The sequence below is a fragment of the Mycobacterium sp. NGS22 genome (assembly GCF_059813095.1).
In genome coordinates this window covers 1-55,220 of the sequence record NZ_JCALDY010000026.1, presented here as the reverse complement: position 1 = coordinate 55,220, position 55,220 = coordinate 1, and the positions used below count along the sequence as shown (strand labels likewise).

Below are 55,220 nucleotides of genomic sequence, written 5' to 3'. Positions count from 1 at the left end.
ATCTCGACGCGGCGCATCACGCCGTCCACCGCGTCGGCCGCCTCGATCTCGCCGCGGGTCACGCCCAGCAGAAACAGCACGGTGTCCAGGTACGGATGGCTCAAGGACGCGTCGGCGACCTCGCGCAGCGCGGGTTTGGCGTTGAACGCCACGCCCATGCCTGCCGCGGCGAGCATGTCGATGTCATTGGCGCCGTCGCCGACCGCGACGGTCTGTTCCATCGGCACGCCGTACTGCGCGGCGAACGCGCGCAAGGCTGTGGCCTTGCCGGGCCGGTCCACGATCGGTCCCGCAACCCGCCCGGTGAGCGTGCCGTCGACGATCTCGAGATCGTTGGCGGCGACGAAGTCCAGTTTCAGATCCTGCGCCAGCGGCTCGATGATGCGCCGGAAACCGCCGGAGACCACACCACACCGAAAACCCAACCGCTGCAACGTCCTCAGCGTGGTCCGGGCGCCGGGCATCAGCTCCAGTTGTTCGGCGACTTCGTCGATCACCGACGCCGGCAGGCCCGCCAATGTGGCCACCCGCTGCTCCAGCGACTCGGCGAAGTCCAGTTCGCCGCGCATGGCCGCCTCGGTGATCGCCGCGACCTGGCCCTGGGCGCCGGCGCGAGCCGCCAGCATCTCGATGACCTCGCCTTGGACCAGGGTGGAGTCCACGTCGAACACGATCAGCCGTTTGGTGCGCCAGGCCAGTCCGTAGTCCTCGAGGGCCACGTCGACGTGCTCGTCGGCGGCGACCTTGGTCAACGCGGTCTGCAACGGACCGTAGGCGCCGGGGGGCACCGAGACCCGCAGCTCCAATCCGGTGACCGGATAGTCCGAGACCCCGCGGATGAAATCGATGTTGACGCCCAGCGTGGCCGCCTCGCGTGCCACCGCCCCGAACGCGCCCGCCGTGATCGGCCGGCCCAGCACGAAGATGATGTGGGTGGACGGCTTGCCGATGATCGGCACGTCGCCGCTGCGCTCGACCGTCGCGTCCAGGCCCATCCCGTGGACGGCCGTCTGCACGTCGTCGCGCAACGAAGTGCCGTCGGCGACTTCCGGCAGGCAGGACACCAGGACACCCAGCGTCAGCCGGTTGCGGATCACCACCTGTTCGACGTTGAGCAACTCGACGCCGTGTCCGGACAACACCTCGAAGAGCGCGGACGTCACGCCGGGCTTATCGATGCCGGTGACCGTGATCAGCACCGACACTTTGGGTGAGGAATTCACCCGCGACTGCCGCCGCTACTGCTCACTAGTCCCGCGATCGGGTTCGGTGCGTGGACCGAATCCCTTCGGGGACTCGCCGGCCGTGGCGTGCCGGCCGATGTGTGCTTCGTTGCGCATCCGTTCCACCATGTACGGGTAGTGCAACTCGAAAGCCGGCCGCTCCGAACGGATCCGGGGCAGTTCGGTGAAGTTGTGCCGCGGCGGCGGGCAGCTGGTGGCCCACTCGAGGGAGTTGCCGTAACCCCACGGGTCGTCGACGGTGACGACCTCGCCGTAGCGCCAGCTCTTGAAGACGTTCCAGACGAACGGGAACATCGACGCACCGAGAATGAAGGCCCCGACCGTCGAGACGACGTTGAACGGCTGGAACCCGTCGATGGACAGGTAGTCGGCGTAGCGGCGCGGCATGCCCATGTCACCGACCCAGTGCTGGACCAGGAACGTGGTGTGGAAACCGATGAAGGTCAGCCAGAAGTGCACCTTGCCCAGCCGCTCGTCGAGCAGCCGGCCGGTCATCTTCGGGAACCAGAAGTAGATGCCGGCGTAGGTGGCGAACACGATCGTGCCGAACAGCACGTAGTGGAAGTGCGCGACGACGAAGTAGCTGTCGGTGACGTGGAAGTCCAGCGGCGGGCTGGCCAGCAGCACTCCGCTGAGCCCGCCCAACAGGAACGTGACCAGGAAGCCGACCGAGAACAGCATCGGTGTCTCGAAGGTGAGTTGCCCCTTCCACATGGTGCCGGCCCAGTTGAAGAACTTGATTCCGGTGGGCACCGCGATCAGGAACGTCATGAACGAGAAGAACGGCAACAGCACCGCGCCAGTGGCGAACATGTGGTGCGCCCACACCGCTACCGACAGCGCCGCGATGGCCAGCGTCGCGTACACCAGCGTCGTGTAGCCGAAGATCGGCTTGCGGGAGAACACCGGCAGCACCTCGGTCACGATCCCGAAGAACGGCAACGCGATGATGTACACCTCGGGGTGACCGAAGAACCAGAACAGGTGCTGCCACAACAGGACTCCGCCGTTGGCCGGGTCGTAGATGTGGGCTCCCAGGTGCCGGTCGGCAGCAAGCCCGAACAACGCCGCGGTCAGCAGCGGGAACGCGATCAGCACCAGGATCGACGTCACCAGGATGTTCCAGGTGAAGATCGGCATCCGGAACATCGTCATCCCGGGCGCGCGCATGCACACCACGGTGGTGATCATGTTGACGCCACCGAGGATGGTGCCCAGACCGGCGACGGCCAGTCCCATGATCCACAGGTCGCCGCCGACACCGGGTGAGTGGATGGCGTCGGTGAGCGGGGTGTAGGCGGTCCAGCCGAAGTCGGCGGCGCCTCCCGGGGTGATGAAGCCGGCCGTCGCGATCAGAGCGCCGAACAGGAACAGCCAGAACGAGAAGGCGTTCAGCCGCGGGAACGCCACGTCGGGCGCGCCGATCTGCAACGGCAGCACCAGGTTTGCGAAACCGAACACGATCGGCGTGGCATAGAACAGCAGCATGATCGTGCCGTGCATGGTGAACAGCTGGTTGAACTGCTCATTCGACAGGAACTGCAGACCCGGACTTGCCAACTCCGTGCGCATCAGCAGCGCCAGCAGCCCGCCCACCATGAAGAAGATGAAGCAGGTGACGCAGTACATGATGCCGATCAGCTTGTGATCGGTCGTGGTGATCAGCTTGTAGATCAGGTTTCCCTTGGGACCCGTCCGGGCCGGGTAGGGACGGACGGCCTCGAGTTCTCCCCGCGGGGGCGCTTCGGCTGTCAACAGCTCCTCCAAACATCCATCCGGACAGGGGCGCACAACGGTACCGAGGTGGAATCCCAGTACATGTTTCTGAATCTTAGCCCCCGATCAGGTTCGCGGAAGGTCTGGTCCTACAAACTGTCGTAATCGCCGCGTGTGACGCCGGTCGCCCGCCGCGATCGACGGGCCTGAGCTGGTCGGATGTTAACGTCGAAGGCGTGCGATCCGGCGGCCCGCGACACTGTCTGGGCGTCGTGTTCCTGGCCGCGGTCGTGCTGAGCGCCGGTGGCTGCGGATCCGACGACCCGTCCGCGGCGACGTCGCGTTCGCTGATCAGCCCCACCACCCAGATCGCCGGTGCCGGGGTGCTGGGCAACGACCGCAGGCCCGACGAGTCGTGTGCCCCCGAAGCCGCCGCGGTCGATCCCGGACCGCCGACCCGGTCAGCGCGCAACGTCGCGGGTGTCACCCCCGCCGAAGCCAAGGTGCCCGCCGACCCGCAGCGCATCGTGGTGCTCTCCGGTGACCAGTTGGACGCACTGTGCGCGCTGGGCCTGCAATCCCGCGTCGTCGCGGCCGCAAGTCACCCCTCCTACTTGGGGAAAGCGCTGCACGACGCACCCAACGCAGGCTCGAGCGACTCGCCGGATCTGGCGGCCGTGGCCGGCGCCCGCCCGGATTTGATCCTGGGTTCGGTGGCGCTGACGCCGACCTTGTACCCGCAGCTGGCGGCGATCGCGCCGACGGTGTTCACCGCGGCACCGGGCGCGGCCTGGATGGACAATCTGCGCGGCGTCGGCGCAGCGACCGGGCGGGCGGCTGCCGCCGCGGCCCTGATCGACAGCTTCAACCAGCGCGCCGGCGACTTCGCGGCCAAACACGACGCGCCACATTTTCAGGTCTCGGTGGTCCAGCTGACGGAGACCACTTTGCGGGTCTACGGTGCCGACAACTTCCCGGCCAGCGTGCTGACCGCTGCCAAAGTGGACCGACCGGGACCTCAGCGGTTCACCGACAAGCCCTACCTGGAGTTCGGCAGCACGGACGCTGACCTGGCCAGAAACCCGGACTTCTCCGCAGCCGACGGCGACATCATCTATGTGTCATGTGCGACCCAGGCCGCCACCGACCGCGCCGGCACCATCCTGGACAGCGGCCCGTGGCGCAAGCTGGGCGCCAACCGGGACAACCGGGTCTTCGTCGTCAACGACGAGATCTGGCAGTCCGGCAGAGGGCTCGTCGCCGCCCGAGGCATCCTCGGCGACCTGCGCTGGATCAACGCCCCGATCAACTAGTCGGGGGCCCGGGTACCCGCGTCCGGGTCATCGCGATGCCGAGCACCGGAACACTCGGCCCATGCCGCCCTCGCCGAGGACTTCCAACAGCAGGTAGGGACCGAATTCGGCGTTCACATGACCACCCAACCTCCCACAACCAGCAGAAATCCGACTCACAGATTACGGGCTGAGCGCTGCGTTTCGCGCGTGGCCGCCGGGGCCGTGGAATAAGCGTTTGGCCCCCGACCGTTACCTTAGCTAAGCTTTTATATAGCGAACCAATCGAAAAAGGGATCTACAGATGAGCACTGTGCAGGCCTACGCCGCCACCTCGGCCACCGAGCCGCTGACCAAGACCACCATCGAACGCCGCGAACCGGGGCCGCACGACGTGGCCATCGACATCAAGTTCGCCGGGATCTGCCATTCCGACATCCACACCGTCAAGGCCGAATGGGGCGTGCCCAGCTACCCCGTCGTCCCGGGCCACGAGATCGCGGGCGTGGTGAGTGCTGTCGGCTCCGAGGTGACCAAGCACAAGGTCGGCGACCACGTCGGGGTGGGCTGCATGGTGAACTCCTGCCAGCAGTGCAGCCGTTGTAAGGCCGGACTCGAGCAGTACTGCAAGCGGGGCGCGACCATGACCTACAACGGCATCGACAAGGACGGCACCCGCACCTACGGCGGGTACAGCCAGGCCGTCGTCGTCGACGAGAATTTCGTGGTCCGGATTCCCGAGTCGTTGCCTCTGGACAAGGCGGCGCCGCTGCTGTGCGCGGGCATCACGCTGTTCTCGCCGCTGCGGCACTGGAAGGCCGGCCAGGACACCCGGTTGGCGATCATCGGCCTGGGTGGATTGGGTCACGTGGGCGTCAAGCTGGGCGCGGCGATGGGCTGCCAGGTGAGCGTGCTGTCGCAGTCGCTGAAGAAGATGGAAGACGGATTGCGCTTGGGGGCAAGCGATTACTACGCGACCGCGGACCCGGAGACCTTCAAGAAGCTGCGCGGCAGCTTCGACCTGATCCTGAACACCGTGTCCGCCAACCTCGACCTGAGCAAGTACCTCGGTCTGCTCGACGTCGACGGCACGCTCGTCGAACTGGGCATTCCCGAGCACCCCATGCCGGTGCCGGCCTTCGCGCTGGCGCTGGCGCGCCGCAGCCTGGCCGGGTCCAACATCGGCGGCATCGCCGAGACCCAGGAGATGCTCGACTTCTGCGCCGAACACGACGTCACGCCCGAAATCGAAGTCATCGCACCCGATTACGTCAACGAGGCCTACGAGCGGGTGCTGGCCAGCGACGTGCGCTACCGCTTCGTCATCGACATCTCACGCATGTGAGGCTGCCGCCCCGGCGGCTTCCCCGTGCTCGTCGGTGCCGGCGACGGCAGGCCGGAACGCGCCGTTCGTGGGCCGAACACCTGCTGCCGGAATTCGGAGCAAGATGTAGGGCGTGAGTTGGGCGAGATACGACGGAAAGGCGCTCGCCGGCGCCGCTCTGGCCGGCGATGCGTTGCATGCCGCACTCGAAGACGCTGTGCGCGCGCAGAATCCGCACCTGACCGACGTTCGGTTGGAGCGCGCCACTGCCACCGAGGAATACGAGAGCCCGCACCGGCGGTGGTTTGCAGTGACCTATTTGGCCGACAACGGTCTGGGCAGTGATAACCCCGCGTGATCAATTAATGCGATGGCCGCGACGAATTGCGTCGTTGACCAAATAGGTGTCCCTCGAAACGCTGCCGACCGTCATGCACAGAGTCACCACCCAGATCACCACCGCGATCGGAAGCAGAATGAAGAGCAGTAAGCCGAACGCGAGACCGATCGCGTTGGCAACGACATATGGGATCGCCTTTTGCGTCAAGCCTAGGTAGAGGTGTCCTCCGCCCGGCCACAGCACAGTGAGGAGCAAAGCGATCTCGCTCGATTTCTCCTGCGGAGGAAGTGTCACAGCCGGCGCAAATGGCGGCGCCGAATTCCAGGGCTGAGGGGCGTCCGGACCCCACGCCTGGCCGTCCCACCATCGTTGTCCTCGGCCATTCGGGGCGGGATACCATCCCGGCTTTGGTGCAGTAGTCATTGAGTTCTCCTTCGAAAGTCTTGAATGAGTCGACGCCAGGCGCCAGGGAGTGCCGATCTGCGATTGACTGCGCTAATCGACGTAGACGATCAATCCGGTGCCGTAAGAGTTCACACCCACACAGCGCTTCGCCTCGAGCCAATACGTTGTCGACGTCGGAGTGCATTGCATCGTGTACGTCTCGCGAGTGACCGGGCTGTATGCCGTGACGATGGTTCCAGGCTGCGCGTACCAGGCGAAGCGAACATTGTCGGCAAAAGCGCAGCTGGTGTCTTCGGTCGAAACTCCACTCATGCCCGAGGGGCACACGGTGAATACGTCGGCCTGCGCCGGCGCCGCAGCGAATAACATTGCGCCGGTTGCGGTTATGGCGGCGCCGATGCCGCCAATGATGGTTTTCTTCATTGCGTTCTCCGAGCAGGGGTCATTGATGAACCCCGACGATGGAGTCGTCGGGATACTTTGATGTGGTTTGTGCGCATGCCTCGTCCAAGGCGCACGACAAGTTATGACTGAATAGACCAGCGGTAACGCGCGATGCCCCCCGGCAATCTCCGCCCCGAACCCCGCAACGACATTAACTTTCGGCAGCCATCGGCGTGGCCGTTTCCCTGAATTGGGTCGTGGATTTTTGATTTTTCGTCGTCACAGCCCGAAATCTTTGTGACAGCTGTGACTATTGAATTCTGCGTTCCTGATGGGTCCAATGCGAAAGGAAATCGGACGCACTCAACTATTAAACAACGGCATCTGACTGGCGTGCTGCTGCAGCGACCATGATGGACGAGCAGTGCAAGGTGATGGGCTGCCCGTTGCCGCTGCCGTCCTGGGTCTGCGTTGGCGCCCTTCTCGCTAGCTGCGGACCTTGAAGCCGGCCCTGCGATTTGGCGCTGCGCTCGGTAACCAGCTCGGCCACCGTGTCGTAGTTGTGCGGCCGTTGCACCTATTACTTGCTGGCATGGCGCTCTCGGACGAATCCTTCCTGGACGCTTGATGCACGTCGACATATCCTCCGGTAATCAGCTTTAGAACTTGGGTTTTACTCGCCAGCGGCCCGTGCGGCGGTCGACCGATCCTGAGGGGATGTCATGCCTGTTAAACCCGCCGGATGGTATCCGGACCCCAATGACAATGATTCTGAGGTGTATTGGGACGGAAATCGCTGGCATGGACGGCGCGACAAGTTGCCGGATCCTGGAGGACCTCCCCCTCTTGGCGGCATGGGTAGCGTCGGAGCGTCCCCTTTGGACTCAATTTCTCAAAAATGGGCCGCCGCCTCGCCCGACTCAAAGAAAATGATGATTGCTTTCGGGGTTGCAGCTTTGGTCGTAATACTTATAGGTATTTTCTTCGTCGTGCTATCCACAAAGCCCTGGGAGTCTGAAACTCAGAAGCGCTGCCAAGCTACTATGCAGGCAGAAGGTTACCGAGGTGAACAACTCAAGGAAGCGATAAAGTTCTGCGTTAAATATGTTGAGGACTATGGCTCACCCCCGTCGCATTAATAATCTACGACGAGTAAACAATTACGTTCCCGAGACCGCTACGACGCGCCGGTGACCGGGATCAGCTCCGACTCGTACCCCACCTTCATGGACGCAACCAAAGGAGCAGGACGGTGATGACGACGCCTGTGCAAGCCGAGACATTCGAGGCGGCGTGGGAACGCTGGCACCGAGAACGCGAACAGTACTACCGCGACCCGCTGGGTTGGGTGAGTTTGACCGGATTGTATTGGCTAACAGAAGATTTCGACGAGGTGGCGGATCTTCCCGGTCGCTGGCGAGCGGACGCAGAGGCCGTCTATGTACAGGGCATCGACGGAACCGAACGGCTCGAACCCGTCGAAGGCGCGCCGGGGTTGCTGGTTGACGCCGGCGATCGCCGCATCGAGGTCATTCGCAGGACCGGTTCGGCCGCGCTGCGCGTGCACGACCCCAAGTCGCCGCACCTGCTGACCTACACCGGCATCCCCACCTACGCTCCTGATCAAAGCTGGTCAGTACCAGGCACATTCATCCGGTATGAGCGGCCCCGAACCGTGACGACGGGTGCTGTCGTCGAAGGGCTCGAACACCATCTGAACGCCGTCGGCGTCATCGAGTTCGAACTTTGCGGTGTCGCACTGCAACTCGTCGCGTTCGGTGCGGCCTCGGGCCCCCTGCATGTGTTGTTCACCGACGAAACCAGTGGCGTCACGACATACCCTGGCGGCCGGGCACTTTCGGTCGCCGAACCGGGTCCCGACGGCAGGGTGACGCTGGACTTCAATCGGGCGTCGAATTTGCCGTGTTCTTTCACCGACTACGCGACGTGCCCGGTGGCCCCGCCGGAAAACAGGCTGACGGTCGCTGTCGAAGCGGGCGAGAAGAACCCGCGCTAGGTCAATCGGACCCACCCGCCGGGGCCCACCGCCGCTATTGCGTGCCTTATGCGTTGACTCCGGGGCAGTAGACCTTGATGGCGGCGTTGATCACGACATCCTGTTGCTGTGGTGAGCCGTCCCCGGCAATCGAGCGAACCTGGTCGCGGGTCGCTCCCTTAGTCAGGCGGTCGCAAATGGCATGCGACGTGCTGATCGCATGGGGTATGTCGAACGGCGGTTGTAGGCCACCCTGCATGTAAAGAGAAGGCAACTGGAACTGGCCTTTGTCCACGCCACAGTCTTCTGTGCAATTGGGGTCGGCCTGAGCTGCTGGCGGGGCGCTAGTCGCGTAACCGGCGGCGCTGACACCGACAGCCATGAGCAGCACGAAGGCTGCCGTCTTGACAGTGTTCATGACGGGTCTTTCCCCTTAATGAGGTGTTGGCCTTCCATTCCTAAGCGGTTCCGACCCGCCAAGCTCGTACATTAGTGTGACTCCAGCGTCGCCGTGACACGTTTCGAGTCGGGTTAAGAAAGTCCTGCTGGCAGCAGCCGACGGGCGCAACAATCCACGGGGTGACGCGCCGACGACCCGGTAGCGCTTGCCTTGCTTGGTCTCATAAGCCTGCACGAGTGCCAGCTCACTAGAGCAGGTCGCAATGTGGGCAAGAAGTGCCGCCGCACTGATAGCAGCACCTGCGCAGTCCGTTAGCTGGCGTTGAACCTCGCGGCGGAAATTAACGCCCGCTGAGCTGCGCCTTTAGAAGTCCCAGTCCTCGTCCTCGGTGACCACAGCCTTGCCGATCACGTACGACGACCCCGACCCGGAGAAGAAGTCGTGGTTCTCGTCGGCGTTCGGTGACAGCGCCGAGAGGATCGCGGGGTTGACGTCGGTCTCGTCGCGCGGGAACAGCGCCTCGTACCCGAGGTTCATCAGCGCTTTGTTGGCGTTGTAGCGCAGGAACTTCTTGACGTCCTCGGTCAACCCGACGTCGTCGTAGAGGTCCTGGGTGTACTCGACCTCGTTGTCGTAGAGCTCGAAGAGCAGCTCATAGGTGTAGTCCTTGAGCTCCGAACGCTTCGCCTCGTCCTCCAGCGCCAGACCGCGCTGGTACTTGTAGCCGATGTAGTAGCCGTGCACCGCCTCGTCGCGAATGATCAGCCGGATCATGTCGGCGGTGTTGGTCAGCTTGGCCCGGCTCGACCAGTACATCGGCAGGTAGAAACCGGAGTAGAACAGGAAGCTCTCCAGCAGTGTGGAGGCCACCTTGCGCTTGAGGGGTTCGTCACCGCGGTAGTACTCCAGCACGATCTCGGCCTTGCGCTGCAGATTCGGGTTCTCCTCCGACCAGCGGAACGCGTCGTCGATCTCGGCGGTCGAGCACAGGGTGGAGAAGATCTGGCTGTAGCTCTTGGCGTGCACCGACTCCATGAACGCGATGTTGGTGTACACCGCCTCCTCGTGCGGGGTCAGCGCGTCGGGGATCAGACTGACCGCACCCACGGTGCCCTGGATGGTGTCCAGCATGGTCAGGCCGGTGAACACCCGCATGGTGAGCTGCTTCTCGTTGGCGGTCAGCGTGCCCCAGGACGGAATGTCGTTGGACACCGGCACCTTCTCCGGCAGCCAGAAGTTGCCGGTCAGCCGGTCCCACACCTCGGCGTCTTTTTCGTCCTGCAGACGGTTCCAGTTGATCGCTGAGACGCGGTCGATCAGCTTTGCATTTCCAGTCACGCCGAACTCCACTTCACCAGGCCGAATGGGGCTGTGTTGCTTAGGCCACAAACACTACCCCTGGGGTCCGACAAGCCCGTGCAACACAAGGGGTTGTGTTCGCGTGTCGCTATGTCGAGTCCAGGATCAGCTGGACAGCGCGCTCGGGCTGATCCCAGTGCGGGAAGTGCCCGCACCGCTCGAACCAGTGCAGCGTGGCGTCGGGAAACGCTTCTCGAGCGCGGCGGGCCTGGCTGGGCGGTGTCACGCGGTCGTTTCGGCCCCAGCCGATGACGACGCGACCGTTGAGCGACCCGGCCGGCGCGCCCTGCTGCTTGGGACCATGGACCAGCGCGTGCAGTGCTTCGTCGAGGCGCGTCGCGCGGTCGAAACTCCGCAGTTCCTGCAGCACCAGGTCGGGCGACAGGCGCCACGGTTGGGCCGAGAACTGCAGCAGCAGCGCGGTCCGGCCGGCGCTGCTGCGGGTCAGCGCCGGTAACAGCGGCTGGATGCGGCGGATCAGCGCGATCGATGCGCCGATGGTCGCGTGGAAGACCTTCTGTTGCGCGTCGGTCCAGAAGCCGCCGGGATCGAGCGCCACCACCGTCCCGGCGTGGCCTCGTCGCGCCAGTTCCAGGACCATCCGGGCGCCCATCGAACTGCCCACGATGTCGATATCACCGAGGCGGTGCGCGGCGATGAAGGCTTCGACGGCATCGGTCAGCGAGGCGATGGTGGTCTCCCCCGGCAGCGGCGCGCTGTCACCGAACCCCGGCAGGTCCACCGCGATCACGTCCCGGCGTGCCGTCAGCTGCGGCAGCACGGATTCCCAGTTGCGCCAATTGGATCCGAGGCCGTGCACCAGCAGCAGCGGTCGACCGGATCCCCGGCGGATGAACTTCATCGCTGCTTGCTCCCCCTCGTGTCGTGGCGGGGTACCCAGCGGCCGGCGGCTCAACCCGAGTCGATGATCTGCACCACCCCGCCGGACACTCCGGCGACGAACAACCTGCCGGTGGCCGGGTCGACTCCGAGCGTGTACGGATTCTGCACTGTCGGAAAGCGTTGCATCGGAACAGGATTCGGTCCGCTCATGTCGTAGCCGACGACTTCGTTGGTGCCCGACGACGCCACCCACAGCCGGTCACGCGACCAGTCGTAGGCGACCCCGTACGGGCCGCCGGCCTGGTCGAATCTGGCCACCTCGCGGGGTGTGGGTAGCGGCGTGAACAGTCGGACGGCGTTGCCGCGAGTGTCGATCGCGATCATCCGCCCATGTCGGTCGGCGACCAGGTGGGTGGGTCCCGCGCCGGCCGGGGCGGAACCGACGATGGTCAAGCGTTCGGCGTCGTAGACGGTGAGGTCGTTCTTGCGTACGTCCACCACGCCCATCGAGGTGCCGACCGCCGCGGTCCCGGCCGGCTGAACGCTGTCGGTGAAGACCTTCACGATCTGCTCGCCGCGCAACACGGCCACGGTGCCACCGAGTTCGTTGGCGACGAAGACGGTCCCGTTGGATGCCGCGGCGGCGTCGTGCGGTTCGGTGCCGGTGCGGATCGGCGCGTGCGCGGGCCCAGACGGCAGGTCGACACGCACCAGCGAATCGGCCGACTCGACCGGAACCAGTACCGGACCGCCGGCGGCCGCGAGCTGAAGATGACGAACTCTGCCCGGCAACGGAATTCGGCCCGTGACGGCACCGGAATCGGCGTTGAGGAACACCAGCTCGTTGGGATCATGGGTAGCGACGGCGACCGTCCGCGTCGGTGCATCGACCACGATTCCTTCCGGGGTATGCCCCACCGCGATGGTCCGCCCCACCGGCGCATCCGGCGCCGGCGCCTTGAGCGGTTCGGCGGCCGTCGGCAACTTCACGGCCGGCGGACGGCTGCCCTCGGTCGGCACCCCCGCCGGCAGCATGCCGGTCGTGGTCGACCCGGCAGCCGACGTCGCCGCGTCGTTGTGGCCGCAAGCCGCTAACGCGAGCAAAGCCAAACCGGCGCACAGCTTTCGAATCACACGCGGGTGATACCCACTGGTGGGCCACGCAATACCTGAGCCGTAGGCGAAGCTGCAATGAATCATGTACCATCTGGTACATGAATACGGAGCACAGCGCCGAGATCGATGCACCGCCGGAAACCGTATGGGAGGTGTTCAGCGACGTCCAACGGTGGCCGGAGTGGACCGAGTCGGTCACTTCGCTGGCCGCACTGGACGGGCCCGCTCTCGCCGTCGGTAAGCGGTTCGCGATCAAGCAACCCCGGATGGGCAAGCTGGTGTGGACGGTGACCGACATCGAGCCAGGCGTGTCCTGGACCTGGGAACAGCGCTCCCCCGGCGCCCTGGCGCGCGCACGCCACGACGTCATCCCCCGAACGGACGGCACCACGTTGGTCCGTCAACAGATCGAGCAGTCCGGCGTGCTGGGCGCGTTGATAGGCCGGCTGATGACCAACATGACTAGGCGCTACCTCGCCATGGAGGCCAGCGGCCTGAAGCGCCGGGCCGAGGAGCGCAGCCGCGCGCATGGTCCGCACGCCTGACCTTCAACGGCGCCAACAGCTGCTGGACGCCCTGGTCGAGGAGTTCGCCACGCGCGGTGTGGGTGACCGCTCGCTGCGCGATGTCGCCGCGGCCGTCGGTACCAGCCATCGAATGCTGTTGCACCACTTCGGTTCTCGGGAAAATCTGTTGGTGGCGGTGGTGGAGCAGGTCGAGCGCAGACAGATGGGGTTGCTGCCCGAACTGCCGCCCGGCCCGGCCGACAGTTTCGCCGCCATGTGGGCCGACGTCCGCCGACCCGAACTGCGACGGCTGGAACGGTTGTTCTTCGAGTGCTACTCGCGGGCGGCGCAGGGCGAAACCCCGTTCGGGCAGATGGTTCCCGGCGCTGTCGACGGGTGGCTTGCCGAGGCCGACGACGTCACCGCCGGAACCGCCGATCGTGCAATGGTGCGACTGGGGCTCGCCGTGATCCGCGGACTGTTACTCGACCTCGTCGCCACCGACGACGAAGCCGGCGTCGACGCGGCCGCGAAGGCCTTCGAGAACCTGCTCAGGCACTAGCCGAAAGTTCGCGGCGAGCGTCCTTGCCGACCCCGAAGAACTGGTACTCCTCGGGTTTGACCGATCGGGTGGCCCGCCAGTACTGCCAGGTGTATCCGCCCCACAACACGGTGTTCTTGCCGTGCTCGTCCAGATACCAGCTCGCGCACCCGCCGGTATTCCACACCGACTCGGACAACTTGTGTTGCAGCGCGTCGTTGAACCGGTCCTGCGCTTCGCGGGTGGGAGCCAGCGCCTGCGCGCCCTTCTTGTCGCACTTGGCGATCGCGTCGGCGACGTAGCGGATCTGGGACTCGATCATGAACACCACCGAGTTGTGCCCCAGGCCGGTGTTGGGTCCCAGCAGGAAGAACAGGTTGGGCACGTCGGCGACGGTGACACCGCGGTGGGCGCCGATGCCCTCGCGGTTCCAGCGGTCCACCAGGTCCTCACCGTGCTGGCCCTTGATGTCGACGTAGGTGTAGGAGTCGGTGACGTGAAAGCCGGTGGCGTAGACGATGACGTCCACTTTCCGCTCGCGGCCGTCGTGGGTGAGGATCCCGTCGCGAGTGATCTTCGCGATGCCATCGGTGATGACCTCGGCATTCGGGCTGGCAAGCGCTGCGTAATAGGTGGACGAGTTCAAGATGCGCTTGCAGCCGATGCGGTAGTTCGGGATCAACTTGCGGCGCAGTTCGCGGTCCCGCACCGACCGGAACACGTTCCACTTGCAGTACGCCTCGATGAATTTCAGGGCATTCGGCCGCTTGGTCATGCCGATCGCCAGCGCCTCCTGCCCCCAGTAGATGGCCAGACGCACCAGCGCACGCAACCCCGGAACGTTCTCCATTGCCGTCCGCAGCGCTTTGGGGATCTCCGGGTTCGAGCGCGGCACCACCCACGGCGGGGTGCGCTGGTAGAGCTGCAGTTCGGCGACGTCACCGACGATCTCGGGCACGATCTGAATGGCGCTGGCGCCGGTGCCGATGATCGCGACCCGCTTACCGGTCAGGTCGACGCTGTGGTCCCACTCCGCGGAGTGAAACGCCGGACCCAGGAATTCGTCGCGTCCGTCGATGTCGGGGAACGACGGGATGTGCAGCGCCCCCGCCCCTGACACCAGGAACTGCGCGACGTATTCGCGTCCGTCGGCGGTGAAGACATGCCAGCGGTACTCGTCGTCGTCCCAGTGGCCACGGTCGACCAGCGAGTTGAATTCAATGTGTCGACGCAGTCCGTACTTCTCGGTGACGCCCTTGAGGTAATCCAGGATCTCGGGCTGGAAGGAGAACGGATTCTTCCAGTCGGGCTTGGGCTCGAAGGAGAACGAGTACAGATGCGAGGGGATGTCGCAGGCGCATCCGGGGTAGGTGTTGTCCCGCCAGGTCCCGCCGATATCGGCGGCCTTTTCCAGGATGACGAAATCGACCCCTTGCTTCTGCAGCGCGATGGCCATGCCGAGCCCGGAGAACCCGGTGCCGATGATCAGGACCCGGGTGTGTACCGGCGGTTTGTCCGACCGAGGTTTGCCGGATTCTTCTACCGCCGGCGTCACGACGTCAGTCATGGTTACTGATCTCTCTTGTCGTGGCCGCCCCGAGACCGTCGGACGGCCCGGGTCGACCGCTGAAACGCAGATACCCAGTACCACGGGTATCGGTTAGTCCGAATCTTATCCTCCGCCTCCGCGATGTCAACGCGGGTGCGAGTCAGCTCACGGCAGAGCGGCGGGCAGCGCGTCGTGGATGGGCTTGTCCGGGTCCAGCGTGATGCCCATCGTTTCGGCGGTGCCGACGATGACGCCCATCATGATCGTGGTCAGTTGCGCCACGAACTGCTCGCGTGTCATGGCGCGGGGACTGTCGGGTCCGGGACCCAGCCACCACTCGGTGGCTGAGGCGGCGCAGCCGAACGCCGAGAACGCAGCCAGTTCCAACGCCGCCTTGTTCAGCTCCATGTCGCGCAGCTCGTTGTTGAACATCTCCGCGATGGTCAGCGTGATCTCCCGGCCCTCATTGAGGGTCTTCACCGTCGCGTTCGACTGCGCGCTGGAGCTGCCCGAGATAAACACCCGCATCACATTGGGATGCTGGTCGAGCAGGTTGACGAACTCTTCGACCGCGCGGTGGATCACCTCGCGCGCCGAGTCGGTGGCCAGGTTGATGGACGGGAAGATCGCCGCCCACAGCATGTCCCGCAGCCGCTCCCCGATGGCCAGGAACAAGTCGGACTTGTCGGTGAAATGCCGGTAGATCTTCGGCTTGGCGGTGCCCGCTTCTTCGGCGATCTCCCGCACGCTCAGCTCGGGACCGAGCCGGTCGATCGCCCGGAACGCCGCATCGACGATCTCGTTGCGTACCTTCTTGCGGTGTTCGCGCCAACGTTCGCTGCGCGCGTCGACTTTCACCGCCGGCTTGGGGCCGGGGTGAGGTAAAGAAGGTCGAGGCACTCGCACCACGTCAAGCACCTTACCGCTTGGGCGCCGCTGACCTGCCGTTCCTCGCTGCGCCGAGCGTGAATGTCACGACGCAACACGCGCTGATCCGTCGTGGATGGCACACTCGGCGCGGGCGCTCACAGCATGCAGCTGACGCAACCCTCCACCTCAGTCCCTTCCAGCGCCATCTGTCGAAGCCGGATGTAGTACAGCGTCTTGATGCCCTTGCGCCAGGCGTAGATCTGCGCCTTGTTGACATCACGGGTGGTGGCGGTGTCCTTGAAGAACAAAGTCAGCGAAAGACCTTGATCCACATGCTGAGTGGCCGCGGCGTAGGTGTCGATGATCTTCTCGTAGCCGATCTCGTACGCGTCCTGGTAGTACTCCAGGTTGTCGTTGGTCATGTACGGCGCCGGGTAGTAGACCCGGCCGATCTTGCCTTCCTTGCGGATCTCCACCCTCGACACGATCGGGTGGATCGAGGACGTCGAGTGGTTGATGTAAGAGATCGACCCGGTCGGTGGCACCGCCTGCAGGTTCTGGTTGTAGATGCCGTGCTGCTGCACCGACTCCTTGAGCCGCTTCCAATCGTCCTGGTTCGGGATGCGAATCCCCGCGTCGGCGAAGAGTTGACGCACCTTCTCGGTCTGCGGCTCCCACACCTGTTCGGTGTACTTGTCGAAGAACTCCCCCGAGGCGTACTTGGACTTCTCGAAACCCTTGAAGTGGGTGCCACGTTCGATGGCGAGGCGGTTAGAGGCCCGCAGCGCGTGGTAGAGCACCGAGTAGAAGTAGATGTTGGTGAAGTCGATGCCTTCTTCGGAACCGTAGAAGATCCCCTCGCGCGCCAGGTACCCGTGCAGGTTCATCTGCCCCAGCCCGATCGCATGAGAATCGTTGTTGCCCTGCTCGATTGAGGGCACCGAGGTGATGTGGGTCTGGTCGCTCACCGCGGTCAGTGCGCGGATCGATACCTCGATCGTCTGGGCGAAGTCCGGCGAGTCCATCGTCTTGGCGATGTTCAGCGACCCCAGGTTGCACGAAATGTCTTTGCCCACTTTGGCGTAGGACAGGTCCTCGTTGAACAACGACGGCGTCGACACCTGCAGGATCTCCGAGCACAAATTCGAGTGGGTGATCTTGCCTTCAATCGGATTGGCCCGGTTCACCGTGTCCTCGAACATGATGTACGGGTAACCGGACTCGAACTGCAGCTCGGCCAGCGTCTGAAAGAACTCGCGCGCCTTGATCTTGGTCTTGCGGATGCGTGCGTCGTCGACCATCTCGTAGTACTTCTCGGTCACCGAGATGTCGGCGAAGGCCATCCCGTAGACGCGCTCGACGTCGTACGGCGAGAACAGGTACATGTCCTCGTTCTTCTTGGCCAGCTCGAAGGTGATGTCAGGGATCACCACGCCCAGGCTCAGCGTCTTGATCCGGATTTTCTCGTCGGCGTTCTCCCGCTTGGTGTCCAGGAAGCGGTAGATGTCGGGGTGGTGTCCGTTGAGGTACACCGCGCCGGCGCCCTGCCGCGCACCCAGCTGGTTGGCGTAGGAGAACGAGTCCTCCAGCAGCTTCATGATCGGGATGACGCCCGAGGACTGGTTTTCGATGTTCTTGATCGGCGCGCCGTGCTCGCGAATGTTGGTCAGCAGCAACGCAACTCCGCCGCCTCGCTTGGACAGCTGCAGTGCGGAGTTGATGGAGCGGCCGATCGACTCCATATTGTCCTCGATGCGAAGGAGAAAGCACGAGACCGGCTCTCCCCGTTGCTTTTTCCCCGAATTCAGGAACGTCGGGGTGGCCGGCTGGAACCGGCCGTCAATGATCTCGTCCACCAGCTTCTCGGCCAGGGCAGTGTCACCGGCCGCAAGGGTGAGCGAGACCATGACGACGCGGTCCTCGAAGCGCTCCAAATAGCGCTTTCCGTCGAAGGTCTTCAGTGTGTAGGACGTGTAGTACTTGAATGCGCCCAGGAACGTCGGGAAGCGGAACTTCTTGGCGTACGCGCGGTCCAGCAACGTCTTGACGAAGTTGCGCGAGTACTGGTCGAGAACCTCACGCTCGTAATAGTTTTCGCGGATCAGGTAGTCGAGCTTCTCGTCCTGATTGTGGAAGAACACCGTGTTCTGGTTGACGTGCTCCAGGAAATACTGGCGGGCAGCCAGCACGTCCTTGTCGAACTGAATCCTGCCGTCGGCGTCGTACAGATTCAGCATCGCGTTGAGCGCGTGATAATCCGTTTCGTTCTGCAACGCGTGCGTGCCGGTGGTTACAGGCTCTGCAGTGACGGTTGGTGGCACGTCTGTTCCTTCCAGAATTGAGCCAGGCCCGCACGGACGGCGTCGACGTCGTCCTGGGTGCCCATGAGTTCGAAGCGGTACAGGTACGGAACACCGCACTTGCGGGACACCACGTTGCCCGCGTAGGCGAATTCGGCACCGAAGTTGTTGTTGCCCGCGGCGATGACTCCGCGGATCAGCGAGCGGTTGTGCTCGTTGTTCAAGAACGCGATGACCTGCTTGGGGACGTAGCCGCCGTCGTTGATATCCGGGGTGGCCCGCCCGCCGCCGTAGGTCGGCAGCACCAGCACATACGGCTCGTCGACCTCAATGCGGCCATGCAGGGGTATCCGCGTGGCGGGAACACCCAGCTTCTGCACGAAGCGGTGGGTGTTCTCCGACACGGACGAGAAGTACACCAGGTTGCGCCCGGGGATGTCCGAGATGTCCATCACACACCGCAACCTTCCTTACTTGTTCGTCTGCCCGCTCTAGGCGCTCAACGCCGAGTCGGCGAGTGCCTTGATGCGGTCGGGCCGGAAACCGGACCAGTGGTCGTGCTCGGTCACCACGACGGGCGCCTGCAGATAACCGAGCGCCATCACGTAGTCGCGCGCCTCGGTGTCCAGGGTGATGTCCACCTTCTGGTAGGCGACGCCCTGCTTGTCCAGCGCCTTGTAGGTGGCGACGCACTGCACGCAAGCCGGCTTGCTGTAAACGGTGATGCTCATGGGCGTACCGCTCCTTTGCGGGGGAAGTTCGACGGGACTGGCAACGACTCTGGTGGTACTTCTGCACTACTTTCAGCGCTCCGGCAGGCTTCCAGATTCCCGTGCTGCGGACTCCGGGTCGCCTGACCCTTCGACGCCGATTCCGGGAAGCTCATCGTGCCCTCGCTGACCTGTGGGGACCCGGTGAACCTGGGATCTGCCGGTCCTCGGAACACTACACCTAGGGGGTGATAACACAATGAGATACAAGATGTTCGAAACAACATTCTTGAAATTCCCAGGTCGTAAGCCTGAGCCGGGCGTGTCGTCGGCGTGTCGCAGATCACATTCCGACCCAGGGGTGTACAGCGGCTTCGCATGGGACCCGGTATATCAGCGACCACCGACAACCCCGGATTCGCTGAGCCATACGCCCAGCCACCAGCAAAGCCGCCGACACCAGTGTCGACGGCTTTGACTAGAGCTTTTGACGCGCAGCAGGCGATCGGCTGACGCCCTCGGCGAATCGACGGCTCAACCGACCTCGGTGGCGAGCTTGCCGACCACGTCCGCAACGCTGGCCGACAACTCCGCATTCTGGGCCGGGGGGTTGCCGCCCAACGACTTGAACGGCACCGACAGCTTGATGGCCTCGACAACGCGCGCCCCGGCGATCCCGAACGACTTGCGGGTGTCGTCGTGTGCCCACACTCCGCCGTATTGCCCCAGCGACCCGCCGATGACCGCCAGCGGTTTGCCCTTCAGCGCGCCGTTGCCGAACGGGCGCGACAACCAGTCGATGGCGTTCTTGAGCACCGCGGGCATGGTGCCGTTGTATTCCGGGGTGACCACCAGAGCGGCGTCCGCGTCACTCGCGGCGGCCCGCAGCGCGGCGACCGCAGGGTGCTCGTCATTCTTCGCACCGACCGCGGGGTCGAAGTCCTCGTTGTAGAACGGCAGATCCGCCAATCCCTCGAACACCGTGACAGTCACGCCGTCGGGGGCCACCTCTGTGGCGAGCGCAGCGATCTGGCGGTTGATCGATTCGGCGCGCAAGCTGCCCACCAAGGCCACGATCTTGATATCGGTCATCACTACGTCCCCTTCTGGTCGATTACATCCTCGCACGACGAAACCGGACTGTAGTCCGATTTATTCCGGCCGGCCGCGATACAGTGCAGAGGTGACCGGTATCGAGGTGTCCAGAGGGCTACCGGTACCCACCCTGCAACAGCCGCAACAAGTGCGCAGCGACGCCGCACGCAATCGCGCACTACTGCTGGCGGCGGCCCGCAAGCTCGTGCGGGAACGCGGTGCCGACGCGGTCACCATGGACGACGTCGCGGCTGCCGCGGGCGTGGGCAAGGGCACGGTGTTCCGCCGTTTCGGCAGCCGTGCCGGGCTGATGATGGAACTGCTCGACGAGGACGAAAAGGCCAGCCAGCAGGCATTCCTGTTCGGTCCGCCACCGCTGGGGCCGGACGCGCCGCCATTGGATCGGCTCATCGCGTTCGGCCGGGAGCGGATCTGCTTCGTGCACACCCACCACGAGTTGCTGTCGGCCGCCAACCGCGACCCGCATACCCGCCGCATCGGCGCGGCTGCCGTGCAACGCCGCCATGTCCAGGTCCTGCTGCAGGCGGCCCACAGCACCGGCGACCTCGACGCGCAGACCGACGCGCTGCTGGCCCTGCTCGACGTCGACTACGTCGAACACCAACTCACCGACGGCGGCCACACCCAACAGACGTTGGGCGACGCCTGGGCGAGCCTGGCCGGCAAGCTGTGCGGGCGGTGACCACCCCCGGAAGCCACCGCTGGGTCCTGCATGTAGACCTCGACCAGTTCCTGGCCTCGGTGGAATTGCGTCGTCACCCTGAGTTGGTCGGGCTGCCCGTGATCGTCGGCGGCAACGGCGACCCGGCCGAACCGCGCAAGGTCGTCACCTGCGCCTCCTATGAGGCCCGCGAATACGGGGTGCACGCCGGCATGCCGCTGCGAGCCGCCGCCCGCCGTTGCCCGGACGCGACGTTCCTCCCCTCGGATTCCGCCGCCTACGACGCCGCCTCCGAGCAGGTGATGGGATTGCTGCGCGACCTCGGGCATCCCGTCGAAGTGTGGGGCTGGGACGAGGCGTACGTCGGAGTCGCCGGCGACCCGGCAACCGTCGCCGAGCAGATCCGCACCGTGGTGTCGTCGGAAACCGGCCTGTCCTGCTCGGTCGGCATCAGCGACAACAAACAGCGCGCCAAGATCGCGACCGGGTACGCGAAACCGGCTGGCATCTTTGCGCTCACCGACGCCAACTGGATGACGCTGATGGCCGAGCGCCCGGTCGACGCACTCTGGGGCGTGGGGCCCAAGACCACGAAAAAGCTTGCCGCTCTGGGTATCTCGACGGTCCGACAACTCGCTCATGCCGATGGCGAGCTGCTGACGTCGACGTTCGGGCCGCGCACCGGCCTGTGGCTGCTGCTACTGGCCAAGGGCGGTGGGGACACCGGCGTCAGCGCCGAACCGTGGGTGCCGCGCTCACGCAGCCACGTGATCACGTTTCCGCGCGACCTGACCGAGCGGGCTGAAATGGATTCGGCGATAGCCGATTTGGCGCGCCAGACCCTGACAGATGTGGTGAACGAGGGCCGCGTCGTCACACGCGTCGCGGTCACGGTGCGCACCGCGACGTTCTACACCCGCACCAAGATCCGCAAACTCGACGCACCGACCACCGATGCCGACGTCATCGTCACCGCCGCCGTGCGCGTCCTGGATCTGTTCGAACTGGATCGCCCCGTCCGACTGCTCGGGGTGCGCCTAGAACTCCAGATGCCGCACTAGGCGCCCGATTCGAGCCCGCGGGTCGGCGGACCAGGCCGCAGCGCCCGCGTGAAGATCGAATTGACCTGGCGCATCGCCACGCTGTAAGGCCACCACGCCAGCCGTTTGAACGCATACAGCGCCCGGATGTCCGGCGAGGTGTAGATGAGATACCGGTTCTTGGCGACCCCGGCCAGGATTTTCTCGGCTGCCCGTTCCGGTGAGACGGCATGGCCGCTGAAACGGTCGACCCAGCGGGCGACCTGCGGGTCCTCGCGGTCCACCCCGGCGATTTCGACGGTGTTGACCAGCGGCGTCTTCACCGCACCCGGCACCACGACCGACACCCCGATGCGGTGGCGGGCCAGGTCGAAGCGCAACACTTCGGAAAGTCCGCGCAAGCCGAATTTGCTTGCGCTGTAAGCGGCATGCCACGGCAGCGCGACCAGTCCCGCCGCCGAGGACACGTTGACCACATGTCCGCCCCGGCCGGCCGCGACCATTTGCGGGACGAACGACTCGATCACGTGGATGGGACCCATCAGGTTGATCGCGACCATCTTGTTCCATTGTTGGTGCGACAACCGGTCGACGGTGCCCCACGCCGAGACGCCGGCGATGTTGAGCACCACGTCCATGCTGCCGTGCGTGGTATGGATGTCGACGGAGAACGCCGACACCTGCTCGTAGTCGGAGATGTCCAGGACGCGATAGGCGGGCACCTCCGCGCCCAGCGCCCGAGCGTCGGCCACCGTCTGAGTCAGGCCGTCCGCGTCGCGGTCGGTCAGATACAGCTCAGCCCCCTGCGCGGCCAGTCGCAACGCCGTGGCACGGCCGATACCGCTGGCCGCACCCGTCACGAAGCACCGCTTCCCGGCGAAATACCGCTTTGCTGCTGAATTCTGCTGCGCCATGGTCGAGACGATACGGCGCGGGAACCCTACCGACTGGGACCGCCCCACAGCGCGTTCAGCCACAGCTGTTCCAGCACCCGCACCCGACGTTCCACATCGTCGTCCCGGCCGACGAGTATGGGGTCCCCGGTGAGCATCAACGCGGTGGTCCCCGCCAGGGTACGAATCAAGATCGGCAGGTCGTCGCTGATCGGTTGCGCTGTCCCGGCTTTGACCTCGGCATCGACGATGTTCACGATCTGGCCCAACAGCGTTTCGAACTGCTTGTCCAGAATTTCGCGGATCTCGACGTCGGTTTGACGGGCCGCGTTGCACGCGGTCATCACCGGATCGTTGTTCGCGTAGACCACCGCTGCGCTGCCGACCATTCGCTTGGCGAATTGTTCCGGCGACTCACCGGGCTGGCGGGGCGCGAAATACTGGGTGAGTTCCTCGAGTTCTTCGGCGGCCTCGGCCAGGATCTGCGCGAGCACCGAATACTTCGAGTCGAAGTAGAAGTAGAAGCCGGAGCGGGCCACACCCGCTCGCAGGCTGATGGTGCTGACCGACAACTCAGCGAACGGCCGCTCCTGCAGGAGCTCACGGACCGCCTGCATGATCGCCACGCGGTGCTTGTCACCGCGTCGCCGCAGTGGCGCGCCGTCATCCCGACTCGCTGCGTTGCTATTCACTCCCGATCACCACCTGACCATTGCACCATGCCGCCCGCAACAAAACTTGACAGCCGTCAACTTCATCCCGAGGATGGACGGTAGTGACGGCCGCCACAGCCGCGAAGGAGCGTGTCAATGACGACAATCAGCACCCCCGCTTATCTGCTCGATCAGGCGCAGCGGCGGTTGACGCCGTCGTTCAACAATTTCCCGGGTATGGCCCTGGTCGAGCGCAAGCTGCGAGACGTCCAATTCCCCGAGACGCGGCTCGCCGATCCCCCGCCGGACAGTGGCCTCAAGCCGGTCGTCGGCGACCGCGGGCTGCCGATCCTGGGGCACATGATCGAAATGCTCCGCGGTGGCCCGGACTACTTGATGTTCCTCTACGAGAACAAGGGGCCGGTGGTCTTCGCGGACTCGCCGGTGATGCCGTTCGTCGTGGCGCTGGGTCCCGATGCCGCGCAGACCATCTACTCCAACCGCAACAAGGACTATTCGCAGCAGGGCTGGACGCCGGTGATCGGCCCGTTCTTCCGCCGCGGACTGATGTTGCTCGACTTCGAAGAGCACATGTTCCACCGGCGGATCATGCAGGAGGCGTTCATCCGGTCCCGGCTGGTCGGCTACGTCGAACATATCGACCAGGTGGTGTCGAAGGTCGTCAGCAACGACTGGGTGACCAACGACCCCCGGTTCCTGCTCTATCCGGCGATGAAGGAACTGACCCTGGATATCGCATCCATGGTCTTCATGGGTCACGAGCCGGGTAGCGACCGCGAGCTGGTCACCAAGGTGAACAAGGCGTTCACCACGACGACCCGCGCCGGCAACGCCGTCATCCGGGCCGGGGTACCGCCGTTCACGTGGTGGCGGGGGCTCAAAGCCCGCGAGTTGCTGGAGAACTATTTCGAGGAGCGGGTTAAGGAGCGTCGCGGCAAAGATGGCAACGACCTGCTGACCGTGCTGTGTCAGACCGAGGACGAGGACGGCAACAAGTTCTCCGACGAGGATGTCGTCAACCACATGATCTTTTTGATGATGGCCGCCCACGACACGTCGACGTCCACGGCCACCACGATGATCTACTACCTGGCCGCCAACCCCGAATGGCAGCAGCGTTGCCGCGACGAATCCGACCGACTCGGCGACGGTCCGTTGGACATCGAATCGTTGGAGAAGCTGGAGTCGTTGGACCTGGTGCTCAACGAATCGATCCGGTTGGTGACGCCCGTGCAGTGGGCGATGCGCCGCACGGTCCGCGACACCGAGCTGGTGGGTCACTATCTACCCAAGGGCACCAACGTCACGGCGTTCCCGGGGATGAATCACCGGTTGCCCGAATTCTGGACGGACCCGATGAAGTTCGACCCGGAGCGTTTCACCGAGCCCCGCAACGAGCACAAGCGGCACCGGTATGCGTTCACCCCGTTCGGCGGCGGCGCGCACAAATGCATCGGGATGGTGTTCGGCCAGCTCGAGGTCAAGACGATCCTGCACCGGCTGTTGCGACGCTACCGCCTGGAACTCCCGTACCCGGGTTACCAGCCGCGCTGGGACTACGGCGGCATGCCCGTCCCGATGGACGGCATGCACATCGTGTTGCGTCCGTTGTAAGTCCGCCTGACACCGTCAGGCCAGCAACCGGTTGGCGCAGGCGATCACCGCCCGTAGCGCCGACTGTGTCGGATCATCCGCCCAGCCCATGGCCCACTCGGCGCCGACGCCGTCGGTGCCGCGGACGAACGTCATGGTGCGACCGGCCGCATGCATCTGGTGAAACTTCTGGATTTCCAACAAGATTCCGCGCTCGTGCAGCATCGCGGTGAGCGCCGCGATGGGCCCGCTCGCCGATGCGGTCAACGCGCCGATGCGATCGCCGAAGGCGAGCACCGCACGGAAATTCCGGGCCTGTGGACCCAGCCGGGTGGCTGGCCGCTGGGGGTCTGTACATGCCCAACGACCCAGCCGCAGCGGCCCGTTGGCTCGGCCGTAGGTCGCGACGAACCCTTCCCAGGTCATCGCGGCGGCCGGGGTGCGCAGGCCCTGCGGCAGCTCGACGCCGAACTGGCGTCCGAACCAGACGTCGGCGGTGCAGTCGAAGTCGTGCGGGGAAAGGGTCATGGTGCCGGTCTTCTCTGGCTCGAAGGAGCGACCGACGGTAATAGCTTCCGACCCACAGCGGGGGGTCGGTCTGGATCAGACCCCGCTGCGGGTGCTGGCTACTACGGCACGATCGAGAAGACGCACGATCGGAGACGTTAGACCGCAGCTGTCGTCAGGCGCAAGTGCATTTCCTGTGCAATATCGCGAAACGGCTAGCCCCGTTCAATCGCGGCGATAACATCACGACACTGTTCGCAACCCAACCGCGTTCAGGTGCGAGGAAGGCGAGTCCGAATGAAAGCGAAGAGCAAGACTTTCAAAACCGTCGCTGCGATCATCTTTGCCGCATTCGCGTTGTTCTCCGTGGGTTGCGGTAGCACACTTCGTGACACCCCACTTCCGGATGTAGGCATAGAACATCCGCAGTGAGCGGTTGGCGGTATGGCCGGCATCCCGCAACGGGTAGTGGCCCTGCCCACCGCGTGACGCGCCTCAGCAGGTCAGCAACATGCATCCTGCGACCGGGCCGCCGCCCACCGATACCACGCCGACCTCGGGGCGTTGCGAAACCTGGCGCTCGCCGGCGTCACCGCGCAGTTGCAGGCATCCTTCGTGCAACGCCCAATAGCCGTGCATGCGACCGGCCGACAGCTGCCCGCCGTAGGTGTTCAGCGGCAGCTGCCCGTCACGCGCGATGCGAACGCCGCCTTCCACGAACGGGCCGGCCTCCCCGTCACCGCATAACCCGATGGCCTCCAGCCAGGCGAGCGTGAGATAGGTGAACCCGTCGTACAACTCGGCGACCTGAATGTCGTTCGGCGTCAACTCCGTTCGCGACCACATCTGCGCGGTGGCGTCCGACATCGCCATCTTCGGATAGTCATCGCGGTGGAACCATCCGCCGGCACCGTTGGAACCGCCGATCGCCTCGACCCGCACGGCACGGTGCGGGCAGTCGTCGGCGTAATCCGCGTGCGAAACCACCACTGCAATCGAGCCGTCAATGGGCACATCGCAATCGAGCAATCCGAACGGTGTGGACACCAACCGCGCACCCAGGTAATCGGACATCGTCATCGGGTCCCGGTAGACCGCGCGGGGATTCAATGCGGCGTTGCGCCGGCCGTTGAGGGCGATCCAGCCTAGTTGTTCCTTGGTGGTCCCGTACAGGTCCATATGCCGACGGCAATGCAGGGCCAACCAGTTCGCAGCCGAATAGGCATGCGCCGCAATCAGATCGTTGATGTCGTCCATCGCGCCGACCGCGGGACGCTCTTCACCCTCGGGGGTGGAGAACATCCGCGCGAGCGGCGGGGCGGGCGCGTTCTTGTCCTGGGGCAGCACGGTGCCGCCGAGCATCTGGATGGTCCGGTAGACCACCACATGCCGTGCCCGTCGTTCGGCGACCGCCCGGCACGCCGACATGACCGGACTCAGCAACCCGCCGGTGCCGAAACCGCTGCCACAGTCGCTCGCATCGATCCGCAGCGCGGCGTTGACCTCCCCCGCCGGGGTGTCACCCAAGGTGGCGATTCCGTCGACATCGGCCGGCGCCAATCCCGCGTCGTCGATGGCGGCGCGGACCGCCTCCATGGTGAGATCCCGTCCCGGGATGCCGGTTCGACGACCGATCCGGGAGATGCCGACGCCGGACAGGACCGCATCTTTTTCGAAGAACTCCACTTGCACCGTCCGTAGCATCTACGCGCCGCACACGTCTAAGAAGGGATCCGGTAGAGCGTACTGTATTGGTCGTGACAACCGAGTCGGCCACCTCCCCACTGCTCGTGGAGCATTGCGACACGTGCGCGCGGTGGGTGCACCCCGCCACCGGTACCTGCCGCGATTGCGCAGCCGAATTGACGGCCAAGCCGGTCTCGGGACGTGGGACGGTGTTCACCTACACGGTCAACCACCACCCGTACAACCCGGAGATCCCCACGCCGTACGTCATCGCGCTGGTCGAACTCAGCGAACAGAGCGGACTGCGTGTCGCAGCCAATATCGTTGACTGCGAGCCGGATTCGGTGACCTGCGGAATGCCCGTCCAGCTTCGGCCGGAGAAGGGTTCCAGCGGAGCACCGCTGTTCGCGCCCGCCTGAGCCCGAGGCGCGAGCAGACGCAAAAGCCCCCGTTTCGGCACGAAAACGGGGGCTTTTGCGTCTGCTCGGCCGGAGCCTAGTTGATCAGCGGGTCGCGGGGCATGCCCAGGATCCGCTCGGCGATCTGGTTGCGGGTCACCTCCGAGGTGCCGCCGGCGATCGCCATGCCGCGTGCACCCATCACCATCCGGCCGGCCAGCGCGCCCGCGCCGTCCAGCAGCACGGTCTCGGGGCCGGCCAATGTCGTGGAGATGGCCGCACCCTCGATCATGTGATCGGCCAACTTCAGCTTGGTGACATTGCCTTCGGGTCCCGGCCCCGCGCCTTCCACGCTGCGGGCGGCGCGACGCAGATTCAGCAACCGCAAGGCATTCTCCTCGGCCAGGTAGCGACCCACGCGAAGAACTATGCCTGCCAACTCATCTGAGCGCTGCCGAGCAAGCTTCACCAACTCCGGCGCCAACGCCTCGTAGAACGAGCCGCTGCCGCCGATGCTGACGCGTTCGTTGCCCAGCGTCGCGCGCGCGACGGTCCAACCGGAGTTGGGCGCCCCGACCACATCCTCGTCGGGCACGAACAGGTCGTTGAAGAACACCTCGTTGAAGTCCGAACCGCCGGTGATCTGGCGCAGCGGCCGCACCTCGACCTCGGGGGCATTCATGTCGACGATCACCGCGGTGATGCCGGCGTGCTTGGGAGCCTCGGGATCGGTGCGCACGGTTGCCAGACCACGTGCGCAATAGTGGGCCCCGCTGGTCCACACCTTCTGGCCGTTGATCTTCCAGCCACCATCCACGCGGGTGGCCCGGGTCTTGACGGCCGCAGCGTCAGAACCGGCGTCCGGCTCGGAGAACAACTGGCACCAGATCTCGTCCTTGCGTAGCGCCTTCTCGACGAATCTCTCGATCTGCCAATCGGTTCCGTGCTGAATCAGCGTCAGGATGACCCAACCGGTGATGCCGTAGTCGGGGCGTTTGATACCGGCGGCGCGGAACTCCTCCTCGGTCACCAACTGCTCCACCGCGTCCGCGGCGCGGCCCCACGGCTTGGGCCAGTGCGGCATCACGTACCCGGTCGCGATCAGCTTGTCGCGTTGCGCCTCCTTGTCCAGGCCGGCGAGTTCGGTTGCGTCGGCACGGATTTGGGTACGCAGTTCTTCGGCCTCGGGCGGCAGGTCCAGGCTGTTGTCCCGCGCGACCCCGGCCGCCGTCAGATCGAACACATCCTGAGCCGGCCCGTCACCACCGAGCACCGCGGAAGTCACCAGCGCCCGGCGCAGATGCAGATGCGCGTCGTGCTCCCAGGTGAAGCCGATGCCGCCGTGCACCTGGATGTTGAGTTCGGCGTTGCGGGCGTAGGCGGGGAACGCCAGAGTGGCGGCGACGGCGGCGACGAGCCGGAATTGTTGCTCGTCTTCGGATTCCGCGCGCGCGGCGTCCCACACCGCTGCCAGCGCCGACTCGGCCGACACCAACATGTTCGCGCAATGATGCTTCACCGCTTGGAAAGTGGCGATGGTGCGGCCGAACTGCTTGCGCACCTTGGCATATTCCACGGCGGACTCGACGCAGTCGGTCGCCCCGCCCACTGCTTCGGCGGCCAGCAAGGTCCTGGCCCGGGCCAGCGTCGACGCCGCGGCGCCGGACAGGACGTCGTCGGCGCTCACCTTGACATTGTCGAGCCGCACGCGCCCGGACCGGCGGGTCGGGTCGAGGTTCTCCGGTACTTGCACCGACACCCCGTCGCGGTCGCGCTCCAGCACCAGGACGTCGTCACCGGCGGTGACCAGCAACAGCTCCGCCAGTCCGGCCCCCAGCACGATGCCGGCGTCGCCGTCGGCGACACCGTCGGACAACCGCACGCTGCCGCCCAATCCGATTGCCGCGGTGACACATCCGTCGAGGAGGCCGGGCAACAGTCGCGACTTCTGTTCGGCGCTACCGTCATTGGCGATCACCGCCGAGGCGATGACCGTGGGCACGAACGGACCGGGCGCCACCGCGCGGCCGAGTTCCTCGATCACCACGACGAGTTCGGGCAGGCCGTAGCCGGAACCACCGTGCTCCTCGGGGATATGCAGGCCGAGCCAACCGAGTTCGACGATGCCCTGCCAGAACGCCGGCCGTGCCTCCTCCGGCGCGTCCAGCAGCGAACGCGCAGCCGCGCGGGCCTTCTGCGAGGTGAGGAACCCGCGGGTCACCTCGGCGAGTTCGCGGTGGTCGTCGGTCAGTGCGATACCCATGCGGGCCCTCCTCGCGGCACGGCAGGAGCCCGCCCCGTCGCGGACTCCTGGAATTAGTTGAAGAGACTACTCACCGCCCGAGGAGGGCCGACGGGTCGCTACTTCGGTGCGAACCGCTGCCCGGCGTCGAGGCGCAGGCACTGTCCGTTGAGCATCGGGTTGTCGACGATGGCCGCGACCAGCTTGGCGTATTCCTCGGGTCGACCCAGTCGCTTGGGGAAGGCGGCGTCCTTGGTCAGGGCTGTCGCGAACTCGTCGGGAATGCCCTTGGTGAGGCCGGTCGCGAACAGGCTCGGCGCGATGGCCAGCACCCGGATCCCCAGCGAACCCAGGTCGCGTGCCATGGTCAGGCACATGCCCGCGATGCCCGCCTTGGCCGCGGTGTAGGCGACCTGCCCGATCTGGCCCTCGAAGGCGGCGATGGATGCGGTGTTGATGATGACTCCGCGCTCGTCGTCCTCGGGCTCGTTCTTGCTCATGTGCGCCGCGGCCAACCGACTGATGTTGAAGGTGCCGATCAGGTTGAGATCCACCACGGATTGGAAGGACTCGAGGTCGTGCGGTCCGGTCTTGGTCATGGTCCGCTTGGCGATGCCGCCACCGGCCGTGGTGACCGTGACGTGCAGGCCGCCGAGGTCGTCGACCGCGGCCTGCAGCGTCTGCTCGGTGCCGGCGAAGTCGGTGACATCGACGGGGTAGAACTTGCCGCCGATCCCCTCGGCGACCTCTTTGCCGTCCGAACCCTCGCGGTCGAACACCGCGACCTGCGCTCCCCGTTCGTGCAGCAGCTCGGCACTGGCCCGCCCCATGCCCGAAGCGCCGCCGATGACGACGACCTTCTTTCCGCTGATCTCCATCCAGACCTCCGTGTTCTCTAGGGTTGTCAGAATCCCTCGAATTTGTAACGTTACGAGGCACGCTAGCGGGTCCGTCCGCCGGGGTCTCGAGCACGGCACCGGTTCGGGCGATCAGCGACCCGAAGGCGGTCAGGAGGTCAATCGAGCCCACGGGGGCAGCGGCACGGACAACAACTCCGCTCCGCCCGGCGCGCTCAGGGCCAGCAGCGCAGTCGGAATGCGGTGCAAAGGAAGCACGAAGTCGGCGCAACCGGTGGCGATTGCGTTGGCCGGCATCCCGGGCGCCTTGGCCTCGGACGGTTCCTGAACCAGCACCCGGCCCCCGTTGGCTTTGACCGCCCGGCAGCCCTGGCTGCCGTCGGCCTGATACCCGGTCAGGATCACCGCGACCGTCGGGCCGGCGCCGGCCGCACTGGTCAACAGCGCGTCGACGGTGCCGGCCTTCGTTGCCGGCCGCAGCACCCATCGCCCGTCCGCGTCCATGCCGGCGGCGGTGGCTCCCGGCACCACGGTCACACCCGGGCGGTGGACGGGTGCCCCGTCCTTGGCGACCTGCACCGGCAAGTCTGTCTTGCGGGCGAGCACCGCCGCGAGCGGATCGTTCGTCGTTAGTTGCGGACGATGCTGCGCCGCCAGAATCGGCACCGGATACCACTTCGGCAGACCGGCCAGCACCGTGCCGAAGGCATCCATGCCGCCCAACGAGGCGGCAAGCACCACGAACGAGAACCCCGAGGTGGTGTGTCGGGTGGCGGACATACCGGAAAGCCTAGACCTTCTGTCCGCTGGCTGACATAAGTCGCGGCAACACGGGTAGTCCCCCGGGAATCCCGGGCGACAAGGAGTGAGACCAATGAGTCAAGACGGTTTCCGCCGCAACGCCATCCTGGCGCAACTGCCCGACGACGAATATGAGCGAATCGAGAAGCGGTTGCGATTCGAGCATTCGGAGATCAGACGGGAGGCCTACCGGCCGGACGAACCCATCGCCGAGATCTACTTCCCGTTGTCGTCGGTCTATTCGCTGATCGCGGTGGTCGACGGCCGAGGCGCCCTCGAGGTGGCGACCGTCGGTTACGAAGGCATGGTCGGGCTTCCGGTATTCCTGGGCGCTTCCAGCAGTCCACAATCCGCGTTCTGCCAGATCGCAGGCGACACTGCACGTCTCAGTGTTGCCGACTTCGGCCAAGTACTGGCGCGCGACGGCGCGCTGCATGCGCTGCTGAACCGCTTCACACAGGCCACCATGGTCCAGATCGCGCAGAACGTGGTCTGCAATCGCTCGCACGACACCGGAGCCCGCATGGCGCGCTGGCTGCTGACCACTCGCGACCGGGTCGCCAGCGAGAAGTTCTTCCTGACCCAGGAATTCCTCGCCCAGATGCTGGGAGTGCACCGACCCACCGTCTCCGAGACCGCGCAACGCCTCCAAGAGGCGGGGTTGATCCGTTACAGCCGCGGGTCGCTCTCCATCGAGGACCCAGAGCAACTCGGGCGAATTGCTTGTGAGTGTTACGGCATCGTCAAGGCGGAGTTCGACGCCATTACTCATTTCAACTGAGCCCAGCCGGTGCCGCCCTCTGTCGGTGCATCGTGCCAAGCTCGGCACCGTGCTCCTTCTGGACGTAGCAAGCACATCGCTCAACGTGGGCGGCACCTCGTCCCGGTTGACGAAGGTCGCCCACATCGCGGACCTGCTGCGACGGGCCGCGCCGGACGCCGAACTGGTCACCACCGTCGTGTCATGGCTGTCCGGTGAACTACGGCAGCGTCAGATCGGCGTCGGCTGGGCGTCGTTGCGCTCCCTGCCGCCGCCGGCTACGGAGCCGGTGCTGACCGTCGGCGAAGTCGATGCCACTTTCACCGAGATCGGCGCGGTGTCGGGCAAGGGGTCCCAGGCACGCCGCGCGGCGCTGATCGCCGGCTTGTTCGCCGCCGCCACCGAGACCGAACAGACCTTCCTGCTGCGACTGCTGGGCGGCGAACTGCGCCAGGGCGCGCTGGTCGGGATCATGACCGATGCCGTGGCCAAGGCGGCGGCGATGCCGGCCGCCACGGTGCAGCGGGCGGCGATGCTGGGTGGGGAGCTGGCGGCGGTCGCCGCCGCGGCGCTGAGCGGCGGCTCGTTGGAGGCGTTCACCTTGCGGGTGGGACGCCCGGTCGGGCCGATGCTGGCCCAAACCGCCACCGGCGTCGACGATGCACTCGAAAAGCACGGTGGCACAGCCATTTTCGAAGCCAAACTCGACGGTGCCCGCGTGCAGATCCACAGATCCGGAGCGACCGTCACCGTCTACACCCGCAGCCTCGACGACGTCACCGCCCGGCTGCCCGAGGTGGTCGAAGCCACCCTGGCCCTGCCGGTGAACGACCTGATCGCCGACGGGGAGGCGATCGCGCTGCGTCCGGACAACCGTCCGCACCGCTTCCAGGTCACCGCGTCACGCTTCGGGCGGTCCGTCGACGTCGAAGCGGCCCGCGCCAAGCAGCCGCTGTCGGTGTTCTTCTTCGACATCCTGCACCGCGACGGCGAGGACCTGCTCGACGCGCCGACCACCGACCGGCTGACGGCGCTGGACGCGCTGGTGCCCGCCTCGCAGCGAGTCGACCGGCTGGCCACGTCCGATCCCGCGGCCGCGACGGCGTTCCTGGAGGCGACGCTGGCCGCCGGACACGAAGGCGTGATGGCCAAGGCCCCGGGCGCGCCGTACCAGGCCGGGCGGCGCGGCGCCGGCTGGTTGAAGGTCAAACCGGTGCACACCCTCGACCTGGTGGTGCTGGCGGTGGAGTGGGGCTCGGGGCGCCGCCGCGGGAAGCTGTCCAACATCCATCTGGGCGCGCTGGACCCGACCACCGGCGGATTCGTCATGGTCGGAAAAACCTTCAAGGGCATGACCGATGCCATGTTGGACTGGCAGACAACCCGATTCACCGAGCTCGCCGTCGACGGCACCGACGGGTACGTCGTGCAACTCAGGCCCGAGCAGGTGGTCGAGATCGCTCTGGACGGGGTACAGGGGTCAACCCGCTACCCCGGTGGGGCGGCGCTGCGGTTCGCGCGGGTGCTGCGCTACCGCGACGACAAACGCCCCGACGAGGCCGACACCATCGACGCCGTCCGCGCGCTGTATTGACTACCGAGTGTGAAGATCACGACGGGACACGCCGATCGGACGTCGGTAGATTCACAGTCGCGAGACCTTCCGGGAGGAGTTCGCCGTGGCGGACCAGCAGATCAGCTACGTCCGCACCGAGCCCGGCCTACCGCCCGTCGCGATCGTTGACCGCTCCCCGATCACGTTGGGGCACAAGATCTTTTTCGGCGTCGTCGCGCTGATCGGGGCCGGAGCCTGGGCCGTCGTCGCGTTCGCGCGGGGCGAGACCGTGAACGCGGTGTGGTTGGTGGTGGCGGCGCTGTGCACCTATGTGATCGGCTACCGCTTCTACGCGCGGCTGGTCGAGATGAAGATCGTGTGCCCGCGCGACGACCATGCCACCCCGGCCGAAATCTTCGACGACGGAACAGATTACGTCCCGACCGACCGCCGCGTGGTGTTCGGACACCACTTCGCCGCGATCGCCGGCGCCGGTCCGCTGGTCGGTCCGGTGCTGGCCGCGCAGATGGGTTACCTGCCCAGCGCGATCTGGATCGTGCTGGGTGCGGTGCTGGCCGGCTGCGTGCAGGACTATCTGGTGTTGTGGATTTCCACCCGGCGCCGCGGAAGGTCGCTGGGACAGATGGTGCGCGACGAGCTGGGAGCAACCGCCGGGACGGCCGCGCTGGTCGGGGTGCCGATCATCGTCACGATCCTGATCGCGGTGCTGGCTCTGGTGGTGGTGCGAGCGCTTGCCAAGAGCCCGTGGGGTGTGTTCTCCATCGCCATGACCATCCCGATCGCCGTCTTCATGGGCTGCTACCTGCGTTTCCTGCGCCCGGGGCGAGTCGGCGAGGTGTCTGCGATCGGCGCCGGCCTGTTGCTGACGGCGGTAATAGCCGGCGATTGGGTCGCCAACACCGAGTGGGGCTCGGCATGGTTCACGCTGTCGCCGGTCACCCTGTGCTGGCTGCTGATCGGTTACGGATTCGCCGCTTCGGTGCTGCCGGTGTGGCTGCTGCTGGCCCCACGCGACTACCTGTCGACGTTCATGAAGGTCGGTACGGTCGCGTTGCTGGCGCTGGGCATCTGCATCGCCCACCCGACGATCGCCGCGCCGGCGGTCTCGCATTTCGCGACCCGCGGCAACGGTCCGGTGTTCGCCGGTTCCCTGTTTCCGTTCCTCTTCATCACCGTCGCCTGCGGAGCGCTGTCCGGCTTTCACGCGCTGATCTCCTCGGGCACCACGCCGAAGATGCTGGAGAAGGAAGGCCAGATGCGGCTCATCGGCTACGGCGGCATGATGACCGAATCCTTCGTCGCGGTGATGGCGCTGCTCACCGCGGTGATCCTGGACCAGCACCTGTATTTCACGCTCAATGCGCCCTCGGCTCAGACCCACGACACCGCCGCCGGGGCCGCGCGCTACGTCAACAGTCTCGGCCTGTCAGGCAGCCCGGCCACCGCGGCGCAGATCGACCAGGCGGCACACAGCGTCGGCGAGCAGTCCATCGTCTCGCGCACCGGCGGAGCCCCCACGCTGGCGTTCGGAATGTCGGAGATGCTGCACCGGGTGTTCGGCGGTAGCGGTCTCAAGGCGTTCTGGTACCACTTCGCGATCATGTTCGAGGCGCTGTTCATCCTGACCACTCTCGACGCCGGCACCCGCGTCGCACGCTTCATCGTTTCGGACGGTCTGGCTAATCTCGGAGGTCCGCTGCGGCGGATGCGTGATGCGAGCTGGCGTCCCGGCGCGTGGATCTGCAGCCTAGTGGTGGTCGCGGCCTGGGGCGGGATCCTGCTGCTCGGTGTCACCGACCCGCTCGGCGGCATCAACACGCTCTTTCCGCTGTTCGGTATCGCCAACCAGCTGCTCGCGGCCATCGCGCTCACGCTGATCACCGTCGTCGTCGTCAAGACGGGCCGATCGAAATGGGTGTGGATACCGGGGATTCCGCTGCTGTGGGATCTCGCCGTCACGCTGACCGCGTCCTGGCAGAAGATCTTCTCGTCCGATCCTGCCGTCGGCTACTGGACCCAGCATGCGCAGTACTCCGCCGCAAAACAGGCCGGCAAGTCGGCGTTCGGGTCGGCGTCCGATCCCCACCAGCTCGACGCCGTCATCAGGAACACCTTCATCCAGGGCACCCTGTCGATCGTCTTCGCGACCGTGGTCATAGTGATTTTCTTCGCCGGAGTCGCGGTGTCTTTCAACGCAATTCGGGGTTCCGGCAGGCCACTGAGCGAAGACGAACCGGTGAGTTCGAAGCGATTCGCACCCGCAAGCTTGATCGCGACCGCGGCAGAACGGGCCGTGCAACGGCAATGGGATGCACAGCCCGCGGCCCGTGACGCGCCGGATGCTGTGCCGAAGTAGCCGCGAGAATCCGCCGAGGCTCTAAACTCGGGCGGGATGAGAGTCGGTATCGACTTCGGAACCACGCACACCGTCGCCGCGATCGTCGACCGTGGAAATTACCCGGTCGTCGCCTTCGACGGCGTCGATACCTGGCCGTCCCTGATCGCCGCCAACACCGCCGGAGAACTGCGGTTCGGGCTGGACGCCGCGGCAGTCCGGCACGAACCCGACTGGGAAGTGCTGCGCTCGTTCAAACGGCTACTCAACGACGCGGGCCCGCAGACCCAGGTCAGCCTGGCCGGCCGCAGCTACCCGTTGGTCGAGTTGCTCACCGGTTTCCTGGCCCAGCTCAAACACGACCTGCTGCGCCGCTCCAACGCCGGCTTCGAGGGCGACGACACCGTCGAGGCCGCGATCAGCGTGCCCGCCAATGCCAGCAGCGCCCAGCGCTTCCTCACCCTGGATGCGTTCGTGGCGGCCGGTTTTCACGTCGTCGCGTTGTTGAACGAGCCGTCGGCCGCGGGTCTGGAATACGCTCACCGCTACCGCTCCAGCATCACCGCCAAACGCGAATACGTGCTCATCTACGACCTCGGCGGCGGCACCTTCGACGCCTCGCTGCTGAAGATGGCCGGCCACGTCAACGAGGTCGTCGTCAGTGAGGGCATCCAGCGACTCGGCGGTGACGACTTCGATGAGGCGATCGCGCAACTCGTCCTGGCCGGATCGAAGCTGCCACCCCTGGACGGCGCCGCCTATGAGCTGTTGCTGGAGGAGTGCGCCGCGCGCAAGGAGGCCGTCGGCCCGCAGACCCGCCGGTTCCTGGTCGACCTCGCCGTCGACGGAGTCGACCGGCCGCCGTTCTCCTGCGGGATCGACGACGTCTACGCGGCGTGTGCACCACTCGTGGCCGAGACCGCCGACCTGCTCTCGCGGGTCCTGCTCGATCCGGCCGGCGACGGCTGGGACGTGCCGTGGTCGGAGGTGGCCGGCATCTATGTGGTGGGCGGGGCGGGCAGCTTCCCTCTCGTCGCTCGCATGCTGCGTAGCAATTTCGGCGACAAACGGGTCAAGCGGTCGCCCCACCCGTTCGCGGCAACCGCGATCGGCCTCGCGGTCTTTCTGGATACCGATTCCGGTTTCGTTCTGTCCGAGCGCTTTTCGCGGCACTTCGGTGTGTTCCGGGAGGCCCGGGCCGGTGCCGACGTCGTGTTCGACCCGATCGTGCCCAAGGACGCCCCGCTTCCGGCCGACGGCCACTCGCCCTTGGTGGTCAACCGCAGCTATCGCGCGGCGCACAACATCGGGCATTTCCGGTTCGTCGAGTGCAGCCGTCTGGTCGACGGCCGTCCGGACGGCGACGTCACGCCGTATGATCCCGTCTTCTTCCCGTTCGATCCCGCGCTGCACGACCGGGACAACCTCGGGCACCAGCCGGTCGACCGCTGGAGCGACGGACCCGACGTCGAGGAGCGTTACGTCGTCGCTCCCAGCGGAGCCGTCGAGGTGACCGTCACCACCCGGCCGACCGGCTACAGGCGGACCTTCCGGCTGGAAAGGCGGGCCGCGGCCAGGCTGTGAACCCTCCCGCTGAGTCGGTACGCCGCTGGGTAGTTTCAGAAAGATGGTGGACATCGACCTGGAGGACCTTTCCACTCCCGAACACGGCTACACCGTCGACGGCGACGAGGACGACGACCCGGTACTGCTGGACCGCGACGGGAATCCGGTCAGCACCTGGCGGGAGCGCTATCCGTACGACGAGCGCATGTCACGTGACGAGTACGAGTGGCTCAAGCGACGCCTGCAGATCGAACTGCTGAAGCTGCAGAACCACAGCCGGCGAACCGGCGACCGGCACCTCATCTTGTTCGAAGGGCGGGACGCGGCCGGCAAGGGCGGCACCATCCAGCGGTTCATGGAGCATCTCAACCCGCGGACCGCCCGGGTCGTCGCGCTGGAGAAACCGAGCGAGCGGGAAAAAACCCAGTGGTACTTCCAGCGCTACGTCACCCACTTGCCGGCAGCCGGCGAAATCGTCCTGTTCGACCGGTCCTGGTACAACCGCGCCGGCGTCGAGAAGGTGATGGGCTTCTGCACCGCCGAGCAGCACGCCGAATTCATGAAGCAGGCACCGCCGTTCGAGCAGATGCTGGTCGACGACGGGATCAGCCTGACCAAGCTGTGGTTCTCGGTGTCCCCGGCCGAGCAACGCACCCGGTTCGCAATCCGGCTCGCCGACCCGGTCAAGCAGTGGAAGTTCTCGCCGATGGACATCGAAGCCGTCCGCCGATGGGAGCAGTACACCGCGGCCAAAGAGGAGATGTTCGACGCGACCGACACCGACTTCGCCCCGTGGGTGGTGGTCAAGAGCAACGACAAGAAACGCGCCCGCATCAACGCGATGCGTCATTTCCTGGCCAAGTTCGACTACGAGGACAAAGACCACGACCTGGTCGGCGAGCCCGATCCGCTGATCGTCGGCCGAGCCCTGGCGGACTAACGCGGCTGTCACGTTGCAGTCCCGTGAGGGGCCCCAAAATGTACGGCGCAGCGCCACTTTTCTGGCATTTTGCGGACTCTCGTGGAGGCGCCAGGCGGCAGACACGCACTAACGCAGAAGAATAGAATTCCCCGAATTGGGTAATAGCGTTCTCACGGAGGGAGTTCTGCCATGACACAGCCAACTGTTATCGACGTCGGCACCGAACTGCCGGAGCACGTGCATGGTGCTGCCGATCCCCGCTTCTCCTGCGCGGTTCACACCTTCGCCAAGTTGTTCAACGGCGATCCACGCTTCGGCGGCGGATCACTGGCTGTCTACGTCGACGGCGAGCCGGTCGTCGACATCTGGACGGGCTGGTCGGACCGCGAGGGCGAAGTCCCCTGGACCGCCGATACCGGCGCGATGGTCTTCTCGGCAAGCAAAGGCGTCGCCGCCACCGTGCTGCACCGGCTGGTCGACCGCGGGCAGTTGGCCTACGACAAGCCGGTCGCTCAGTACTGGCCGGAGTTCGGCGCCAACGGCAAATCCCAGATCACCGTCCGCGACATGTTGGGGCACAGATCCGGTCTGTCTCACCTCAAGGGCGTGAGCAAGGAACAACTGCTCGACCACCAGCTGATGGAGGAGCGCCTCGCGGCCGCGCCCGTGGACCGCCACGCCGGACGCGCCGCGTATCACGCGTTCACCTACGGCTGGTTGACCTCGGGCCTGGCCCGCGCCATCACCGGCAAGAGCATGCGCGAGCTGTTCCGTAGCGAGATCGCGCAGACCCTGGACACCGACGGTCTGCACCTGGGGCGGCCGCCCGCCGACGCACCCACCAAGGCCGCGCAGATCATGTTTCCGCAGACGACCCGCGCCAATCCCTTGTTCGACCGGCTGGCGCCATGGTTGTCGGAGCTCCCGGTGGCCGGCGGCCTGGGCGCGATCTACGTTCCGGGCATCACGTCGCTGATTCAGGGTGACACTCCCCTGCTCGACGGCGAGATCCCGTCGGTGAACGCTGTGGTCACCGCGCGCGGCCTGGCCAGGATGTACGGGGCGCTGGCCAACGACGGCCGCATCGACGAAACAGAGCTCCTGTCAACGGAATTGGCGCGCGATCTGTTGGGTAAGACCAGTTTGCGACCGGATCTGAATCTGGTGGTACCGATGTCGTTTCACCTCGGCTACCACGGTTCCCCGGTGCCCGGGCTACTGCGCGGCTATGGACACGCCGGCCTCGGCGGCACCATCGGTTGGGCCGACCCGGTCACCAAGAGTTCGTTCGCTTTCGTGCACAACCGGTTGATCACGCCGATCCTGCTGGATCAGATCCTGTTCGTACCGCTCATCCTGCCGATTCGGCGCGCCGCGGCGGCCGCGCACAACGACGGGTTCACCCCGGTTGCGCACCTGGGCGCGTCCTACACGTAGCTCACACGGCCCTCGTGGAACCGACGTAGGACAGCACCACGTCGGATTCGTCGGTGATGCGGGTCAGGGTCGAATACGAGCGGACGAATGACTGCCCGACGCATCCGTCGATCTTCATGTGGAATTCGTTGATCATGATCCACGGGTTGGCGCTTCGGAATTCTTTGCGGACGACGGGCACTACCACGACGAATCCGGGTTTGAGACCGACGCTGACCACGCCGTTGTACTGCGCGCTCACCAACGGGAGAAGTTGAAACGGCTCACCGGGGCCGAACGGTACCACCGCGCCGAGCGAAGGACCGCCACCGCCGCCGTTGGCCGTCGTGACGCCGTTGGCTGTGCTCATGTCGATTCCGCAGCCGATCTCATACCCCACTTCGAGAACGCCATGCGGAGTTTCCGGTCCGGCCAGGGATGCGACGAAGATTCCGCTGGACAGGTATTCGCGAGACGACGCCGCGGTGGTCAGCGGCGCTACCGGAACGTGTCTTTCGTCTCTGGCGCCGAGCGCCAGAATCCAACCGTCAGGGGTGGTCACTCGGGCGGGCGTGCCCGGCGGCACCGCGCCGTCGGCTGACGTCACGGCGCCAACCGGCTGCGACTCGGGATCGGCAGTCGCCAGCGGTGGCGTCGTCGACAGCGTGAGACAGGCAGCGAGAACCGCAGCACGACGAATGACCGCGGACATCGTCCCCACGGGCTACACGGTATGCACCTCGCCGGTCAACCAAACCGCCCGCCGGTTGACTCGAGCGGAGTTGTTGCGCGTTTGTAGCCGGTTTGCGACGCAGACTCGGCAAGCTCGGATCGCACGTCCGTTGGCGGGTACGCTGGACCACGGCCCATGATTCGCGCCAGAAAGCAGAGAGGGCGACTAATGAGCCTCCGAAAATTTGCTGCGGGACTCGCCGCCGGCCTGATGACAGTTGCCGCCCTGGTCGGTGGCAGCGGTGTCGCCAGTGCCGATCCAGAGGATACGACCCCACCGTTGGTCGAAGACTATTTGATCATCATCAATCCGGGCCTGACTCAAGACTTCCGTGCCACGGATACGCCCAACAACTTCGGCGTACCCGGCGCCAAGGACTGGACCGGTAGCGGAATGTTTTGCCAGAATCGCACCGTGAAGTGCCAGAAGATGGGCTTCTAGGGCCGCGTCCGGGCTATCGGTTGGCGGGCAACACTTTTCGTAGTTTCGAGAGGACATCGATTTGTCCACCTGGCTGATCACGGGCTGCTCGACGGGACTCGGCCGCGCGCTTGCCGAGGCGGTTATCGACGCCGGCCACAACACCGTCGTCACTGCCCGCGACGTAGACAGCATCACCGAGCTTGCCGACGCCACGCCCGACCGGGTATTGGCGCTGGCTTTGGACGTCACCGAACCCGAGCAGATCGCCGCGGCCCTGCAGCAGGCTGAGGAGCGCTTCGACAGCGTCGACGTGCTGGTCAACAACGCCGGCTACGGGTACCGCTCCGCGGTCGAAGAGGGCGAGGACGACGCGGTGCGCGCCCTGTTCGAAACACACTTCTTCGGCACCGTCGCCATGATCAAGGCTGTGTTGCCCGGCATGCGGGAGCGCCGCTCCGGCGCGATCGTGAACATCTCCTCGATCGGCGTGCAGTTGACGCCGGTCGGCTCGGGCTACTACTGCGCGGCCAAAGCCGCCGTCGAAGGGATGAGCGGAGCGCTGCACGCCGAGGTTGCACCACTCGGCATTTCGGTCACCGTCATCGAACCCGGCGCTTTCCGCACCGATTTCGCCGGCCGCTCGCTAATGCAGACGTCCACGGTCATCGAGGATTACGCCGACACCGCGGGACGTAGGCGCAAGGAGAACGACACCATGCACGGCGCCCAGGTCGGCGACCCGGTCAAGGCCGGCGCGGCGATCGTGGCGGCGGTCGAAGCCGACGAACCGCCGGCGTTCCTGCTGCTGGGCCAGGACGCGCTGTTCTCGTATCGCTTCATCGCCGACCGGCGCGCGAAAGAGATCTCGACGTGGGAACAAACCACCACCAGCACCGACCTCGACGCTTGACCGAACTCGTTACCGGCGTTGCCTTTTCGCGGAAAGCAGCGCGTCGACCGAGTAACGACCCGGGCCCATGAAGACCAGCAGGAAGAACCCGAAGCAGAACAGGATCGACGGGGTCCCGCCGTTGCCGCCCGGCGGGTCACCGAGCGGCCACAGCGAACGGGGTTGGTGCATCCAGAAATACGCCACCGCCATCGTGCCGGAGGCGAAGAACGCGGCGAGGCGGGTGAACAGGCCGGCGGCGACCAACAGACCCGTCACGAACTCGATCAGTCCGGCATACCACACCGGCCAGTCGCCCACATCCGTGTGATGTCCGGAAGAGACGGGCCAGCCGAACAGGATCATCGAGCCGAAGCCGGCGAACAGCAGGCCGTACACCAGCCGAAACAGGCTCAGCACTGCCGGCGAATAGCCGACCACGCGGTGAGTCAGGTTCTTCGTCATGCACCTACGGTACGAGTCCGTCGTGTAGATAGGGATTCATGCTCGCCTATCTCTTTCTGTTCGTCGCCATCTTCGCCGAGGTCGGGGCGACCAGTCTGCTCAAGAGCACCGACGGTTTCACCCGTCTGTGGCCGACCCTGGCCTGCCTGGTGGGCTACGCGATTTCGTTTGCGCTGCTGTCGCTTTCGATTTCGCGGGGTATGCAGACCGATGTCGCCTATGCGCTGTGGTCGGCGATCGGCACTGCGGCCATCGTGCTGATCGCGGTGATGTTTCTGGGTTCACCGATCTCGGTGGCGAAGGTGGCGGGCGTCGTGTTGATCGTCGCCGGTGTGATCACGCTGAACGTGTCGGGCGCTCATTGACCCGACGTGGCACCGTGCCTTCCGCAGCTGATCGGCGCATCGCCGAAACTGAACACAGGGCGGTTTTCGGGCCGATCTGCCGCCCACGAATCAGACTCGGCGACGTTGTGGGGGCTCCCGTTCCACCATAACCCGGGACCGGGGGCTTGCGACAAGGCCGGGGTGATGCCGCACAATCGCTGGCCGAGCCATCGACGAGGGGACGCGCATTGCAGGACCGGGAGACGACATACCGAGACGAACTGCGGTCGGAGCAGACCTACGTCGACAGCTTGTATGCACGGCTGGACGACGAACGTGCGCGCGCCAGGGCCAGATACAGTGCCGCGCTGGGAGCCGAGGGCGAGCCCATGGACCGTGATGTCGAGTTGCGCGCGCTGGCCAAGCGGACCAAGCGACTCGACGTCGCCGACGACGGCCTCTGTTTCGGGAGGTTGGACGACGTCTCGGGGAAGCGCTCCTACGTCGGTCGCATCGGCCTGTTCGACGAGAACGACGAATACGAACCGTTGTTGCTCGACTGGCGCGCTCCGGCGGCGCGAGCGTTCTACACCGCCACCGCGGCGAATCCGGAGGGCATGCGGCTGCGTCGTCAGTTCCGCACCCGCGGCCGCCGGGTGGTCGATTACACCGACGAGGTACTCGGCCGGCCCGGATCGCCAACAGTCGACGGTGCGCGCGGAACCTCAAGCGACGCAGCATTACTCGCGGCCATCAACGCACCGCGCGGCGCCGGGATGCGCGACATCGTGGCCACGATCCAAGCCGAGCAGGACGAGATCATCCGACTCGACCACTCCGGCGTCCTGGTCATCGAGGGTGGTCCGGGCACCGGCAAGACGGTGGTGGCACTGCACCGCGTTGCCTACCTGCTGTACACGCAGCGGGAACGGATGGAGCGTCACGGTGTGCTGGTGATCGGGCCCAGCCCGGCCTTCCTGGACCACGTCAGTCAGGTGCTGCCGTCGCTCGGCGAGTCCACGGTGGTGTTCATGACCGCCGGCGACCTGGTGCCCGGTCTGCGGGTGACCGCTGAGGACTCCCCGGACGCCGGGCGCCTGAAGGGCTCGCTACAGATCCTCGACGTGCTCGCCACCGCGATTTCCCAGCGGCAGGGTCTGCCGCAGGAACCGTTGCCGATCAAGCTGTCCGACGTCACGGTGCGCATCGACGCCGAGACGGCGCAGTGGGCCCGGGAGGAGGCGCGTGCAACCAAACTGCCGCACAACGAGGCCCGCGCGGCGTTCACCGATGTGATCACCTGGGTGTTGACCGAGCGGGCGATCGCCAAGATCGGCCGCGGCTGGTTGTCCCGGTCGGACACCGGTGCGTGGGAAGCGTTGCGGGAGGACCTGATCGAGGAACTCGCCGACAGCGCCGCGTTCGCCGCCGCGCTCGACGAGCTCTGGCCGATCCTGACACCCGAAGAACTGTTGGCGTCGTTGCTGGAATCCCCCGACATGCTGCGCGCAGCGGGTGCCGATGCGGCGTTGTTGCGTGATGTCGGCGACGCCTGGACGGTGTCGGACGTGCCGCTGCTCGACGAACTGACCGACCTGTTGGGCATCGACAAGGTGGCTGCCGAGCGCGCTCGACGGGTCGCCGAACAGGAGCAGCGCGAGGAGGCCGCGTACGCCGCCGGGGTACTCGATCTGATGGTCAGCCGCGAGGATCTGATGGACGACGAGGACCAGCTGCTGGCCCAGGACCTGCTTTACGGGGAGGATCTGGCCGAACGGTTCGTCGAACGCGACCTGCGTGAACTGGCCGAACGCGCTGCGGCGGACCGTAATTGGACCTACCGGCACGTCGTGGTCGACGAAGCCCAAGAGTTGTCCGAAATGGATTGGCGGGTGCTGATGCGACGCTGCCCGGCGCGGTCGTTCACCGTGGTCGGCGATCTGGCGCAGCGCCGCTCCGCTGCCGGCGCGACATCGTGGACACAAATGCTGGACCCTTACGTACCCGGCCGGTGGGTGTACCGGTCGCTGTCGATGAACTACCGGACTCCAGCAGAGATCATGACCGTCGCCGCCGCACTGCTCGCACAGTTCGCACCCGACATCGCGCCGCCGGAGTCGGTCCGCTCTTGCGGCATACCACCCTGGTCCAGGCAGGTCAGGGAGGACGAACTAGCTTCTGCCGTCGACGATTTCGTCCGGAGCGAGGCGGACCGCGACGGCACCAGCGTGGTGATCGGTCCGCCCGGCGTGCCGGGCGCGGTGATCCCGTCGGCGTCGAAGGGTCTGGAATTCGACGCCGTTCTCGTGGTGGACCCGCAGCGAATTCTCGCCGAGGGTCCGCGGGGGGCGGCCGAACTCTACGTCGCCCTCACCCGCGCCACTCAGCGTCTGGGGATCGTGCATCAGGACCCGTTGCCGCGGGCCCTGCGCGGGCTGGTCGCAGCAGCGGACGCGTCATAAGACGTGATGTGGCGTTCACGTTTCGGACGGCAATAACCCGCCGGTTGTGCAAACATCGCTGCCAGGCTGACTTTCTGCCCGGCGCCGGGTAGGTGGGTGCGCTGATTTTCTCGAGCGAAGGGACTCGAAATGACCGATCTCGACCGCAGACCCTCCGACGAGGTGCCCGCCGCGCGCTCAGAGTTGATCGAGTACTCGCGCACCGGTATGGGCGCGGCGGCGCTGCAGCGCGCCATCGCCGACCACCTGCGTTATTCGATCGGCCGCCCCGCCGCCGCTCTGCGGCCCGAGCACTACTACCGCGCACTCGCTTTGGCCGTACGCGACCGCATGCAGGACCGTCGGGTGGCTTCCACGCAGGTCTCGCTCGACCTCGGCCGCAAGGTCACCTGTTATCTGTCGGCGGAGTTCCTGATGGGGCCGCAACTGGGTAACAATCTGCTGAATCTGCGCATGGAGCGGGCGGCCAAGTCCGCGCTGTCGGCGATGGGCCAGAACTACGACGAGGTGCTGGCGTGCGAGGAGGAGCCCGGCCTGGGCAACGGCGGCCTGGGCCGCCTGGCCGCCTGCTACCTGGACTCGCTGGCCACCCTCGAGCGTCCGGCGATCGGCTACGGCATCCGCTACGAGTTCGGCATCTTCGACCAGGAGATCCACGACGGCTGGCAGGTGGAGCAGACCGACAACTGGCTGGACAGCGGAAACCCTTGGGAGATAGCCAAACCCGACGTCAACTACCTGGTCAAGTGGGCCGGTCACGTCGAGCACTACACCGACGACACCGGCCGCGACCACGCCCGCTGGGTGCCGGGCCTGCTGCTTAAAGGCGTCGCATACGACACGCCCATCCAGGGCTACGGCGTCAACACCTGCAACGTGCTGACCTTGTGGAGCGCGCGTGCGGTCAAGTCGTTTGCGTTGGATGCCTTCAACACCGGCGATTACTACAAGGCGGTCGAGGACGAAGTCACCTCCGAGACGGTCACCAAGGTGCTGTACCCCAACGACGAGCCGGAGGCCGGCAAACGGCTACGCCTGCTGCAGCAGCACTTCTTCGTGTCCTGCTCGCTGCAACACGTCTTGCACATCATGGACGATCTGGCCGACGTCTCCGTCCGTGAGTTACCGCAACGATTTGCCTTGCAGCTCAACGATACTCACCCGTCGATCGGCGTCGCAGAATTGATGCGGCTACTGATCGACGAGCGCCAACTGGAATGGGAGGAGGCGTGGCAGATCACCGTCGCGACCTTCGCCTACACCAACCACACCCTGTTGCCGGAGGCGCTGGAGACCTGGCCGCTGGAGATCTTCGGCCAGTCGTTGCCCCGCCACCTGGAGATCATCTACGAGATCAACCGCCGGTTCCTCGACGAGGTACGCATCAAGTTCCTCGGCGACGCGGACCGGGTGCGCAGGATGTCGATCATCGGTGAAAATCACGGCAAGCACGTCCGGATGGCCCACCTCGCCACCGTGGGCAGCCACGCCGTCAACGGCGTCGCCGCGCTGCACTCGGAACTACTGAAAGACAGTGTGCTCAAAGACTTCTACGAGATGTGGCCGGAGCGGTTCAGCAACAAGACCAACGGCGTGACACCGCGCCGCTTCCTGGCGCTGGCCAACCCCGGGCTGCGAGAACTGCTGGACCGCACCATCGGCGAGGGCTGGCTCAAGGACCTCGACCAGTTGCGCGGGTTGGAACAGTTCGCCGACAAACCCGCGTTCCGGGAACAGTGGCGGGACATCAAGCGCGCCAACAAGGCTCGTCTCGCCGCGTTCATCCGGTCAGCGACCGGCGTGGAGCTCAACCCGGAGTGGATATTCGACATCCAGGTCAAGCGCATCCACGAGTACAAGCGCCAGCATCTCAACGTCCTGCACATCATCGCGCTCTATTACCGGCTCAAGCAGAACCCTGGACTCGCGATTCCGCCGCGGGCGTTCATCTTCGGCGGCAAGGCGGCTCCGGGATACTTCCTGGCCAAACGGATCATCAAGCTGATCAACGCCGTCGCCGAGACGATCAACAACGACCCGGAGGTCAACAAGTTCCTCAAGGTGGCGTTCATCCCGAACTTCAACGTTCAGAACGCGCACTTGATCTATCCGGCCGCCAATGTGTCCGAGCAGATCTCCACGGCCGGCAAGGAGGCCTCGGGCACCGGGAACATGAAGTTCATGATCAACGGCGCCCTGACCGTCGGCACGCTCGACGGGGCCAACGTCGAGATCCGCGAGGAGGCCGGTGCGGAGAACTTCTTCCTGTTCGGTCTGACCGTGCAGGAGGTCGAGGCGCTCAAGGCCGGCGGCTACCGGCCGGCGGATTACATCGACAGCAACGAAGAACTCAGCGCGGTGCTGGATCTCATCGACAGCGGGATGTTCTCACACGGCGACCCCGAGGTGTTCCGCCCGCTGGTGGACAACCTGCGTTACCACGACTCTTTCCTGGTGTGCGCCGATTTCGCGTCGTACGTGGAGTGCCAGGAGCGTGTCAGCGCGGCCTGGCAGGACCGGGACGCGTGGACGAAGATGTCGATCCTCAATACCGCACGCAGCGGCAAGTTCTCGTCCGACCGCGCGATCGCCGAGTACTGCGACGACATCTGGAAGGTCTGGCCGCTGACGGTGAAGATCTGACGCGGCGCGCCGAAAACCGTTAGCGCAGAAGCACTTCAGCCGATCTCGTGTGTGACGAATACCGACACGTAGCCGATCGGGATGCCGGTCCGGCTGGCGATGCACCTGCGTGCCGCCAATTCCACCGCGGTGCGGTGGGCGGCGTAGGCGACCCCGCCGACCTCCGGTATCCGGATCGTCCATCCGTCTGCTTCACGGATGATCTCGATGTCGAAGCACTGACCGACCGTTACGCAATTCGTACGCGAGGCACGAACCCTGCGCACCGAATGCGGGCGCCGCAGAGTGGGCTGAAGAGGCATGGGTGTGTTCCTGAGTCGATGACGGACCGCGCGCAAGAGTAATCCGATTCGCCGGCAATACCTAATCGAACCGCCCTACCCGGTCTGCGACTCCAATTCGGCGATGCGATCGGCCAGGGCCAGGATGCGCTGGGCGTCGCGCACGTGCAGGCTCTCGATCATCCGGCCGTCGACGGTGATGACGCTCTCACCGGCGGCCTGCGCCTGCTCATAGGCCTCGACGATCTTGTGGGCGTCGGCCACTTCGGCGTCTGAGGGTCCGAAAATCTCGTTGGCGGGACCGACCTGCGACGGGTGGATCAGGGTCTTACCGTCGAATCCCAGCTCGCGGCCCTGCCGCGCCTCGGCCTTGAATCCTTCTTCGTCCTTGATGGCGTTGAACACGCCGTCCAGCACGACTTTTCCGCCGGCACGCGCGCCCAGCACGGCCATGGTCAATGCGGGCAGCACGGGGGTGCGCCCGGCCACATGCAGACCGTGCAGCTCGTTGACCAGGTCGTTGGTGCCGACCACCAGGGCAGTCAGGCGCTCGCTGGCCGAGGCGACCTCCTCCATCCGCAGAAAAGCCCGGGGGGTCTCCACCATCACCCACAGCTGCAAGGATTTCGGTGCACCCAACTCGTCCAGGCGGGCGGCCAAACCTCGGACCTGTTGGCCTGTCTCGACTTTCGGCACCAACACCCCGTCGGCGCCTGACTCGGCAACGGCGACGAAATCGTCGTCGTGCCAGTCGGTCTCGAGGCCGTTGACGCGCACCACGACTTCACGGGGCCGGTACTGCTTGGACGCCACGGCGGTGCAGACCTTGCGCCGTGAGTCGGCTTTCGCGTCGGGCCCGACGGCGTCCTCGAGGTCGAAGATCAGGACGTCGGCCGGAAGCGACTTGCCTTTCTCCAGCGCCCGGGCGTTGTTGCCGGGCAGGTAGAGGGCGGATCGGCGCGGGCGCAGCGTCGGCGCCATGAGTTCAATCGCTTTCTGTCGTCATAGCGGGGGGCATCAGTAGCGTAAGGCAAGCTGTAAGACCACATCCCGCGCGCATGAGGAGTAGGCCGATGACAGTCGTCTTCGTACATGGCAATCCCGAGACCAAGGCGATCTGGGGGCCGCTGGTCGAGGCGCTCGGGCGCGAGGACGTGGTGTTGCTCTCCCCACCGGGGTTCGGCGCACCGCTGCCGGACGATTTCCCGGCGACCTTCCTGGCCTACCGCGACTGGCTGGAAGGAGAGCTGGATCGGATCGGCGAACCGGTCGATCTCGTCGGTCACGACTGGGGCGGCGGCCATGTGCTGAATCTGGTGATGCACCGACCCGAACTGGTACGCAGCTGGGTCAGCGACATCCTCGGTGTGTTCGACGCCGACTACGTCTGGCACGACCTTGCGCAGGTGTGGCAGACACCGGAGGCCGGCGAACAACTCGTCGAGACGATGATGGCCGGAACCGTCGAGGAACGGGCCGCCCAGCTGGCCGGGCTCGGCATCACCCCAGACATCGCCACGGCGCTTGCCCAGGCACAAGGCCCGGAGATGGGTCGGGCCATTCTGTTGCTCTACCGTTCGGCCGCTCAACCGGCGGTAGCCGAGGCCGGACGTGACCTCGAGAATGCGGCAGTGCGTCCCGGACTGTCGATACTGGCGACCGAAGACACCTACGTCGGCTCCGAACAGATCCGCCGGCGCGCCGCGGACCGCGCCGGAGCCCGTACGGAAGTGCTTGCCGGACTTGGACATTGGTGGATGCTGGAGGACCCGGCCCGCGCCGCCGCCGCCCTGAGCGGGTTCTGGGAAGACCTGCGCTGAACTAGCTCGCCGACGGCGTCGACACCGCTCGCTCCGAGGTGCCGTCGCGGCCGCGTGCCGCCACGCCGTAAAGAGGTAACGGGCCGTCGGGTGCGCCGCCGTCCTCGATCGAGGTGGCCCGCGTGCGGCCGACGACTCGCCAGTGTCCGTCCGCGGCGCGCCGCGCGACCTGGTATTCGACCTCGCCGGGACTCTCCGGCGCCGACCAGGAGACCAGCACGCTCCCGTCGGTGCCGCGATGTGCACGGACATCGCGCGGCACGGGCGGGCCGTCCGGCTGGGGCGGCGCCGTTTCAGACGGCGGCGTCACCACCGGCCGTCCCGACCGATCCCGGTGCGGCACAGCAGCGTCGGAGCGAGCCTGCGCCGAGCTCCGCCCGGTGTGCAGCGCGACGACGGCGTATACCGGGATGCCCGGACCGGGCGGCGCACCGCCGTCGGTGATCGAGGTGGCGACCGTCCGCCCGACCGTGCGCCAGATGTCGCCGGGATCGAGCCGGGTGACTTTATAGGTGACGCCGGGGTCCGGCGACGGTACCCAGCTGACCGTGACGTCGCCACCGGCGCTGCGTTGCGCGGCAACGCGGGCGGGACCGCCCAACGGCAACGTGGCCATCGCCGCCAGAGCGCCCGGGTGCGCGGGGCATGCGTCGAGCGCGGCCGCCAGCTGGGCCGTGCGCGATGCCTCCGGTCCTGCGCTTGCGGCATCGACGAGCCGGTCGGCTTCGGCGACGGCGGCGCGGGCGTCGGCCAGTGCCCGCTCGGCGTCGACGGCGCCGCCGGGATCCGGCAGGTCGGCGGCGACCCGGGTCAGGTGCTCGAGGTGGTCGGCCACCTCGGCATACCTGCGCGCCTGCAGCGCCGCCGAGGCCGCCCGCCAGCGCAGACGCGCATCGGCAAGAACGGATTCGATCTCGTCGACCACCGCGGTGATAGAGGGCTGCCGCTCCGGCAACGCGTGTCGTCGGGCCTCCTCGGCCAGGGATTGAGCCTGTACCGGCCGGCCCGACCGCAGTGCTTTGCGCGCGGCACGCAAGGGTGCTGACCAGGGCGGGTCATGCTGCCGGGGGCGCGGTGCCGGCTCGTCACGCCGCGCGGCCGGTGGCGCCGTGTCGACTGGCACGCCGAACTCGGCCGCCAGCGCCGAAAGCACCCGCGAGGCCCGCCCGGCGTCCAAACCCAGGTCGACGGCCTCGGTCACCAGGTGGGCGTGGTCGTCCACGGTCAGCCGGTCCTCGACCAGGACGGCCGCGCGTACCCGGGGACGCAATTTGTCCATCGAGTCCCAAGCCACGCCATCCAGGTATGCCTCGCGCAGCGCGGGATCGGATTCCAGCAGGTCACCGATGTGCACGAGAAGCTCGTCGATGACCGTGCGCAACCGGTCGGAAGGCAGCTCGCGCGCCCGCGCCCGCCACGCGGCTGCCCGGGCGGCGAGTTCGGTGCCGTCGACATCCGGCCCGCATCCCAGCAACGCGAACAGGGTCACCGGCGGCGGGGACTCCCAGATGCGGCCCAGTTCGTCCAGCAGTGCGCGGATCTGGCGGCGCCGGTGTTCGGGAACGAGTTCGTGGGTGGGCGTCGCCGCAGTTTCGGGCGCGCCGACGACGCGGTGCCGGCGCAGACGGGCGGCGACTTCGGTTTCGGTCAGGCCCGCGTCGGAGCCCACTTTTTCCAGCTGGCTGAGCTTTTCGTGCGGTATGCCACCATGCCGGGCGACGAGCGCGGACACCGCGGCGTCGAAGAGTTCGTAGCGGGCGGCGTCCTGCCCTTCGCGCTGCTGTCGCACCCGGCCGACCAGCCCGGCCCGGGATTGCGCGTCGAGCAGTACCGCACTGTTGGCGTCGTGCGCGGCCAGCAGCGCGGCGACCAGCACCCGGTACTTGGGGTGGTCGCGCTGGCGCTGCCAGAACGCCCAGACTTCAGCCACGCGTTCGGCGACGTCGGCATTGGTCAGCTGTTCGACGCTCTCCAGCGGGAGGTCGTAGAGCTCGAAGGGGTCTGAGGCCTGCGGGCCGCCGCGCGCCTCGACCGCGGCCAGCACCCGCTTGCGGTAGGCGTTCGATTCGAATGGAGGCAGGCTTGCTGTCACTCAGATCACCGTCCGACGTCCCGCCGCCGCGAACGCTGAACCTGCTGCCGCTCCCGCTCGACCTCCGCCGCTGACATCGTCGCGCCGGTCTCCGCGGTCAACACCAGCGGCATGTCGGCTTCGACGTGGCGGGCCGTCACCTGCAGGACGCCGTCGAAGCCCATCTCGAAGGTGATGCGCACCTCGCTGCCTTCGCCGAAGCCGGGCGGGATGCCTTCGATCATGCCGCCGATCAGCACCTTCGCGTCCTCCGGCCGCGACGACGCCACCTGGCCCTGTTGCTCGACCACGACGAGGCGGATCGCGTCCTGGTCGTCACGGACCGTTCCGAAGCTGCGGTGTACGCGGATCGGCAGCGGGTCGTTGCGCAGCACCAGCCAGGTCGCCTCCAGCGACATGCTCTGGTCGCTGAGCGCCAGAACGCCGAAGCCGCGGGAAACCACGGTGTCCACCCGGATCAGCACCGCCCTGCGGACCTGCGCCAGCGGCAGGTCGTAGGCGTCGGCGACCCGCCCGCACGCGTCGTTGAGGTCACTGGGCCTGGCGTCCTCCGGCAGCGCACCCGGCGCCAACCGGCCGCGGGTGACCAGGTCGTCGGCGACCATGCGTTCCATCTCGAGTTTTTCGCCGTACAGGGCGGCGCCCCGCACCACCGACAGCTCCGGGTCGGACAGTTCCGGTCGCAGCCCGAACTCGGCGCGCAACGCCGCGGCGACGGCGGGCATCCGGGACGAGCCACCGACCAACAGGATGCGGTCGACGGCGTCGGCGCCGCGGCGCCGGGCAGCGGCCAGACAGTCGCGGGTGAGGTCCAGGGTGCGACGCAGCAGGGTCGAGGTCATGTCCTCGAGGTCTTTGCGGGTGACGTCGACGACCGCGCGGGCGCCGTCGTGGGCCACGATGACCTGGGTTGCGTCGCGGTCGGAGAGTTCTTGTTTGGCGCGCTCGGCCGCCAGCACGAGTTCCTGGCTGCCGGCGGAGTCGTCCAGCGGGTCTTCGGCGTTGGGGTTGGCGTCGCAGAACCGCCGGGACAGGTGCAGTGCGAGCCGCTCGTCCCAGTCGGCGCCGCCGAGCTGGTGGTCGCCTTCGACCGCCAGGACGGTGATCCGGCGGTCGGCGAGCTCGATGACGGTCGCGTCGAAGGTGCCCCCGCCCAGGTCGTAGACCAGCACCGTCTCCCGGGGGCCGTCCTTGGTCATGTTGGGCTGGCCGTCCAGGCGCCCGAACCCGTAGGACAGTGCCGCCGCGATGGGCTCGGACAGCACGCCGGCGACGTCGATCCCGGCGTGTGTGCCGGCGAGCACCGTTGCGCGGCGTTCCTCGTCACCGAAGTAGGCGGGCACCGTGATGACGGCTTTGCGCACGGGCTCGCCGGTGGCGTACTCGGCATCGGCGATGAGGCTGCGCAGGATCAGGGCCGAGACAGCCGGCGCGGACCACGCGTTGCCGTGCGCGACGAACCGCCAGTCGGCGTCGCCCATCCTGCGCTTGACCAACGTGCACACGCGCTCGGGGTCGAGGCGGGCCTGGCGACGGGCCCCTTCGCCGACGAGGTACTCGTCGTGGGAGGCGAACAGGACGACCGAGGGCGTGGTGAGATCACCGGTGAAACCGCTCAAGACTTCCGGCGCCCCGTCGCGGCCCGTCCGGGCGATCGCGGAGTTCGTTGTCCCGAGGTCGATCCCGTGAATCGTCACGATCGGAAGCGTAGCGAGGACGTCGTCTCAGTACTATCAATGGCCGTGGCCGAGGATGACGTGCAAGCCGCGATAGTCGAGCGCCTCGACGACCTGGGTCGCGCGGTGCGGCGGCAGTCCGCCAGCATCGACCGCGTCGCCGAGGAAACGCGCCGCCTAGCGAAGGACAGCACCGGGGCGGACGTCCCGCTGTTGGTGGAGCTGTTCGCGTTGTACTCCGATGCAACCGCGTGCGCGGCGACGTCACGTACCAATCGGGAGCGCTCGGCGTTCCACGCCATCGGGGCGGGCCTGGAGCGGCTGATCGTCGGGCGCGGCGGCGAAATCCTGATGCCTGCAGTGGGGGCGGATTTCGATCCCGCGACGATGGATGCGGTCGAGGTCCGGGCGACCGATTCGGCGTCCCAGGACCGGCTGGTCGTCGAGGTTCTCACACCGGGGCTACGGGTCACGGCCGTCGGACGCACGGTACGGCCCGCGCGGGTTGCGGTGTACCGGCAGCGGGCCTAGGTGAGGCCGTTCTGTGCACGAGGGTCCCCAAAATGCCAGAAAATCGGTGCCCGGCCGTACATTTGCGGACACTCGTGGGACCGAGACCGCGGTTCCGCGGCTTTGGGTGTGAAGCGGTGGGATCCCGCCCAGGCATCCCGCGCAAAGTCCAGGATTCACAATGAAAGTCCAGCGTTGAAGCTCAACGGTCACTTACGGCCGGGGGTCCAATCCATGCCCCACCCGTAGGTGCGGTCCAACAACGACTGGCCGCCACGGATGTAGCGGACCTCGCGGTTGACGGTGATATCGCCGTTGTTGTTGGTCAGCATCGCGATGGCGCACATCCGCGAGCCCGGGTCGTGCTCGTCGAGTCGCACCTCGATCTGCGGCCCGGCCTGCGGAAAGACCGTCACCACCGCGTTGGCGGCGGCCCAGTTCGGGGTGCCTTCGTAGATGTAGGCGAAGATGAGGATTCGGCGGATGTGGCTGGCCTGCGACAGGTCGATGAACAGGTCCTCACCGCCCTGGCTGGCGCCGGAGCGGTCGTCACCGGACAGCCAGATGATCTTCCGGCCACCCGAGAGCGGGCTCACCTCGAACTGGTTGCCGAGCGCCTGCACCACACCTTTGTCGCCGTCGACGAACTCGAACAGGCAGCCCAGGTCCAGGTCGACGTCTCCCCCGCTTGCCGCCAGGCGCTTGAAAAACCCACCGCCACTTTGCCTTTGGGTCCAGTTCAGGTTGGCCCGGATGACGCCGGACGCGCCGCCGCCCTTGCTCAACGAGACCGTCGGCGCCTGCTTGGTGAGGGTCACTTTGGACAGACTGACGCCGGGTTGACTCGGCGGTGCCTGCTGGTAGGGCGGGTGTTGCGGTGGCGGCGGCGGGGGTGGCGGGTACGACGACGGCGGCGGCGGAGGCGGCGGGTACGACGACGGCGGCGGCGGGTACGGGTTCGG

At 66.1% G+C, this 55,220-nt stretch carries 52 protein-coding genes; 24 read left to right on the top strand and 28 right to left on the bottom strand.

All coding sequences use genetic code 11. The features are described 5' to 3' along the window. Both serB and ctaD read right to left on the bottom strand, forming a co-directional pair. A partial coding sequence (gene serB, locus AC5Y47_RS20810) for a phosphoserine phosphatase SerB (RefSeq protein WP_499946149.1) occupies nucleotides 1-1,223 on the bottom strand: 1,223 nt, incomplete at its 3' end. Between the two features lie 15 nt (nucleotides 1,224-1,238). Continuing rightward, nucleotides 1,239-2,999, bottom strand: coding sequence for an aa3-type cytochrome oxidase subunit I (gene ctaD, locus AC5Y47_RS20805; RefSeq protein WP_499946148.1), 1,761 nt, complete (start codon nucleotides 2,997-2,999; stop codon nucleotides 1,239-1,241). Between the two features lie 197 nt (nucleotides 3,000-3,196). Between ctaD and AC5Y47_RS20800 the strand changes: the two genes are divergently transcribed. The 3 genes from AC5Y47_RS20800 (at nucleotide 3,197) to AC5Y47_RS20790 (ending at nucleotide 5,934) form a co-directional block, all read left to right on the top strand. Next, nucleotides 3,197-4,273 carry an iron-siderophore ABC transporter substrate-binding protein gene (locus AC5Y47_RS20800; RefSeq protein WP_499946147.1) on the top strand — a complete coding sequence of 359 codons (1,077 nt, stop codon included), beginning with the start codon at nucleotides 3,197-3,199 and terminating at the stop codon, nucleotides 4,271-4,273. A 283-nt stretch (nucleotides 4,274-4,556) separates the two neighbouring features. Further along, the gene (locus AC5Y47_RS20795; RefSeq protein ID WP_499946146.1) at nucleotides 4,557-5,597 is read left to right on the top strand and encodes an NAD(P)-dependent alcohol dehydrogenase; all 1,041 of its coding nucleotides are present in this window, start codon (nucleotides 4,557-4,559) and stop codon (nucleotides 5,595-5,597) included. A 112-nt stretch (nucleotides 5,598-5,709) separates the two neighbouring features. Further along, nucleotides 5,710-5,934, top strand: coding sequence for a hypothetical protein (locus tag AC5Y47_RS20790; protein ID WP_499946145.1), 225 nt, complete (start codon nucleotides 5,710-5,712; stop codon nucleotides 5,932-5,934). On the opposite strand, the gene AC5Y47_RS20785 is transcribed toward AC5Y47_RS20790, so the two are convergent. Both AC5Y47_RS20785 and AC5Y47_RS20780 read right to left on the bottom strand, forming a co-directional pair. Beyond that, the gene (locus AC5Y47_RS20785; RefSeq protein ID WP_499946144.1) at nucleotides 5,935-6,339 is read right to left on the bottom strand and encodes a hypothetical protein; all 405 of its coding nucleotides are present in this window, start codon (nucleotides 6,337-6,339) and stop codon (nucleotides 5,935-5,937) included. 72 nt (nucleotides 6,340-6,411) lie between these two features. Beyond that, nucleotides 6,412-6,744, bottom strand: a complete 333-nt coding sequence (locus tag AC5Y47_RS20780; protein ID WP_499946143.1) for a hypothetical protein — start codon at nucleotides 6,742-6,744, stop codon at nucleotides 6,412-6,414. Nucleotides 6,745-7,427: 683 nt separating this feature from the next. Between AC5Y47_RS20780 and AC5Y47_RS20775 the strand changes: the two genes are divergently transcribed. After that, nucleotides 7,428-7,844, top strand: coding sequence for a hypothetical protein (locus tag AC5Y47_RS20775; protein WP_499946142.1), 417 nt, complete (start codon nucleotides 7,428-7,430; stop codon nucleotides 7,842-7,844). Nucleotides 7,845-7,960: 116 nt separating this feature from the next. Continuing rightward, entirely contained in the window at nucleotides 7,961-8,722 is a 762-nt protein-coding gene (locus tag AC5Y47_RS20770) for a DUF1684 domain-containing protein (protein WP_499946141.1), read from the top strand. 46 nt (nucleotides 8,723-8,768) lie between these two features. Here the strand turns inward: AC5Y47_RS20770 and AC5Y47_RS20765 are convergent, their stop codons facing one another. From AC5Y47_RS20765 to AC5Y47_RS20750, 4 genes are all read right to left on the bottom strand, one after another. After that, a complete protein-coding gene (locus AC5Y47_RS20765) occupies nucleotides 8,769-9,119 on the bottom strand; it encodes a DUF732 domain-containing protein (protein ID WP_499946140.1) in 351 nt (116 codons plus the stop codon). A 345-nt stretch (nucleotides 9,120-9,464) separates the two neighbouring features. Beyond that, a complete protein-coding gene (gene nrdF / locus AC5Y47_RS20760) occupies nucleotides 9,465-10,439 on the bottom strand; it encodes a class 1b ribonucleoside-diphosphate reductase subunit beta (RefSeq protein ID WP_499946139.1) in 975 nt (324 codons plus the stop codon). Nucleotides 10,440-10,548: 109 nt separating this feature from the next. Continuing rightward, nucleotides 10,549-11,322: an alpha/beta fold hydrolase gene (locus AC5Y47_RS20755; protein WP_499946138.1), complete on the bottom strand. Its 774-nt coding sequence runs from the start codon at nucleotides 11,320-11,322 to the stop codon at nucleotides 10,549-10,551. 50 nt (nucleotides 11,323-11,372) lie between these two features. Then, nucleotides 11,373-12,437 (bottom strand): YncE family protein, encoded by a 1,065-nt coding sequence (locus AC5Y47_RS20750; RefSeq protein ID WP_499946137.1) that lies wholly within the window; start codon nucleotides 12,435-12,437, stop codon nucleotides 11,373-11,375. Between the two features lie 80 nt (nucleotides 12,438-12,517). Between AC5Y47_RS20750 and AC5Y47_RS20745 the strand changes: the two genes are divergently transcribed. Next, nucleotides 12,518-12,964, top strand: a complete 447-nt coding sequence (locus AC5Y47_RS20745) for an SRPBCC family protein (RefSeq protein WP_499946136.1) — start codon at nucleotides 12,518-12,520, stop codon at nucleotides 12,962-12,964. Further along, nucleotides 12,948-13,487, top strand: a complete 540-nt coding sequence (locus AC5Y47_RS20740; RefSeq protein ID WP_499946135.1) for a TetR/AcrR family transcriptional regulator — start codon at nucleotides 12,948-12,950, stop codon at nucleotides 13,485-13,487. The genes AC5Y47_RS20745 and AC5Y47_RS20740 overlap by 17 nt, the downstream gene beginning before the upstream one ends. On the opposite strand, the gene AC5Y47_RS20735 is transcribed toward AC5Y47_RS20740, so the two are convergent. The 6 genes from AC5Y47_RS20735 to AC5Y47_RS20710 form a co-directional block, all read right to left on the bottom strand. After that, the gene (locus tag AC5Y47_RS20735) at nucleotides 13,477-15,033 is read right to left on the bottom strand and encodes a flavin-containing monooxygenase (protein WP_499946134.1); all 1,557 of its coding nucleotides are present in this window, start codon (nucleotides 15,031-15,033) and stop codon (nucleotides 13,477-13,479) included. The genes AC5Y47_RS20740 and AC5Y47_RS20735 overlap by 11 nt on opposite strands. 147 nt (nucleotides 15,034-15,180) lie before the next feature. Beyond that, nucleotides 15,181-15,924: a TetR/AcrR family transcriptional regulator gene (locus AC5Y47_RS20730; RefSeq protein WP_499946133.1), complete on the bottom strand. Its 744-nt coding sequence runs from the start codon at nucleotides 15,922-15,924 to the stop codon at nucleotides 15,181-15,183. A gap of 116 nt (nucleotides 15,925-16,040) precedes the next feature. Further along, nucleotides 16,041-18,206, bottom strand: coding sequence for a class 1b ribonucleoside-diphosphate reductase subunit alpha (gene nrdE / locus AC5Y47_RS20725; RefSeq protein ID WP_499946132.1), 2,166 nt, complete (start codon nucleotides 18,204-18,206; stop codon nucleotides 16,041-16,043). Further along, nucleotides 18,176-18,637 (bottom strand): class Ib ribonucleoside-diphosphate reductase assembly flavoprotein NrdI, encoded by a 462-nt coding sequence (gene nrdI, locus AC5Y47_RS20720; protein WP_499946131.1) that lies wholly within the window; start codon nucleotides 18,635-18,637, stop codon nucleotides 18,176-18,178. Before nrdI ends, nrdE begins: the two co-directional genes overlap by 31 nt. 39 nt (nucleotides 18,638-18,676) lie before the next feature. Then, entirely contained in the window at nucleotides 18,677-18,916 is a 240-nt protein-coding gene (gene nrdH, locus AC5Y47_RS20715; RefSeq protein ID WP_499946130.1) for a glutaredoxin-like protein NrdH, read from the bottom strand. A 513-nt stretch (nucleotides 18,917-19,429) separates the two neighbouring features. Continuing rightward, nucleotides 19,430-19,987, bottom strand: a complete 558-nt coding sequence (locus AC5Y47_RS20710; RefSeq protein ID WP_499946129.1) for an NAD(P)H-dependent oxidoreductase — start codon at nucleotides 19,985-19,987, stop codon at nucleotides 19,430-19,432. 91 nt (nucleotides 19,988-20,078) lie between these two features. Between AC5Y47_RS20710 and AC5Y47_RS20705 the strand changes: the two genes are divergently transcribed. Both AC5Y47_RS20705 and AC5Y47_RS20700 read left to right on the top strand, forming a co-directional pair. Beyond that, nucleotides 20,079-20,693, top strand: coding sequence for a TetR/AcrR family transcriptional regulator (locus AC5Y47_RS20705; RefSeq protein ID WP_499946128.1), 615 nt, complete (start codon nucleotides 20,079-20,081; stop codon nucleotides 20,691-20,693). Further along, nucleotides 20,690-21,733, top strand: coding sequence for a DNA polymerase IV (locus tag AC5Y47_RS20700; RefSeq protein ID WP_499946127.1), 1,044 nt, complete (start codon nucleotides 20,690-20,692; stop codon nucleotides 21,731-21,733). The genes AC5Y47_RS20705 and AC5Y47_RS20700 overlap by 4 nt, the downstream gene beginning before the upstream one ends. On the opposite strand, the gene AC5Y47_RS20695 is transcribed toward AC5Y47_RS20700, so the two are convergent. Then, complete coding sequence (locus tag AC5Y47_RS20695; protein WP_499946126.1) at nucleotides 21,730-22,626, bottom strand: SDR family oxidoreductase; 897 nt, start codon at nucleotides 22,624-22,626, stop codon at nucleotides 21,730-21,732. The two genes, AC5Y47_RS20700 and AC5Y47_RS20695, sit on opposite strands and share 4 nt — an antisense overlap. Nucleotides 22,627-22,652: 26 nt before the next feature. Further along, complete coding sequence (locus AC5Y47_RS20690) at nucleotides 22,653-23,297, bottom strand: TetR/AcrR family transcriptional regulator (protein WP_499946125.1); 645 nt, start codon at nucleotides 23,295-23,297, stop codon at nucleotides 22,653-22,655. Nucleotides 23,298-23,414: 117 nt separating this feature from the next. Between AC5Y47_RS20690 and AC5Y47_RS20685 the strand changes: the two genes are divergently transcribed. Next, nucleotides 23,415-24,893: a cytochrome P450 gene (locus AC5Y47_RS20685; RefSeq protein ID WP_499946124.1), complete on the top strand. Its 1,479-nt coding sequence runs from the start codon at nucleotides 23,415-23,417 to the stop codon at nucleotides 24,891-24,893. A gap of 15 nt (nucleotides 24,894-24,908) precedes the next feature. On the opposite strand, the gene AC5Y47_RS20680 is transcribed toward AC5Y47_RS20685, so the two are convergent. Both AC5Y47_RS20680 and AC5Y47_RS20675 read right to left on the bottom strand, forming a co-directional pair. After that, nucleotides 24,909-25,400, bottom strand: coding sequence for a homocitrate synthase (locus tag AC5Y47_RS20680; RefSeq protein WP_499946123.1), 492 nt, complete (start codon nucleotides 25,398-25,400; stop codon nucleotides 24,909-24,911). 474 nt (nucleotides 25,401-25,874) lie between these two features. Beyond that, complete coding sequence (locus AC5Y47_RS20675) at nucleotides 25,875-27,065, bottom strand: thiolase family protein (protein ID WP_499946122.1); 1,191 nt, start codon at nucleotides 27,063-27,065, stop codon at nucleotides 25,875-25,877. A gap of 71 nt (nucleotides 27,066-27,136) precedes the next feature. Here AC5Y47_RS20675 and AC5Y47_RS20670 point away from each other — a divergent pair, with 71 nt between their 5' ends. Beyond that, a complete protein-coding gene (locus AC5Y47_RS20670; RefSeq protein ID WP_499946121.1) occupies nucleotides 27,137-27,484 on the top strand; it encodes a Zn-ribbon domain-containing OB-fold protein in 348 nt (115 codons plus the stop codon). A 76-nt stretch (nucleotides 27,485-27,560) separates the two neighbouring features. On the opposite strand, the gene AC5Y47_RS20665 is transcribed toward AC5Y47_RS20670, so the two are convergent. From AC5Y47_RS20665 to AC5Y47_RS20655, 3 genes are all read right to left on the bottom strand, one after another. After that, nucleotides 27,561-29,726 carry an acyl-CoA dehydrogenase family protein gene (locus AC5Y47_RS20665; RefSeq protein ID WP_499946120.1) on the bottom strand — a complete coding sequence of 722 codons (2,166 nt, stop codon included), beginning with the start codon at nucleotides 29,724-29,726 and terminating at the stop codon, nucleotides 27,561-27,563. A 98-nt stretch (nucleotides 29,727-29,824) separates the two neighbouring features. After that, nucleotides 29,825-30,583 (bottom strand): SDR family NAD(P)-dependent oxidoreductase, encoded by a 759-nt coding sequence (locus AC5Y47_RS20660; RefSeq protein ID WP_499946119.1) that lies wholly within the window; start codon nucleotides 30,581-30,583, stop codon nucleotides 29,825-29,827. Between the two features lie 129 nt (nucleotides 30,584-30,712). Next, nucleotides 30,713-31,342: a chemotaxis protein CheB gene (locus AC5Y47_RS20655; RefSeq protein WP_499946118.1), complete on the bottom strand. Its 630-nt coding sequence runs from the start codon at nucleotides 31,340-31,342 to the stop codon at nucleotides 30,713-30,715. A gap of 94 nt (nucleotides 31,343-31,436) precedes the next feature. Here AC5Y47_RS20655 and AC5Y47_RS20650 point away from each other — a divergent pair, with 94 nt between their 5' ends. The 6 genes from AC5Y47_RS20650 to lipL all read left to right on the top strand — a co-directional run bounded on the left by AC5Y47_RS20650 (nucleotide 31,437) and on the right by lipL (nucleotide 39,959). Continuing rightward, a complete protein-coding gene (locus tag AC5Y47_RS20650; protein ID WP_499946117.1) occupies nucleotides 31,437-32,144 on the top strand; it encodes a Crp/Fnr family transcriptional regulator in 708 nt (235 codons plus the stop codon). 49 nt (nucleotides 32,145-32,193) lie between these two features. Next, entirely contained in the window at nucleotides 32,194-33,717 is a 1,524-nt protein-coding gene (locus tag AC5Y47_RS20645; protein WP_499946116.1) for an ATP-dependent DNA ligase, read from the top strand. Nucleotides 33,718-33,802: 85 nt separating this feature from the next. Beyond that, on the top strand, nucleotides 33,803-36,055 hold the full coding sequence (locus AC5Y47_RS20640) for a carbon starvation CstA family protein (RefSeq protein ID WP_499946115.1): 2,253 nt from the start codon (nucleotides 33,803-33,805) through the stop codon (nucleotides 36,053-36,055). 36 nt (nucleotides 36,056-36,091) lie between these two features. Next, entirely contained in the window at nucleotides 36,092-37,618 is a 1,527-nt protein-coding gene (locus AC5Y47_RS20635; RefSeq protein WP_499946114.1) for an Hsp70 family protein, read from the top strand. A gap of 43 nt (nucleotides 37,619-37,661) precedes the next feature. After that, on the top strand, nucleotides 37,662-38,540 hold the full coding sequence (gene ppk2, locus AC5Y47_RS20630; RefSeq protein ID WP_499946113.1) for a polyphosphate kinase 2: 879 nt from the start codon (nucleotides 37,662-37,664) through the stop codon (nucleotides 38,538-38,540). 171 nt (nucleotides 38,541-38,711) lie between these two features. Beyond that, nucleotides 38,712-39,959, top strand: a complete 1,248-nt coding sequence (gene lipL, locus AC5Y47_RS20625; RefSeq protein ID WP_499946112.1) for an esterase/beta-lactamase LipL — start codon at nucleotides 38,712-38,714, stop codon at nucleotides 39,957-39,959. 1 nt (nucleotide 39,960) lies between these two features. Here the strand turns inward: lipL and AC5Y47_RS20620 are convergent, their stop codons facing one another. Next, complete coding sequence (locus AC5Y47_RS20620) at nucleotides 39,961-40,650, bottom strand: MspA family porin (RefSeq protein ID WP_499946151.1); 690 nt, start codon at nucleotides 40,648-40,650, stop codon at nucleotides 39,961-39,963. A 189-nt stretch (nucleotides 40,651-40,839) separates the two neighbouring features. Here AC5Y47_RS20620 and AC5Y47_RS20615 point away from each other — a divergent pair, with 189 nt between their 5' ends. Together AC5Y47_RS20615 and AC5Y47_RS20610 are read left to right on the top strand one after the other, a co-directional pair. Continuing rightward, on the top strand, nucleotides 40,840-41,112 hold the full coding sequence (locus AC5Y47_RS20615; RefSeq protein ID WP_499946111.1) for a hypothetical protein: 273 nt from the start codon (nucleotides 40,840-40,842) through the stop codon (nucleotides 41,110-41,112). 61 nt (nucleotides 41,113-41,173) lie between these two features. After that, a complete protein-coding gene (locus AC5Y47_RS20610) occupies nucleotides 41,174-42,004 on the top strand; it encodes an oxidoreductase (RefSeq protein WP_499946110.1) in 831 nt (276 codons plus the stop codon). 9 nt (nucleotides 42,005-42,013) lie between these two features. On the opposite strand, the gene AC5Y47_RS20605 is transcribed toward AC5Y47_RS20610, so the two are convergent. Next, nucleotides 42,014-42,448, bottom strand: coding sequence for a DoxX family protein (locus tag AC5Y47_RS20605; RefSeq protein WP_499946109.1), 435 nt, complete (start codon nucleotides 42,446-42,448; stop codon nucleotides 42,014-42,016). Nucleotides 42,449-42,486: 38 nt separating this feature from the next. Here AC5Y47_RS20605 and AC5Y47_RS20600 point away from each other — a divergent pair, with 38 nt between their 5' ends. The 3 genes from AC5Y47_RS20600 to AC5Y47_RS20590 all read left to right on the top strand — a co-directional run bounded on the left by AC5Y47_RS20600 (nucleotide 42,487) and on the right by AC5Y47_RS20590 (nucleotide 47,879). After that, nucleotides 42,487-42,813: a DMT family transporter gene (locus AC5Y47_RS20600; RefSeq protein WP_499946108.1), complete on the top strand. Its 327-nt coding sequence runs from the start codon at nucleotides 42,487-42,489 to the stop codon at nucleotides 42,811-42,813. A 209-nt stretch (nucleotides 42,814-43,022) separates the two neighbouring features. Further along, nucleotides 43,023-45,236 carry an RNA polymerase recycling motor ATPase HelR gene (gene helR, locus AC5Y47_RS20595; RefSeq protein WP_499946107.1) on the top strand — a complete coding sequence of 738 codons (2,214 nt, stop codon included), beginning with the start codon at nucleotides 43,023-43,025 and terminating at the stop codon, nucleotides 45,234-45,236. A 129-nt stretch (nucleotides 45,237-45,365) separates the two neighbouring features. Then, nucleotides 45,366-47,879: a glycogen/starch/alpha-glucan phosphorylase gene (locus AC5Y47_RS20590; protein ID WP_499946106.1), complete on the top strand. Its 2,514-nt coding sequence runs from the start codon at nucleotides 45,366-45,368 to the stop codon at nucleotides 47,877-47,879. A 35-nt stretch (nucleotides 47,880-47,914) separates the two neighbouring features. Here AC5Y47_RS20590 and AC5Y47_RS20585 read toward each other — a convergent pair whose 3' ends face one another. Both AC5Y47_RS20585 and AC5Y47_RS20580 read right to left on the bottom strand, forming a co-directional pair. Then, the gene (locus AC5Y47_RS20585; RefSeq protein WP_499946150.1) at nucleotides 47,915-48,145 is read right to left on the bottom strand and encodes a long chain fatty acid-CoA synthetase Faa4p; all 231 of its coding nucleotides are present in this window, start codon (nucleotides 48,143-48,145) and stop codon (nucleotides 47,915-47,917) included. A 111-nt stretch (nucleotides 48,146-48,256) separates the two neighbouring features. After that, the gene (locus AC5Y47_RS20580) at nucleotides 48,257-49,141 is read right to left on the bottom strand and encodes an HpcH/HpaI aldolase/citrate lyase family protein (protein ID WP_499946105.1); all 885 of its coding nucleotides are present in this window, start codon (nucleotides 49,139-49,141) and stop codon (nucleotides 48,257-48,259) included. 92 nt (nucleotides 49,142-49,233) lie between these two features. Here AC5Y47_RS20580 and AC5Y47_RS20575 point away from each other — a divergent pair, with 92 nt between their 5' ends. Beyond that, a complete protein-coding gene (locus AC5Y47_RS20575) occupies nucleotides 49,234-49,980 on the top strand; it encodes an alpha/beta fold hydrolase (RefSeq protein WP_499946104.1) in 747 nt (248 codons plus the stop codon). A 1-nt stretch (nucleotide 49,981) separates the two neighbouring features. Here the strand turns inward: AC5Y47_RS20575 and AC5Y47_RS20570 are convergent, their stop codons facing one another. Then, on the bottom strand, nucleotides 49,982-52,072 hold the full coding sequence (locus AC5Y47_RS20570; RefSeq protein WP_499946103.1) for an Ig-like domain repeat protein: 2,091 nt from the start codon (nucleotides 52,070-52,072) through the stop codon (nucleotides 49,982-49,984). A 5-nt stretch (nucleotides 52,073-52,077) separates the two neighbouring features. Then, nucleotides 52,078-53,769: an Hsp70 family protein gene (locus tag AC5Y47_RS20565; RefSeq protein WP_499946102.1), complete on the bottom strand. Its 1,692-nt coding sequence runs from the start codon at nucleotides 53,767-53,769 to the stop codon at nucleotides 52,078-52,080. 45 nt (nucleotides 53,770-53,814) lie between these two features. Between AC5Y47_RS20565 and grpE the strand changes: the two genes are divergently transcribed. Continuing rightward, nucleotides 53,815-54,279 (top strand): nucleotide exchange factor GrpE, encoded by a 465-nt coding sequence (gene grpE / locus AC5Y47_RS20560; RefSeq protein ID WP_499946101.1) that lies wholly within the window; start codon nucleotides 53,815-53,817, stop codon nucleotides 54,277-54,279. Nucleotides 54,280-54,467: 188 nt separating this feature from the next. Here the strand turns inward: grpE and AC5Y47_RS20555 are convergent. Continuing rightward, the coding region (locus AC5Y47_RS20555) for a TerD family protein (RefSeq protein WP_499946100.1) at nucleotides 54,468-55,220 on the bottom strand (753 nt) is incomplete at its 5' end.

Coding starts and splice junctions, on each gene's coding strand:
- AC5Y47_RS20795 (WP_499946146.1), top strand. CDS start 4,557: ATGAGCACTGTGCAGGCCTACGCCGCCACCTCGGCCACCGAGCCGCTG.
- AC5Y47_RS20785 (WP_499946144.1), bottom strand. CDS start 6,339: ATGACTACTGCACCAAAGCCGGGATGGTATCCCGCCCCGAATGGCCGA.
- AC5Y47_RS20780 (WP_499946143.1), bottom strand. CDS start 6,744: ATGAAGAAAACCATCATTGGCGGCATCGGCGCCGCCATAACCGCAACC.
- AC5Y47_RS20775 (WP_499946142.1), top strand. CDS start 7,428: ATGCCTGTTAAACCCGCCGGATGGTATCCGGACCCCAATGACAATGAT.
- AC5Y47_RS20770 (WP_499946141.1), top strand. CDS start 7,961: ATGACGACGCCTGTGCAAGCCGAGACATTCGAGGCGGCGTGGGAACGC.
- AC5Y47_RS20765 (WP_499946140.1), bottom strand. CDS start 9,119: ATGAACACTGTCAAGACGGCAGCCTTCGTGCTGCTCATGGCTGTCGGT.
- AC5Y47_RS20755 (WP_499946138.1), bottom strand. CDS start 11,322: ATGAAGTTCATCCGCCGGGGATCCGGTCGACCGCTGCTGCTGGTGCAC.
- AC5Y47_RS20745 (WP_499946136.1), top strand. CDS start 12,518: ATGAATACGGAGCACAGCGCCGAGATCGATGCACCGCCGGAAACCGTA.
- AC5Y47_RS20740 (WP_499946135.1), top strand. CDS start 12,948: ATGGTCCGCACGCCTGACCTTCAACGGCGCCAACAGCTGCTGGACGCC.
- AC5Y47_RS20735 (WP_499946134.1), bottom strand. CDS start 15,033: ATGACTGACGTCGTGACGCCGGCGGTAGAAGAATCCGGCAAACCTCGG.
- nrdI (WP_499946131.1), bottom strand. CDS start 18,637: ATGGACATCTCGGACATCCCCGGGCGCAACCTGGTGTACTTCTCGTCC.
- nrdH (WP_499946130.1), bottom strand. CDS start 18,916: ATGAGCATCACCGTTTACAGCAAGCCGGCTTGCGTGCAGTGCGTCGCC.
- AC5Y47_RS20710 (WP_499946129.1), bottom strand. CDS start 19,987: ATGACCGATATCAAGATCGTGGCCTTGGTGGGCAGCTTGCGCGCCGAA.
- AC5Y47_RS20695 (WP_499946126.1), bottom strand. CDS start 22,626: ATGGCGCAGCAGAATTCAGCAGCAAAGCGGTATTTCGCCGGGAAGCGG.
- AC5Y47_RS20685 (WP_499946124.1), top strand. CDS start 23,415: ATGACGACAATCAGCACCCCCGCTTATCTGCTCGATCAGGCGCAGCGG.
- AC5Y47_RS20680 (WP_499946123.1), bottom strand. CDS start 25,400: ATGACCCTTTCCCCGCACGACTTCGACTGCACCGCCGACGTCTGGTTC.
- AC5Y47_RS20665 (WP_499946120.1), bottom strand. CDS start 29,726: ATGGGTATCGCACTGACCGACGACCACCGCGAACTCGCCGAGGTGACC.
- AC5Y47_RS20660 (WP_499946119.1), bottom strand. CDS start 30,583: ATGGAGATCAGCGGAAAGAAGGTCGTCGTCATCGGCGGCGCTTCGGGC.
- AC5Y47_RS20655 (WP_499946118.1), bottom strand. CDS start 31,342: ATGTCCGCCACCCGACACACCACCTCGGGGTTCTCGTTCGTGGTGCTT.
- AC5Y47_RS20650 (WP_499946117.1), top strand. CDS start 31,437: ATGAGTCAAGACGGTTTCCGCCGCAACGCCATCCTGGCGCAACTGCCC.
- AC5Y47_RS20635 (WP_499946114.1), top strand. CDS start 36,092: ATGAGAGTCGGTATCGACTTCGGAACCACGCACACCGTCGCCGCGATC.
- ppk2 (WP_499946113.1), top strand. CDS start 37,662: ATGGTGGACATCGACCTGGAGGACCTTTCCACTCCCGAACACGGCTAC.
- lipL (WP_499946112.1), top strand. CDS start 38,712: ATGACACAGCCAACTGTTATCGACGTCGGCACCGAACTGCCGGAGCAC.
- AC5Y47_RS20620 (WP_499946151.1), bottom strand. CDS start 40,650: ATGTCCGCGGTCATTCGTCGTGCTGCGGTTCTCGCTGCCTGTCTCACG.
- AC5Y47_RS20615 (WP_499946111.1), top strand. CDS start 40,840: ATGAGCCTCCGAAAATTTGCTGCGGGACTCGCCGCCGGCCTGATGACA.
- AC5Y47_RS20605 (WP_499946109.1), bottom strand. CDS start 42,448: ATGACGAAGAACCTGACTCACCGCGTGGTCGGCTATTCGCCGGCAGTG.
- AC5Y47_RS20600 (WP_499946108.1), top strand. CDS start 42,487: ATGCTCGCCTATCTCTTTCTGTTCGTCGCCATCTTCGCCGAGGTCGGG.
- AC5Y47_RS20590 (WP_499946106.1), top strand. CDS start 45,366: ATGACCGATCTCGACCGCAGACCCTCCGACGAGGTGCCCGCCGCGCGC.
- AC5Y47_RS20580 (WP_499946105.1), bottom strand. CDS start 49,141: ATGGCGCCGACGCTGCGCCCGCGCCGATCCGCCCTCTACCTGCCCGGC.
- AC5Y47_RS20575 (WP_499946104.1), top strand. CDS start 49,234: ATGACAGTCGTCTTCGTACATGGCAATCCCGAGACCAAGGCGATCTGG.